This window comes from Salinicola corii, assembly GCF_008298015.1.
Lineage (GTDB): Bacteria > Pseudomonadota > Gammaproteobacteria > Pseudomonadales > Halomonadaceae > Salinicola > Salinicola corii.
This window is the reverse complement of the sequence record NZ_VTPX01000021.1, coordinates 1-42,735: the sequence shown is the minus strand read 5'-3', so window position 1 is coordinate 42,735 and position 42,735 is coordinate 1. Positions and strand designations below refer to the sequence as shown.

Below are 42,735 nucleotides of genomic sequence, written 5' to 3'. Positions count from 1 at the left end.
CCACTAGAGCCTGTATTTGATCGTTTGAAATATCTGTTCCCCTCCTGATAGTTACTTTGCGGGAGCGTTACGGCTTGGCCAGCGATTTTAAGCGTGGTCACCGCAGCGTCTTCGATATCGGCCGTCTGGATCTTCACACCCTGGATATCGGCCCACTGGATGACGATGTCCTGGACGTTGGCCCATTTGACCTTGAGATTGACGGCATCGATGTAGTCGGCTTTCAGCTTGTTGCCATCGAACACCAGATTGCCGTTCGTCGAGCGCAGCTTCGTTACCACCAGGCTGTCGATCAATGCCTCGGGGATGATGACCCGGCCGTCGCTGACAACGAACGCAGTCACTAGCTCGCCAGAGATCGGGTTGAGAATCGCGAACTCATCGGCGACGCCGACGATCTGGATCTCCTCGCCGAACGCCTGAAGGCCCAGCATGCCGGTCTTGCCGTTGACGTTGACCGTGGTAATCGCCTGGGCGACGGCCCCGGTGTCGGGGTCATAGACGGCGCTGATGTTGTCTTCGACTGAAGCGAATTGATCATCGACTTCGACCCGGTACTCGTCCTGCCGTTGGCTGACAGCGTTCACGCCATCCGATAGCGCCGCCAATTCCGAATGAAGGCTGGCCGACGTGTCGCCCAGTTCGGCATTGAGATCGAGTAGATCCTGCGCCAGCGCTTGCTGCTCGCTCGAGAGCGACGATAGCTCAGAGCGCAGGCTCGACGTCGTTTGACCGAGCTCGGTTTTCACCTCCTCGGTCTGCCGGGCCAGCGCCTGCTGCTCGCTGACACTCACCAGGCGGTCGAACCGTATCGCCGCGCCCCCGGCACTGGTCTGCACCTGGGTCGCGGACGACTGGAACGCGGTCAGTAGCCCATCGAATCGCTGCACGCGACGTACGTTCTCGATCACCGCTTCGGCGTCGCCGAGCTGCGTCGAGAGACTCGAGACTTCTTCGACCAGCCCCTCGGTTGCGCTGCTCAGCGCCGTGATCCGCTGCTCGAAATCCGACGTCGTCTCGCCGTAGGCCGTGGACAGCTGCGATAGCGATTGCGCCGTCGCTTTCTGCTCGTCTGCAAGGGTCGTGATGCGCTCGTCGAAGTCGGCCGTCGACGCGTCGTAGCTCGCGCTCAGTTGCGAGAGCGACTGCGACATCGACTGCTGATCATTCGCCAGCACGGTCAGCCGCTGATCGGCCTCGGCGGAGAATCCCTCGTATTCAGCACGCAGGGTGTTCAGAGACTGCCCGAGAGCCTGGGTATCGTCGGAGAGCGTCGACAGCGTGGATCGTACGTCGGCCAGGCTCTGGTCGGTTTCCGATGTCAGTGCGGTCAGCCGGTTGCCGATCGACTCCGCTTCGCTGGCCAGCAGCGTGATGCGATCGTCGAACTCGGTCGATGTGTCGTCGTACTCGCTGCGCAGTCCGGTCAACTGATCGGTGATCGATTGGGTCGTATTCACCAGCGCAGTGATCTGGCTGCGAGCCGTCGCGAGATTGCCGCTCAGCTCAGCGCGAACCTCCTCGGTCTGCTGAGATAGCGACTCACCCTGCGAGATTCGCTGAATGCGTTCGACGGTGTAGGCCGCGCTACCGGCGGCGGTCTGCACTTGCGAGACCTGCCGCTCAAACGCTGACAACAGCCCATCGAATCGCTGCACCCGCCGTACGTTCTCGATCGCCGCTTCGGCATTGCCTAGCTGCGTAGAGAGGCGCGAGGTTTCTTCGACCAGTCCCTCGGTCGCACTACTCAGCGCCGAGATCCGCTGTTCGAAATCCGACGTCGTCTCGCCGTAGGCCGTGGACAGTTGCGACAGTGACTGCGCCGTCGCTTTCTGCTCGTCGGCCAGGGTCGTGATGCGCTCGTCGAAGTCGGCCGTCGACGCGTCGTAGCTCGCGCTCAACGCCTGCAGTGACTGCGTCATGGCCTGCTGATCATTCGCCAGCGTGGTCAGCCGCTGGTCGGCCTCGGCGGAGAATCCCTCGTATTCGCTACGCAGCGTGCGGATGTCCCGAGACAACGCCTCGGACTCATTCGCCACGGTCGTGATCCGCGACTGAACCGTGGCGAAGCCATCCTCTACCTCGGATTCCAGGTTCAGAACGTAATCGGCAATCGCCTGAGCTTGAGTCGTCACCGCTGTAATCCGGCTATCAAACTCCGCCGAGGTGCCCTCGTACTCGCTGCGCAGCTCGGTCAGGCTATCGGTGATCGACTGGGTCGTATCCACCAGCGTGGTGATCTGGCTACGTGCCGTGGCAATGTTGCCGCTCAGACGCGCGTCCAGTTCCTCGGTGGCCTGTGATAGCGACTGACCCTGCGAGATTCGCTGAATGCGCTCGACGGTGTAGGCCGCGCTACCCGCTGCGGTCTGCACCTGCGCCGCTTGACGCTCGAACGCCTCGAGCATGCCATTCAGCCGGGCAATACGATTGGTCTCGGAGATCTCCGCGTCGTGGCCGTCGGCCCGCGAGTCGAGCGTCGAGACGTCCTCGGCGAGAATGTCCGCCTTGGTATCCGCACCCTCGGCGATCGATTCCACCCCGTCGATGCGCTGGTTGGCATCGGCGATCTGGTCGTTGACCCCCGAGAATTCGGTTTCGACGTCGCTCGACAACTGATCAATCTCGGTATCGAGGTTGCCCAGCGCTTCCTCGGCGGCAGCCTGATCGGTTTCGATGCCATCGATCCGATCATTGGCGGCACCGATACGCTGATTGACGCCTGCCAACTCGGTATCGACGTTGCTCGTGAGTTGATCGACCTCGGTACCGATCTCGCCGATCAGTGCATCGGTCCGCTCGATGCCGGCGTTGGCCTCCGCCAGTCCATCCTCGAAGTCCTCGCGGGCCTGCCCAATCAGCTGCGAATTGTCATTGATGCCATTTTCGAGCTGATCGACCAGGCCACCGTCTTTGCGGAGCTGCTCGTCGATGTAGGCCCACTCCGACTCGAACTCCTCACGGGTCTTCGCCTGAACCGGGTACCAGCTCGAAACGCCATAGGCATTCACGCCGCGCACCCAGTAGTAATACTGAGTACCGGGCTGCAGGTTGGTGTCGGCGAGTTGCGTGGCTTGGCCGAGATCGACGGCGTTGGCCTCGATCTCGTCGTCGCCCTCGAGCGGTGTGGTGGCGCGGCGGTACTCGTAGAGCTGGCCCGAACGGTCGCTGCGCGGGATCAACGTCACCGAGCGGTTGGCCGTCTCGACGTCGACCGTGGTCGGCGGCAGCGGCTGCAACAACGAGCTGATCGTGGTCACGCGCACGGACCATGCCGAGAGCCGGCCGGCACCGTCGACGGCGCGCACGCGGATCTGATACTCGCCGCTGGGCGCGTTGCGGTACTCGAGCGAGGTTTGGTCGGTCGAGCCGACGTCCTGCCAGACGTTCTCGCCCGGCGGCAACACGTTGACGATGTAATACTGCGTGCGCGGATCGCCGCTCTTGACCCAGCTGATCAACAGGCCCTGGTGCTGGGCACCGCCGCTCAGATAGGTGTAGCTCTCGACGTTGATATCCTGGGGCGGCGACAGCCTGCCAATGGGGACCAAGGAGGTCGGCGTCTCGGGCAGCACCAGCCCCTGCTCGATCAACGCAAACTTGTTCGGGTTGTGCTTGAGCGCGGTGACCGTGTAAGTCAGGTCGTCGCTGTCTTCCTTCACCCCGACGACACGGAACCGGGGCGGCTGGATATCCTCGCTGGCGAGCATCCACATGGCGTACGGCATTGGCTCGGTCGAGAGCGCGGCGGCAAGTGTCACCTGGTCGTCGTCGAATCCGGCGACGTCGCGCGTCTCGATACTGCCATTGGGCATCTGAACGGAGAGCTTCCAGCCGCTGCCACTGGCCACATCCGGGCGTTTGTCGAGCGTGACCGCCTCGGACCCCACGGCGGTCAGACGACCGCCCAGACGAGCCCCCGCTTTGTAGCGATCGGAGATCTTCACGACCTCGCCCGGGCGGATGTCGGCGTGTTCCAGGCCCAGCGTAAACTCGACCGTCTCGGTCTCTTCGCGCTCGGTGTAAAGCAGCCACAGGCCGACACGGCGGGCCTGGCCACGGGACGTGCATCCGAATGCCGTCACGTCGGTCTGGCGCCAGCCGTATTGCTGGATGCCGGCTGGATCTTCCACGACCTCGGGCGTCTGACGATAATTGTCCGCCGGGTCATTCCACATCACCATCGCCACGGTGTGGCGGCTCTTGAGCGACGAACCCGAATAGCGGAACTCGCCATCCTGGGTATCGGCCTGGCTGAATATCCGCCCGCTCTCGTCCGCCGCCGGCGAATCCTGCACCACCGTGACCGTGCCAGTGCCCCAATACATCATCCCGCGAAACGCGGCCGCCAAGGTCGTCAAAACCTTGTAGGCATCCTCGCGCGAATTGATCACGGTATTGATCGTGAAGCGCGGCTCGTCGGCGCCGTAGCCGTTGGGCACCAGCTCGTCGCAATACCGGCCGATCTCGTACAACGCCCACTTGTCGACGTTCTCGAGCTGCCCGCCGAAGCGCACATTGATGGCCAGGTCGTAGAAGATCCACGCCGGATTATCGGTCCAGGCCTGCTGGAACGCACCAGACCAGATGCCGGTATAGGTTCGGGTCGCCGGGTCGTAGTTGTCCGGCACGCTAACCAGCCGGCCGCGCACGTGATACGCCCGCGACGGAATCGAGTTGCCGAACTGCTGAGCGTCGACCTCGAGCGCGATCAGCGCGGAATCCGGGTAGATGAACTTGCCGTCGACGATGGCGGTGTAGCTCGACCAGTACGTCTCATTGCGAATCGCCGAATCGTCGTCGTTGTCGGCGGAGATCCGGCGCACGCGGATATCCCACGGCGCAGCGCCTTCCAGCTCGACGCGATAGCCGCGCTGGTACGGGCTGGTCGACTTGCCCTTGATCGTGTCAGTCTTGCGCGTCGACCAACTGCCACCACTGGGTCGCACATCGATGGCGATCTGGACGCTGGAACCGTGCAGGTCGCCGGTCTCCTTGTCCTGCTCGGTGAGCGCCGGGACCTGGACGGTCACGCGCACGGCATCGGTGTCGGCGTCGTTGATCGTGCGGACGAGCGGCGTGTCCTGCGTGACCTGGGCAGACACCTCGGTCTCGTTCTCGACTGACGGGAACCCGGCAACGTGGTCCTGGTCGGGCAGCCCGGCGCGGGTATCGTAGTTGACCCCGCTGAAGTTCCACGAGCCATCGTCTGCCCGCAGCGGAGTCTCGTCGAAGAAGATCGACTTGGCGCCGTCGACCAGCCCCTCGATGGGCCCTTCACCCAGCAGGTCGATGATTCGTGCGACGGAGTTGGAGCGCAGCGTGTTCGGGTCTTCCTGCGCGACGCGGCCGCTGCCGCCACCGCTCTTGCCGCCGCCCTTGCGGCCGGTTACGTGCTCGAATGCGCCCATGAATTACTCATCCGCTGGTAGTTGTTCCACGCTCATGCCGGCACTCACGACGATGGAGCCGGTATTGATCTCGCCGTAGATGACGGGCACGGCCAGCCCCTGGGCGCTGTTGTTGACCGGCCCGTCGAATAGGAACGAGGGCCGCTCGTCGACATTGGCGCTGTCCTCGTAGCTGCCGGTCTGCGCGGTGGTGGCCAACATCGTCGAGACGCCGGAGAGCGCTAGCGCCCCGCCGGCGATGGCCAGCGTGCTGGACGAGATGCCAAACGCGGCTGTCCCCGCCAGCGACAGGCCGCCGGTGGCGAAGGCGGCGCCGACCATGGCCACGCCAAGGATGGCTTTACCACCGCCGCCCTTGGCGCCGCCGATGGCCGGCAGAATGTGTAGCTCGCGCTTGTTGCCGAGGCCCATGGTCAGCGTCTCGTCGCTGTCCTCCCGCCCGCCGTCGAGGCTGCCGCGCACCACCTGCCATTGGCCCTCGAGGATTGCGTCCTTGAAGCCGTCGAGCTGGCAGGAGAGCGCTCGCACCGCCTCGGCCGGGTCGCGAACCTCCAACGAAAAGGGACCGCCGAAGCGGTCCCCCAAGGAGCCATGCAAGTGAATCTCGCGCATCGTTATTCCATCTGGCTGCGGTGTCGGTAGAAGGCCGTGACAAAGTCACGCCAACGGTGGATCGGCTCACGCTTGGGCCGCCGGGTCGGATCGAAAGGCTTGGCCGCCGTCAGGTGGTGAAACGCCAGGCCGTCGCCGAGATAGACGCCGGCATGGTTGGGCACCTTCGAGCGCAGCTGGCAAAAGAACATATCGCCGCGCTGGGCCTCGCTCTGCTCGACGCGGACGAACCCGGCCTGCTCGAGCCCGAGCCGATACAGGTCGCCGCCCTGCTGCCACCACTCCCAGTCGCGCGGGAACTCCGGCAGATCGACGCCCAGCTCGAGCGCATACCAGTCACGGATCAGGCTGTAGCAGTCGGTGACGCCATGGCGAAAGGGGCGATTCTCGAGATCCGCGCGTGGCGTCTCGCCGCCCCAGTAGAACGGCGCCGTCGCGTCCTGCCCGTTGGTACTGACGATGGCCCACGGCACGCCGGTATCGCGCTGCCCGCGCATGTCCGCCTCACTGGGGCAGTCCGGGCCGTCCGGATGACTGTGCACGATCGCGGCAATTCCCCGCGCCGTCGCCCGGGCCAGCGTGCGCTTGTCGAGCCGAAACGCCGTTGCCGGGTCGCTGGCCACGTTGGCGTACTGCCGGCACTCGCCGTCGGCATAGATGATCCAGACCGCCTCATTGGGATAGGCGGCGATCGCCTCGCGGCGCAGCTGGTCAACGTGTTTCGGAAACATGTAGCCGCCCTAACTTTACTGTTACGTGGGTTACTACTAGAGGATCGATTCTCAACGTCTCGATCCGGGAGGCATCAACCTCGCCGCGCTCGATCGGGCCGCTACACCCCAGCACCTCGTTGCTGGCTGGGTCGACAATCGCCGCGTGATCAATCGTGTCGACCCGAGAGGCGTTCACAATGTCCGACCAGTCTCGGTGTCCACGCTCACGCTTATGACGCTCAAAAGCTGGACCAAAGATGGGGACAGCCTCACCGCAAAAGGGACAGGCTTTCTTGAGAGACATGGCATCACCTCACTGTTTGTAACGGGCCAGCCCAGGCATCGCCCGGGTCGGCAGTGGATTGTTGGCACCGAAGCGAGCGCGGCAGTCAGAGAGGCGCTTACCGCACACGTCCTGGGTTTCATCGTCGACAGCCGCGCCCTGCTGGTCGTACATCGCCGCGCCGGTATAAGGGCAGGTCACGCCCTCGTACACGAAGCGCGAGCCGTTCCAGTAGCGATAGGTATGCGTGCAGGTGTCGCGCAGGCACTGCCGCGCCGGAATCTTGCGCCCCTGCTGATCGAGCGAGATCGACAGCGTGAACTCCAGCGTTCCCCGCGCGGGGATCTCCTGGGGCTTCTGCTCGACGTGGTATTCGTCGATCGGGAACGTCGCCTCCGGGTCCGGATCGACACCATCGTCGAGATGGTTGGCAAACGTGCGGATACGCTTCACCGGCGCGCCAATCAGGTCATTGGTGGCCAGCAGCATCGAGACCATCGACACCTCGAGCGTCGACAGGCTGAGCGAGGGCTGCGGCAGCGTGCCCTTGCCGTTCCACTCGAAGCCGTCGGCCGTGATCGGCGTCGGCGTGTACGTGTAGCCGTTGAACCGGATCGGCCCACCGTCCAGCGCGGTCTGATTGGTGAAGCGCAGGATGCCCGCCTCCCACTGCCTCGCATCGATCTCGAACAGCGTCACCACCGGCTCCTGACTCACCGACTGCGATTCGCGGGCGATGATCTCGTTCATGCCATCACCTCACGGAACGTCGCCGATACACGCCAAAATCGGGCGTTGATCTCTGCCTTGGCCACCGCGTCACAGATCCACCGGCGTGGTGTCGTCTCGCTCGGCTCGGTCCATAGAAACGGGGTCAGGCTGAGACGATCTTTCAGGAACGGATAGACCTGGTCGAACTCGTCACGGGTGAGCGACGACCACTGCACGCTCGCCTGGTGCTTCACGTAGTTGATACCAGCGGGCCGGCGCTGCTCGTAGCCATCGCCATACTGCACCGTATCGACGTTGGCCTGGGGAGTGATCTGCGGCTCCCAGTCCATCGGCACATCGGGTAGCGTGTCCATCGATTCCCCTTAACTGGCGAGCAGCCCGCCCGGCCGCTTCTCCTTGATGATGAATTGACGCATCTGCGCCTCTGCCTGATCGCCGATGGCCTTGCCCTGCCGCCGGGCATCCGCATCGCTCATGCCTGGCTGGGCCTGCACAGTGACAGACATCTTCACCGTCACGTCACCACCCTTACCGCCGTAGTAGTGGCTCTGGTTGGCCGCGTTGGCGCGGTTCAGATACTGCTTGAGATCGGCGTTCGTACGCTTGTCGACGACACGCTCGTTGTCCTCGAGCAGCCAGGTCCCCGCGCGAGTGTTATCGATGCCCTCGTGGGCCTGACCGGTTAGCCCCGTCGACGAGATAGTGCTAACGATGCTCGCCGTTTGCGCCGCGACCGTGGCCATGGCCGCCAGATTCGCCGGGAATGGCCCCGCCGCCGAGGCGTCCGCGATCGCGCTCTGGATCTTCACGATGGAATTAGCGATCGCGAACGCTTTCGACGCGGCAAACATCGTCTTGTAGAGCCCGCTCTGCTCGCCGGCGAAGGTCTTGGTGACGTCCGCGATATTGCCGAACAGATCCGAGTAGCCCGCCAACCGCGCCTGCTGCGTCTGCGCGTCGATCTGCTGCAGCTGCGTGGCCCGTTGCCGCTCGAGGTCCTCGATCACCGCGCCGTACTCTGCCGCCTTGTCGGCCTCGGCAGATTTGAAATCCTCATACATCGCGATGCGTTCGGCGTACCACGCCTGCAGCTCGGCGCGCTCTTTCTCGATGCGGTTGGCCTCGCCGAACGCCCCTGAGTATTGCGCGTCGAGTCCTTGCACCTGCGGGGCGCCCTGGCGCGCCTGCTCACTAATCGCCTGCCCCACATTGCGGGTGGCAATCCGCCCCTCAGCGCCGCCGATCTGCTGTGCCTGGTCGCGCGCGTCGAACAGGTCGGAAAGGCTCGACGACTTGACGTAGTTGTCGAGCAGATCCTGGCGCCGCTGGAGTAGATCCAGCTCCTTGGCGCGGTCCCTGAGCTGTTCTTTCAGCTCCGGCTTGAGGTCCTTAAGGGCGCCCGACTCGGTCTCGTAGTTGATCCGCGCCGCATTGGTGGTCTGGCCCATCAGATCGATCTGCTGGGCCAGGCTCTGTGCCGTCGACTCGTATCGGCTCTTGAGCTGCTCGGCGGCTTTTTGGGCTTCGGTGCGGCTGGCCTTCTGCGTCGTCGTCAGCTTTTTGATCTGGTCGTCGATATTGCCCAGCATGCGGCGATACTGCTCGGCGTGCTCGGGGTCTTCCTTGATCGCAGCGGAAATGGCCTCTCGGTCCTGACGTAGCTGCACCAGCTCGGCGTGCTGTTTGTCATAGGTCGTGATCAGACCTTTGAGGTTGCGGTTTTCGACCACAACCCCGTCGGACCAATCGGTCGATTGACTATTGAGATCCGCCAGCGCGTTTTCACCCTGCTCGATCTGATCCTTGAGCTTGGCCAACTGGGCTTCAGCCTTGCTCAATTGCGCCCGTCCCGCGCCGGGGCGGCCGGCGAACTGGATGTTCTCGGACTGCGTTTTAGCCTTGAGTCGGTCGACCTCCTTGGAGAGCGCCGCTGCCTGAGACTTCGCCTCGGTCAGATTGGAGAGAATCGGAACCTTGGCGTTTTCGAGTTGCGCCTGAGTCAGCTCCCGGATATTACCCGTCAGCAGGTTGATCTCTTTTTTGGCATCCGACGATTTGCTTTCGACGAATCCCAACTCTTCGCGGAAGGTATAGAGCGCTCCGGCGGCGAGGAACGCCACACCGACCGGACCGCCGAGCAATCCGAGGGCCGCAGACGCCGCACGACCAGCCGTTGCCATTGCTCCGCTGGCCACAGTCGCAACACGGGTCGCGGCGGTGTACTGAGTCACTGCCGTGGTCGCCGCTGTATTGGCTCGACCCTGCGCGATCTTGGCCGCCGTTGCTGCACGGGCAGCGGAGGCCTCTGCCAGCTCGGCCTCGGTCAGGCGTGTATTGGCGGCCGTCAGTTGATTGACCATCGCCGCTTCGGTACGGCGAAGCTCCGCCAAGCGCGCGAGTGACTGCTGTCGGCCTTTGGCGCTGATCTGCGACTGTAGACGCTGTGCCTCGAGTGCTCTCTCTGCGGCAAGCGAGGCCTGCAAAGCTCTGACGCGCTCAACCTCAGAGGCGGCATCCTGCCGCGCCGACGCCGCCCGACGAGAAGCCAGTGCGGCGCTATTGGCTTCAGCTGTCTTTTCAGCGGCTGCAGATCGAGCAAGCGCAGCAACGCGGCCCGCTTCCGCCGCATTGGCGTTCGCGGTTGCCTGTGCCTGGGCAACGTTGGCCTTGATGTTGGCCAACGTTTTAACCGTTGCCTCGCCAATACCCTTGGCGAACTTGCCGGCATAGAGAGCCGCCAGCAACGTCGCAGCGTGGGCGATGTCATCAAGGATTTCATCCGCCCCGCCAGCGTCACGAACAAACGCAGCCATGTTGCTAGCCGCATCGGCAAGCCCCGGGCCAAGATCCGAAATTAGCTGATTTGTCACACCCTCGATGGAGCCGCCCAGTTGGATCATGGCGCGATTAGCGGCGACAGCGTTCTGGACGTCGACGTCGTCCATCGCCACGCCCAGCTCCCGCGCCGCCTGCATCTGCTGACGCAGCCCGGCAGCGCCGTTAGCAAGTAACGGTCCAAGGCGCGACATCTCGTCAGCCAGCGACTCGAAATAAAATGTCCGCTGGCTGGGATCTTCCAACTGGTTGACCGCCTCGGCAATCTTGAGTATCTGCTGATCCGGTGAGAGCCGCTGCAGCTCTTTGACGTTGAGGTTCAGATTATTGAAAAGGTCGGCTGCTTCACCACCACCGGTAGCGGCAAAGTCGCCGATCTTGTCGGAGACATCCTTGAAGATATCGCCGACTTTATCCGCCTCGAGTCCAGCCTGTTGGCCGGCATACTGCCACGCCTGCAACGTGCCGGTACTGACTTCCAACGTTTGCGCTAACGATTGGGTATCGGCGATCATCTTCGCCTGGCCGCGCAGGTTTCCTACAGCGAACGCACCGATAATCGCAGCGCCGGCGGTTTTCGCGGAGCCCTTGAGAATGTCCAGCTCTCGCGAGCTGGAGTCGACATCGCGGGCGAACGAGCGTGTACGGGTACCGCTGGTTTCTACGCTCTTCGAGTATTTGTCCAGCTCTTCGCGGTTGGCCTTGATCGCGCGCACGCCACCCTGGCCATCGCCGGATATGACGATCGCGGTCTCGAATTTCTTGGCCATGGAAGCCTCAACAAATAGGCACAAAAAACCGCTCAAAGGCGGCTTTTCGTACGCAAATTGGGAGATGTGAAATGGTGGTCTTTCTACTTTTCGCGATACTGCTGGTACTTCTTATCATGGCCGGTCTACTGCCCAGCGTGATGAAGTTCATCGCCATCGCCGCCTTCATCGGCGTGTTCATCTACATCGTCGACACTTATGGCTGGCTGACCGTTTTCATTGGTTCAACTGCCGTTGTCGCAGTAGCTTTGCTCGCGCTGTTTTTCAACAAGCGGGATCGAGATCACGCCGCGCGACCGTCGTACGATACCGACGCTGCGCTGGCGAGGATCAATAAAGCGCAGAGAGAGAGCCGAGCCATGCAGCCCAAGAAACCAGAGTCGCCCAACAACTTCGAGCGCAACATGGAAACAACCGAGGAGAAACGAGCCAGAGTCAAAGCCCGCGTCGCCGAGATCAAGGCAGAGAGTGCGGCGAAAAGATAACGGCCGTCTCAACTGATATAGCGCCCGGTTATCGAACTCGGCACCACCTCGTCGTCCATATCAGAGCAGACGTCTTCCATAACTCTCGCTTTGTATTCCGGCGGATATTCGTCAAGCGCTTGGCTCAAGCTCTCGACGAACTCTCGATGCCAGTTGTCCAGCGCGGCTATCACCAGCTTTTCAGCCCTAACCCCCGGATAAGCGGGTTTGGGAACATGGCTGTTGCCAGCATGTCCGGCACTCGCCAACGTCTGACACAGAGCACCCTTCAGCACCCCCTTGGTCTCGATACCCGCTGACGCGGCAATCTGCTTCAGCTCGGGCATCTTGTACTGCATCAGCGCATCGCCCCACTCTTCCACGTTTTCGGGGTAGCACTTTCTGGCAAAGCCAGATTTCAACAGCTTCTCTTCGGTGAGACGGCCAAGATCAGTTATAAACTCATCTTCTCCACTGCTGGCATCTAGATAGAAGTCACAAACAACGCCGTAATGCTTGGCGAAGACACCCAGCTCGCCGAGATCCTTGGCCGACAGACGATTAAAGGCGTCCGCAACATCTTCATAATCGATCTCGTACATGAAGGCACCGAACAGATCCCGGTACTCTCGCAGTCCTCTATCGAAGCTCAGGCCTCGAAAGTCGCCACGCCAGTCCGAGAGATCAGTTTCATCTTTGACCTTGATCGGTGCTTTTAGCGGTGGCAAGCGTTTCAGCTTGAACCCGCCATCGTCGGCTCGGAAATAATCCCAATCCATCAGCCCCCCCTGCCCGTGACGCTTTGTGTCGTTAAGGTAACAATAGGCCACGATCCAGATTAATTGGCAATAATCAGTCGTTGATCACCTCCAACGCCCCGCGCTCGATCTCCTGCACCTGGGCTAGACGCCGCTCCTGCTCGTCGTAGTCGAGCCGAGCATACCGTGGGTGGCCATAGACCGCCGTGTAGTCCAGCGCCTGATAGATGATCGATTTGGCGCCGGCGATGGTCCGCCACTGGGTGCCGCAGGCGAGGAACACCTGCAGCGCGTCCCAGTGTTCGGGCCAGCAGTCGCAGGTCTCCGGCTCAAAATATGTCTCAGGCAACGAAACACCGAGGATCTCGGCGTCGCTGGCCAGCTCGTTCTTGCCACCTGAGCCGGCGCCGGCCCAATGCCGGCCCAGGTCTCTTAGTTTTTTTGTGCGGCCGCCGCGCGCCCCGACTGGGCGTTGAACCAGCTGCGGATCAACGGCCCGCGCGTGTGCGGCCATTTCAGGAACCACTCGCGCAGCTCGGCATCGTCGGAAACCGACTTGCCCTTTTCGTCGGTGATGCCCAGCAGCTCGATCAGGTCGGCCTCGACCAGCTGCTCGTCACTGATGTTGCCGGCGTTGATTTCGGCGATCTTCGTCTCGCTAGCATCGACCGGGTGCAACTTCCAGCGAGCCTGACAGCTGTTCGGCTCGCCGGTTTCGGGGTCGACGATGGTCACGTCGACCGTAATGGTGCTGATCTCTTTCTTGACGAACATGCTCGCTCTCCCGCAGCTCAGGTGTATTTGATGGTGAACTCGTCATCGCCCTGATCGGGGTTCAGACGCATATCCATCGAGTAGTGAACGATGCCATCGCTGTCACTGCGGCTCAGCGTGGCCAACTGCACCTTGGGCGCGGCGACCGTGATCGTATTGCCGGCGACGGTGCCGTGGGTCAGCGAGACCGGCTCGAGCGTGATCGCCTGGTGGCTTTCGATCGCCTCGAAGTAGTTCTTCGTGGCGATGTTCGGCGCTTCGATCTCGACGCTGCCGGTGCTCTCGCGATCGGTCACCTGCACGCTCTCGCAGCCCACTAGGGCGCGGTAGTTGACGGTGTTGCCGATATTGAGACTCAGCGACTGCAGGCAGCCCTCGTAACCATGGACGCTGCGGCCCGGCGTGTTCTGCTTGTTCACCACGAACTCTTCGGCGATGTTCTCGGGCGTTTTGTTGATCGCCTCCGTCAGCGCCTCGGGTCGCGAGTAGAAGCCGGTGAACGTAAACGACATCGTCGGGTACTGCTTGGCGGTGAATGACCATTCCACCGTGCCGCGTACGCCCGGCACTTTCTGCAGTTGGCCATCTTCCACGAACCAGACACATACCGACTCGGCGTCATCCGTCACCGGCTGGTAGGTGACGGAAACGCCCTCTTCGATGATTTCCGACATCGAACAGGCACGCAGCAGCAGCCCATAGTTAGGCGCGACACCGGGCGTACCGGACCCAGCGGCCGGCACCGTGGCGGTCACGGTGGTGTAGGGTGCGGCGTTGGCCTGGGCGACGGCGCCGAACGTCTGGCGAAGTCGATCACGCGTGACGGTATCGCCCTCGTAGGGACTGGAATCCAGCTCCGAGGCGATGATCAGCACCGCGTCGGCAATATCCGCGCCGGCACCGTAGGTGACCTCCGGGGCAACGAGCAGCAGTTTTTTACGCGTCTTCATCGGCGTCGGGCTCCTGAGTGGGTTCGGGTTCGACGGCCGTTACCGGCGCGTCCTGGGGTTCCGCCTGCAGCTGGGCGGATTTCTTTCCCCCGCTGAATTCTTTCAGCACGGTCTTGCCGCGCCGCAGCACGTAGCTGCCGCCGGATCTTGCGGGCATGGGGTTACCTCGCGTTAGCGAATGTGGGTATCGGTCGACCACATCTCGAGCCACCAGACATAGCGGCCCTTCACGTCCGCCTGCTGGCCGCTGCGATATTCCATCGGGTCGTGGTAGGGGCTGAAATCGTGGGCGAACAGCGCGGCTCGCACCTGCTTGCGAAGCTCCCGGAACTGGTCCCGGGGCGCGACCAGCCACACGCCATACATCTGCGTCGCCGCCTGCACCGGGCGTAGCGTCTCCGCGCCACCCTCGGCGGTATCGCTGTCCAGATAGACGAACGCCGCCGGCAGCTCTTCGCTTAGGTCGTCGATCGGCTCGGCGAACCAGGCTTCGTTGACGCTCTGCAGCAAGGGGCACTCCGCGTGCAGGCGGTCGATCACATCCAGCGTGAGGTCGTCGCCACTGGCAATCTCGCTCATCCTTTGCCTTCCTCCTCGAGCAGCACTTCCATGCGCCGCGAGAACTCACGCGGCAGCACTTCACGTGCAACATTCGTGGCCCCAGTGATGACCGATTCGTGCGCCACCATGCCGGGAATCGACGGGCCATACTGCGTTCGCGCCGACCCATCCTTGGCGCGCCGCATCACCTCGCCCTTGGCGTACCAGCCACCTCGCACGACCTGTCGGCCCTTGTCCTTCCGGACCCGAACAGACACGCGCTGGCGCGTCGTCTTGAACTGCTTACCGCGACGACTGGTCGCGACGACCTTGGCCTTGCGAGTGGTCGGCTTGAACGTAGACAGCGGCAGGCGCCCACCGATGTACACCAGCGCCCGCGTTGCCATCTGTCGATACTTCCGAATCTGGACCTTGCCGTTGAGATCCTTGGCACGCAGCGGATAGACGCCGCGAACCTCGCGCGAGATGTAGGTCCGCACGCGGCTCGTCGCCGTCGCCGTCGACTGCCGCAGCGCCTTCTCGACGATCTTCTCGTCGAACCGGTTTCTCAGCTTCTGCAGCCGGTTGATGTCGTGCTTGTACTCGATCATCCGATCTCCAGTTGGCGAAAATCGCCATCGTCGGTGAGCGTGGACAACACCTCCCAGGTCTTGCCGTCGATCACGATCTCGTCGCCGCGCTGGTGCTTCGGCACCAGTGACACTGGCACTTCGATCGCCTTCACGTAGCTGGGTAGCTGGTCGCCCTCGCGATACACCTCGAATGACAGATCCAGCTCGTACGGCACGCCCTCGACCGTTTCGCCGTTGGCGTGGCGGTACGTGGCCAGACCGTCGGATAGAGTCTCGGCGAGGACGCGGTTAGCCCGCGTCATCGCCCTGGCAAAGCGACTCATTACGCGCCGCTGGCGACGCTGACCAGACCTTGGACGATGAACACCGTCGCGACGCCGTCGGCTGCGTCGGTGGTGAGCGCACCGATCGGGCCAGCACTATCGGCGGCGCCGGCTGCAACCATCTCGTCATCGAGCATCGAGACGCTGGCACCAGCAACGAGGCCGGATGCGCAGGGAACGTCTTTCCACTCGCCGTAGGTATGCCCGACGAACTCTTCGCCCTCGGCGGCGCTATCGAGCGGCACCAACACCAGCGCGCCAAGCACTACGGGGATGCCGGACGTCACGCCGCCCGCCGGTGCGATCATGGTTAGCGTCTTGCCGCTACCGTTGAAATTCTTAGCCATGGTTGGCTCTCCTGTTAGGGAAGTCTTAGGCGTGACAAAGTCACGCTTAAAGAATCGCGCCCACAAAAAAACCGCCGGCGGCGGTCATCGGTGGGCGCGAGGGATTACGCTGCCAATCAGTTGCCCGGCAGCTTCACCAGCGTGCGATAGCTGAGCGGGGCGACACCGGCATCCATGCGAACCTTGAACACAGCGCCATCGACCGTGAAGCCCTGCTGCTGCTCCAGATACGGCGAACTGTTGCCGTCCAGATAGGCCACTTCGATGGTGTCGAACTGGTTCGGATCGGCGGCCATGTAGCTGGTCGTTTTGCTCTGATCGTCGAGACGCGCATCCGCAATTACTTCGGTCATACCGCGCACCGGGTTGGGGACACGAGCTTCGGCCATTGCCGGATCGAACTCGGCGGCATAGAGCGCTTTGGTCGTGGACTCCATCGAGATCGGCGTCAGGTGATACTTAGGCCGGATATTCAGTGTGGCGTTGCCTTCCTTTTGCAGCCCCATCATCGTCTTGGCCTGATCGATCCGAGCAATGGAGAGCGCGCCAGCCGGCAGCTGGTTGCCGCGATCGGCACTGAACAGCTTCTTGTTGTCGCCCATCGTCGGGTTGGAGCCCAGCAGCGCATAGACCAGGTCGCCGACGGTACGGATTGCGGCGCGGCCCATCATGCGCGGGATACGCTGCAGCGCCGCCAGGTCATCATTGATGATCGCCTGACGAGTGATGCTCAGCAGTTCACCGTAGGTGGCCAACACGATCTGTTCGCCGCGATCACCAATGCTCGCGTATTTGTACTCCGCCCCCTCGCGAACCTTGCGCAGCGACGGGAAGGTGGTCAGGTCGACTCGCTGCATCGGACGGAAGTCAGGCAGACTGCCCTGAGCGGTCCACTTCTGGAACGTCTCTTCGGCCTCGTCGTAGCCCTTGAGCATCTGACGACGTGCCACGTCCGCCAGCAGGTGGCCGAAGTCGCTCGAGGTGTGCGTGAACGCCGCGCCCGCAATCGACATGCGGTCACCGCCCAGGCTGGCAATCCCCACGCCACGCTCGGTCAGAGAGGCGCGCGCCATCTCCATCAGCGTCATACCAGCATAGGCGTTGTCCTTCTCCAGCTCGTCCAACTGGACACGGGCCGAGATGGCATTGCGGATACCGTCGCCGACGATGTTGCCGTTGCCGGCATGCACGCCGTGATCGGTACGTTTCGGCGCGGTCGGCTCGGTATTAGCACCGAGCTTTGCCAGCAACTGCTCTTGTGCGGCCTCGGCGTTGACGTTCATGTCATCCAGCAGTGTGTCGCGCAGCGCGTTGTGCTGCGGGAACGCCTGGAACACGGCGCGAACTGCATCGCGGCGGGCGCGCTCCTGTTCCTGGAACTGCTGCATGGTCGGCGCAGACTGACCGCCACCCTGCGACTGGACACCGACCGGGGCGCTACCTTGAGGCTGTGCGCCATCGCCTTGGCCGCCAGTAGGCGCGCTAGCCTGCGGTTCACCGCCTTGAGGTTGGCCGCCCTGCGGCTGCCCGGCGTGGGGTTGTCCGCCATTGGGCTGACTACCTTGGGCACGCGGCCCCATGAGATTTTTCAATGCATCGGGCATGTGCTCGAACTCCTGCAGTCGTTTCGATTTGAGCGATGCCGCCATGGCCAGCGGCTCCACCAGTTGATCGGCGAAGCCGTGCTCCACCGCTTCGGGACCGGATAACCAAGTCTCGGCCGCGAGCCAGCTGCGGATCTCGTCCTCGGTCTTGCCGGTCTTCTTCGTGTACGCCGTCAGCAGCGTGGACTCGACCTTGTCGAGCAGCTCCGCATAACGGCGCATGTCGTCGGAATTACCACCCTGAATGCCCCACGGCTTGTGGATCATGATCATGGCGTTTTCGGGGATGTAGACGGTGTTCCCCACCATCGCGATGACCGAGGCCATCGACGCCGCCAGCCCGTCGATATAGACGTTGATCGTCGCGGGGTGGTTGGCGAGCAGGTTATAGATCGCCATGCCTTCGAACACGTCACCGCCGGGGCTATGAATGTGCAGGTTGATGGTCTGCACGTCACCCATGGCTTTGAGATCCTGCGAGAACTGTTTGGCGGTCACGCCCCAGGCGCCAATCTCGTCATAGATGGCGATCTCGGCGACGCCTTGGGCGACGGCGCGGATCATGTACCACGTCTGATTTCCGACCTGGTCAATTGCCGTTGTCGTTGCCGTCATCGCCATCGGTCTGGCGAAGCTGTCGGTTACGATCGCGGGCAGTGTCAGGCTTGGTTTTGCCGTACTGGTCTGCACCGTTCTTGCCTCCGTAGTTCTCGTGATAGGCGTCGGAGCTGAACACCAGCCCCTTTTCGCGGTTCTCCGCGATCTCGTCTTCGCGGCTCTGTTTTAGCTCCTGCGGGTTGCGCCCTCGAGCCCGCGCGACTTCGCTCTCGTCGGCAAAGCCCGCCGAAACCAGCTGCTCCCACGCATCCGCTTCGCGGCCGGGATCGATCCACGGCATGACCGGACCGAGATAAAACGCGTTGTAGAGCGTGCTGCGGTCGAGATCTGGCGGCAGTCTGACTCGCCCACTGGCCACCGCCATATCGACAAAGCTGCGATAGACCCGGCGCGACCATTGATCCCGGAACTGGCCTTGCAGCAGGTCGTAACCCAGCTGAGCCTCGACCAGTTCCTGACGCTGGGCGCTGTACGTGCCGTTGTAGTCGCGGTTCGCCGTGGAGTAGCCCATGCGCGTACCGGCGGCGACTGCACGAACCATCGCGCCCCGGAACCCATCCAACAGCGCGCTGGGTCGGTTCGACTGGATCGTGCCGACATCCTCACCAGGCATCAGCCCATCGAAAACCATGCCCGGTGCGATCGGGATCGAGCGAGCGCCACTGGGCAGCTGCGAACCCTGCTGAAACTTTTGGCTGTCAGAATCCTGCCCGTACATCAGGGGCTCGCCCTTCTTGATGTACATCGTCATCGCTGCCGCGATGCGGGCCGCAACGCGCTCGCTCTCTTCGTAGTCCTTGAGATCCGCCAGCCGCTGGATCACCGCATGAAGGACCGAAATCCCCCGCGACTGCTGCAGGCGCTTGCGGTGCGCCAGGTGAATCATGTTCTCTGCCGGCACCCGCTTGGTGGCCAGCGAAAACGCCTTCATGTCGCCGGGGTGCTGCTTGTAGACGTGATACGCCCGGACGCGGCGCCAGGCATTACGCTCGATGCCTGCGAAGATCCCCTGACCTGGATCATCGAAGTGGATCGGCATGAAATCCGCTTCGAGGCATTCCAGCGCGTAGGGCACATCGGTCAGATGGTCGTAGAACGGCACGCGGCCGCGCAGCTCCTGCGCCAGCACTTCGCCGTCGCGCAACCAGCTGCGCACGACCAGTCGCTCCATTTCCGGCCGCGTCATCTCGCCGGTGGTTTCGGGCCTGAGCGACCACGCCGCCCACTCGGCCTTGAGCTGCTTGGCCAGTTCTCGATGCCGCTTGCCGTCCAGCGTTAGCGGAATCGGCTCGACGCCCATGCCGTCAGCCCCGACGATGCGCTCCTCGAGACGGTCAAAGATGCCCGTGACCAGGTCGTGATTTTCATCCAGCCAGCGGGCCTGCTCGCGCAGCGAACGGCCTCCGATCTGTGCGGTCATGTCGCCACTCAGCACCGAACCCTTGGCCTTGTTCGTACGGGTTCTATCGGCGGCTTCGTAGGCGTTGAACATCTGCCGTGCTGCCGCGCGACGCGCGCCCCACTGAGGCGCTAGGGCAGCAATCGCACGTTCGAATCGGTTACTCATCGACGAACCTCGCGAAGCTACAGATGCCGCCACCGCGCCCTCTGAGCTGCTGGACGCGGCGTTCCCAATATTCCCGCCCCTTTCGGATCTCGGCGAGATTGGCCATGGTCAGCGTGCGGCCGTTCTTCGAGAACGACTGGCCTTGCAGCACCGCCATTTCGGCTTCGATGTAGAAGCCGACCATGTCTTGAGCTTGCTGGACTGGGGTCATACCCACGCCCCTCCTGGAGTCTGTAGCCAGCCACCACCATCCCCACCAGGCGGTGGTGCAGCGGGTGGTGTCGGTGGTGTATCGTCGTCATCCGGTGCAACGGCAACCGGGCCATCGAGATCGAATCCAAAACGCTCCTGCGAGATCCGCAACGCGGCCAGCGCCAGCACCGCACAGTCGAGACCTTCGTTACGCCGCCCGCCTGAATCCCAGCGATAGACGGCACGGCCCTGGACGATCTTCCGCACTTTGATCTCGGCGGTGATCTGCTTAACCTCGTCGCTGTCACAGATGGCGTCGTTCGCCGGCAGGTGAATGCAGCCAGGGACCGGCTCACCGGCATTGGGCTGGATCTGTAGGCGATTGAAGATCAATTCCTTGGCGTTATCGGTTCCAATCTCGGTCAGGAAAACGCCCTTGCTGTTGCGCTTGCGCGGGAAGTTCTGGATCGGTTTGCCGTAGACGTTCGCCCCCCTGGTCGGGATGACCCACTGAATGCCGTGGCGCTTCGACGCCTTGTAGACCTCGTCGGTGTAGTGGCCACCGGAATCCCAACACCACCGAACGACTGTCATGCGGGAGCCGTCCGCCCGGGAGTAGATTTTGTGCATCCGCTCGCCGACCTTGCGCAGCAGCTCGGCGCCAGCGGGGTCGCCGTAGATGATCCAGCGGTCGATCAGCCACGATTCTTCCTGCGCGCCGTAGGCATAGACGCGCCCTTCGTAACGGTCGTCCTGCGTATCGATGCCACCGAACAACCCCACCGCCCGATCGGGTACTTCGGGGAATACCTCGCGACGGCTATGGAGGATTTCCCAGTCGAGCTTCTGCCCGGCAGTGTCGTCCCACGTCTCGCCTAGCGTCGTGTTCACGAACGTCTTGAGCTTGATCGGGTCGCCCTTGGCGTTCAGAAAGTCGTAGACGATTTGAGTCCAAGTGGTCAGCGGGCTGTAAGCGGTCCAGATGTAGAACGACACCGCGCGAGGCGTGGCGATAGGCTCGTCGTCGACGTTGAACCACTCGATACCATCGCGGGTCCAGGTGCCCGTTTCATCGCAGACATAGCGGCCCTGGCCGATATGGAATTCGCGCGACTCGTCGTGCAGTTCGTGCTGACGGATCACGCACGCGTTGTGCTCGCACTGGTAGTGCGCGGTATCCGGCTTACCCTGGTCCCACTTGATGCCGTAGCCCGACTCTTTGTCGCCCCACTTCAATACCTGCTCTTCGCCACAGTGCGGGCACGGGACGTGGAATCGCAGCCGCACCGGTGCTTCGGCGGCGGCTTGTTCCATCATGCACTGGCCGGCGATCTTGAGCGTCGAGCCACGAATAGACTTGCGGTAGGTGGCACCCTCCAGGCGCTTGTCGCCCAGACTGGTCGGCGTCCCCTCTTTCTCGATGTCACGGTCGAAACCGGCCAGCTCGTCGTAGATAACGACGTCCGCCGAGATCTCGCGATAATTCCGAGCCGCCTTACCACCGTGACAGATCAGCTGCTTGCCATTGGCGAATACCTTGGCCGAGATCGTGTTATCACGATGTTTCTTGCCGTACCACGGCGCCAGCGCACGCACCGCGCCCACGTCGCGAATCATCGTCTCGACGTGGGTTTTCATGAAGCGGTCGCGGTCGTCGTCCGTTGGCGAGAACGTCAGACAGTTGCGCTTCTTGTGCTCAGCGAAGTACCCCAGCGCCGCCAGCAGCATCTTGGTGTAACCGAGGCGGGCCGACTTGGCGACGTTGACCACTTCGATCTGGTCGTTCGTCATCGCGTTGAGAATCGCGCGCTGAAACGGCAGCGTCTGCCAGCGGCCCTCGTGGTAGCTCGATTCCGACGACAGGTAGAAATTCTCGTCAGCCCACTCGACGCCTGTCACGGGCGGCGGTTTGTAGAGCGCAGCCAGGCCGGCGCGCACGCTTTTGGCGAACTCGTCGACCTGTTCAGGTGTTGGCGTCGATGTACTCATCCAGGAATTCCGGCAGGCGTTGGTCGAGCCCCGCCGCCAGGTTCCGCGCCTTGCTCAGTTCCCGCGCGAGCGTTTCCAAGTGGCGCACCTCCAGGTCGGGGTGCTTCCGCTTCATCGTCGATGCCAGCGTGTCGAGTATCGTCGCGATCTCGGCGCCCGTTCGGGACAGCGCAAAGATGGCGAATTCGGCCGGCACGGACTGACGCGCAGCAATGGCGTTTTTCTGCTCTTGCCCCTCTGCCTGAGCGGCAGTCAGCCGTCGACGCTCAACCGCCAACTTGTATTCGATGAACGGGTCGATTTCCTCGTCGCCATCGGTTGGCCTTGGTTGGTGCTTTTCGGCCTGATGCGCCAGCCGCCTTTCGACCACGGCGGCGCAGTCGAAATAGACCGACCGCCCGACCTTGGCCACCGGCTCGACGCCCCATTTATCGAAGGCTTGCGTAGAAATCCGCAGGCTCTTGGCCATGTCGGTTTTGTTCAGCCAGCCGGGGTGAAGCTGGGTCGGCTTATTCCCCTTCGACATAACAACAACCTCGGCTCAGGAAATTTTCGTATGTAGCCAAATTCCGAGATGCTCTGCCCCCGTACTACGGGTAGGGGGTGGGGGAGGACCCAAACCAAAAAATGCACCGAATCAGTGCATCAATCGGCCTCTCCAGCGACCGGCGAAAGCTGGGTCGCCACGGTCGCCCGATCGGCGTTCGCTCGACGTCTCAACGACTCATAGTCAGCGAGCAGGTCTAGCACGCCACGTCCCTTAGCTGCCTTCAGGCTGGGAGCCGGCAGCGGGTCGGTCAGGTAGGACGGAAGGATCGGGCACGACAGCTGCAGCATCGGCGTCTTCACGGGGGAGGCTCCGCACCCACTCAGCAATGCCAGCAGGCAAAGGCTGATCCAGCCATTTCGCATCATCGCCATCGGTTTTCTCCAGCGTGTCGAGATCCGCGCGGCGCTCATCGATCCAGACGGCGGCCGCGTCGAGCGCATCCTGCCGATCATCAAGCGCCCGGATGGCCGACTCGAACTTTGTGCGTTGCCAATCTGCTGTCGTCATTGCCACTTCCGCCGCTTCCTCCGCCGCCGTCTGCCGAACCTCGGCAAGATCGGCGCGGCTCGATTGACCGTCATAGGCAAGCCACCCAACCAGAGCCATGACGCCCACTAGACCCCAAGGCAGGACGCGGCCCGTCAAGATCGAGCCCATCACTCAACCCCCATAAGACAAAGCGTCCGCTCTTCGGCCCGACGCGTCACCAGACCCCGCAAGCGCTTACCATCGGCATAGACCCATCGCGGCAGCTGATTGCAGGCCCCGACGATGTCGCCGGCGTTGAGCTTCTTGAGCAGCGTCGACCTAGCGAAAGCGCCGCCACCCACGTTGAAAACGAACGACCCAAGCGCAGCCCGAGTCGTCTCGGGAATCTCCACTTCAACCTGGTCATCTACTGCGTTCAGTGCCTTGCCTAGATCCGACTTCAGGAACGCTTCGCACTGGGCCGGCGTCGCGGTCATGCCCGCCGTTACGTCGCCCGTGTGCCCCGTGCAGATCGTCCAGACACCCACCGCATCCTGGTAGCTCTGCATCTCGGTGCCTTCGAACCACGGCACGACCACCAGCAGAATCGCCAACGCGCTACCGGCGATCGTGCCGCCAAGCTTCTTAGTCAGCCGCACCGCCACCCCCTCGGCGGCTTCGTCGCCGCTCGTCTAGATACTTGACGACATCGAAGGACAGGCGAGCGATGACAAGCACCACGCCCGCGATGCTGACGATATCGGCTGTTACGACCTGCACGCCGCCGAACTGAAACAGCGGCATGTTGAGCAGCGTCATGGCGTCGCCTGGTGATGGCATGACGCCGGCACCGGAAGCCTTGGCGCTAGACGACAACGCCGTAACGCCACTGCCGCCGCCGTACGCGATCACGCGGCCAGAATCGACTCTCATTCGATGCTCCAATTCTCAGGCACAAAAAAACCCAGCCGGTGAGGGCTGGGCGAAAAGGGATCATTCAAGGGAACTGATGCGCTGCATGCACAGCAACACACCATGACGTGAACGATATAGCTAACTGCAACGATATGCAACACCTCTCACCATATCGTGACAAAGGATAATCGTCGTTTTCGCCTTCGATGCTCAATAACGGACACTCCTAACGGTTAAATCCGGTCGATCCTAGACGGCACCGCGCCACCATTGGGCTGCATGGCTGTCAGCTCCGGCGGTCTGTCTCGGGATTGTCTCGGTCAGAATGGTGGAAATTCCGCGTTCGAAAAGCCACTGGTGATAGCGACTCAGAGCATCTTCCGCTTGGCGCTCCACGTACGTATGGATATAGGTTCGATCGAGATCCGATAGCGCGTGATTCAATAGCAGCTCGGAAACCAGGTAGTCGACGCCCAGATCCGCCCACGCCGTCCGCGCCAATTTCCGCAGATCGTGGGACGTCCACTCCCCCGCAGCGATATCGTTCACCCACTCATGCGCCGCCGACTTGCCGATCGGCTTGCCTTGCGAGCCCGGGAACAGATAGACACCACGATAACCCCGCGATAGCTGCCACTCCCGGTATCGCTTCAACAGCGTCAACGCGACGTCGGTCAATGGCAGTCGATGCTCCCGCCTCGACTTCACATGCTCGGCGGGAATCGTCCAGCGGCGATCGGTAGACAGATCCACATGCCGCCACTTCGCCAGACGCGTTTCCGAGATACGCGTCCCGAACAGCAGCACCAACAACAGCAGAACGCACACCTCGACACGCCCAGCACCGATAGCCGGCAGGATCTCCGGCAGATGATCAGCGCGCAGTCGACCCGGCTTCGGCTTCGCTCGAGCATCCAGGAAGTCCGACAGCCTCACGTCCGATACCGGATTGCTCGCGATCTGCCCCACCTTCGACGCCTGCTTGAACGCCACTTTCAGCACCGAAAGCACCTGACGAATCGTCGACACGGCATAGCGGGCCTGCATCGGCCACACCAGATGATCGTCGAGATCAGAAGGCGCCAGGTCATCCAGGACGAACACTCCCAGGCCCGGCAAAAGATGCCGATTGATCGCGACGCGGAATTGCGACTTGCGACTAGCTGAGAGCTGCCGGTTCTTCTCGGAGCGATTCCGGAACCACACCAGCAGATCGCCCACCGTCTGCCAGTTCGTCGCACCCACCGGCGACGTCGGATCGACCGCCAGCCGCGCCTGAATATCCGGCAGCTGCGCAATCACCGCCCGGCTAGCCAGGTCCGGCCAGGCGCCGATTTTCCGCCAATGATCGGCACCGCCGGCAAAACGAACCACGAACCAGGACGCCCGCGTGCGGGCCTGGTTGAACCGCACGCGCAGTGGGTAGCGCGGGTCGCGCAGCTGACGGATAGCTGGGTCGGACATATGCCGCCGAATGACGGCATCGGAGAGATTTACGACGAGTGTCGCTGGGGTTTGATGTGGCATCGGCCTATCTCCGGGCAGCAACGGCCCGCGCAGCCGCGACAGTGCGGCCGCGTGCCGATGCGTTAGCTTTACAGCTTTATGACTTTACGCTTAGGAAGGTTCGCAGCGCTTCCAATCCCGCTCACGTACGCGGTCGTTCAGCGACTCGATGGCGCGCTCGACGTCTAGCCGGGCGTGTTCGTTGTAGGGATTGGCATAGGGGCCATGCTGCAGATGGTCGAGACGATCCAGGCAGATCGCCAGCAGCGCCTCCAGGCTCACGCCGTTGACACCATAGTCGGCAGGATTGCCCTGCTGGAACTGAATATGACACAACGCCTCGGCGCCGGCGGTGACAACATACTGGCTTTGGTCGCCACCCTGGCCATACGGACCTTGCGCTGTAATCTGGATGCCCATGTCAGCCCGGCCGGGCTCGACATGATGCCTTGTCACTTGTCTGACGCTATTCATTATGAACACCTCTCGTCGGTTCTCCAGCGGGCGCATTGCCGTGCGCGGTTCCGCTGGCTTTATAGCCTTATGGCTTTACTGCGTTATAGCGTTACGCTCACCACCCGCGCCGCGCCGAACTGCGCGACCACGCGCTCCCAGGCCTCAGCTTCGCTGGCCAGCGTCGATGACACCATCGAGAACGACTTGACCTCCCCGGTTTCCGGGTCCGCCACCTCTACCCGAAACACCCGGTTGCCAGTCATCGCGCGACTCGCCTCTCGACTTCATTGCGTGCCCACGCCAGTCGGCTCCGATAAGTCCGCACCGAGACCTTGAGCAACGACGCCTTGCCGGCCTGATTCGTTCGATGCGGGTTATAAGGCCGTGCCCCGTAACGCTCACACACGCCGGCATGCGCTGCGTTGTACTCCAGCCGCAGCACGTCAGCCGCCAGCGCCTCCTCGAGCGCGATGGCCAACACTGCCGCCTCGACACGTTCTTCGATCGGGAACGCCGCCGCACACACCACATCGGCACCGCCAGCGCTAGGCAGGATCTGCCCTTTGCCTTCCATCCACTTTGCCAACACCGATCGCGGCGCGGCATGGTAGTTGCCATGGTCGAGCCATAGCGCCCAAGCATCCAGCAGGTCATCGATCCGGGTTCGTGTGCGTCGCCCCATGGTTCACGCCTCGGTGATCGTGAACGGGTAGAGCGATTCGACCTGGCGCTTTTTCAGCTTGTAGGTGTCGGTGCGGTGGCCCTTCACGTCCACCCACGCCACCGACCCATCGGCCAGGAACTCGACGAAATCGACCACGTACTTCACCCCGCCCGGCAGCTCGATCGGCACCTGGCGCAGGAACATCGTCACCTCGCCGGCGCGATGCCGGGCTTTCAGCTGCAGGTAGTAAGTTGCCTCCTTCTTAGAGTCGAACGTGATACCCGCGACCGTCGTGCGCTTGTTGCCGAACTTGCTGCCGCCTTTGCCCAGCGCCTGCTCGAGCGTCGGCGGCCGCTTCATGTGATGCCTAACCACGATAATTCCCCGCCAGCCAGGCGTTCATTTCGTTGAGCATCGCCAGATAGCGGTCGCGCGCACTGGGGTCGCTATCGAACTCGGCACGACTCTTGACGCCGCAGTACTCGCGCATCGCGCAGGCCGCCTCGGCATCCGTCTCGGCGCGATAGCCCTTTGTCGTGACAAAGTCACGGAATACGGCCTGGCGACAGACCAGCGCTGCACCCTTGGCGTAGCTAATCGACATCAGGACGCCCGCGCCTCGCGCTTGGTCTTCGCCGCCATAGCCATTTCAGACAGCGCCTCGACGGCATCCAAATAGTGCCGGCTGCCGCCCTCGGTATCCGTCACCAGCCGATCGCCCCAGTGAATGACCACGCTATCGCTCGGCATACCCTCGACGTGCCAGATCTCGCCGCCACGAGCGCGAATCACCTTCGCCTCCGCCTCGCACATCACATGCACCATCACCGCCCCGGAAAATGAAGAGCCGCGCATATCGTCGATTCGATCCCGCGTCCGCTCGGCACGCATGATCTCGTCGCGCATCTTTCCCGGTTCCGGCGAGCAGATAGCCAAGCGCGCCAGTCGTCGTGGCCCCCCGGCCATTTCCAAGCCGGCCGTTGCAATCGCCAGCCCCATGTTGTCGCGGCGGGCCATGGTCGACCCCGCCAGCCCGATCAAAATCATCGTTCCGCCTCTTGAATGCGTGCCGTGCGCACGGCCTTGAGTTGATTGTGTAGCTCGGCAGGTGTCGGCCCGACGCCATGCTCGACCGCCCGCGTGATCGCCCTTTCCATCTCGTCGGTCGTCACGTTCGACGCGATCCAGCGGCGGTACTTGGCCGCGTAGGCTTCGCCCTTCGCATAGGCCAATGGCACCCCCACTTCGGCATGCATCCATGCCGCCCACTGCTCCGGGTCGGTGAACAACTGCGGCCCGGTCTGGGCGGCTTCGGCTGCTGGCCAGCGAATGCTGGTCGTCGCCACGATGACGAACTCGCCATCGTCCTCGAGTGTCACAAGCCCGATCTCCGCCAGCGCCTGGACGAATTCCAATGCGACATCGGCCGGCGCCTCGAGCAGCGAGCCCAGCGCGCTATAGACGTATTTGCGGCGGCAGGTGGCGCCCTCCGGCGCCTTGGCCAGATCCTCCAGCAGCAGCAACAGCCGCGCGTAACCGATCAGCGCGAAACGCTCGATGACCTGCTCGACCTTGGGACGAGACGAGTAATCGACAGGGAAAAGAAACGCGTTCATGCCGGTGCCTCAGCTTTGACGCGCGCCGTCTCGATCGGCTGATAGATACCGCTCCAGTCGACTCGATAGCCGCTTTTCTCGATGATGTTCTTGGCCGATCGTTGACGTGGGGCACGCTCAGCGTGGTACCAGCTGCGCACCGAGCGAGGTTTCTCCCCCAGGAGGTCCGCCGCCGGCTTGATTCCGCCTACATCGTCGACCCAGTCGTTAAATGTCACGAATAGGGTTCCGCTGTCACGTTTTGTGACAGCTTAAAGCGTGAAAGCCGCCAGCTGCAAGGGTTTTCATATTCCCCTTGCCACGTTTTGTGTAAACTGTCACGGAAACGAACGGCCAGTGCCGCACAGCATGGGGAACACTCGATGTCCGACACCACCGAAGTCATTGCCGAACGGCTGGCTACGTTGCGGCGCGAACGGGGGATGACACAAGACGAGATATCCCGCTTTCTCAATATCTCGCGTGGACGTTACGCCAATTGGGAAACCGGGCTGCGCTCACCCAAGCTTGATGAGCTTGCCAGCGTTGCCGACAAACTCGGCGTGCCGGCCGGCTGGATAGTGGGCTGGACGAACGAGCGGTCCAACGTCGCCATTGGCGGCGCCGGTTACGTCACTACCAACCGCACCAGCGTGCCCACAAAATCGGGATCGTCTCGCATCACGAACGCCGCCAGCTCTACCGCCTACAGCGTCTCGTACCTGCGCCACCGAGATCTCGATGAAACGCAGTGCGTGTCGTTCACCGTCTGCGATGACGACATGAAGGAAGTCTGCAAGCGTGGCGACGAAATCCTGGTCGACCGGCGTATCAAAGCACCAGGTTCCCGTGACCTGTTCGGCATTCTCGTCGATGGGCAAGCCTGGGTGCGCTGGATTCGCCGCAATCTCGATAACACCTTCACGGTGTACACCGAAGCGACCGACGACGAGCAGACGCTGACACGCGAAGCGTTCGACGAGCTGGATATCCTGGGCCGCGTTGCCCGCATCGCCAGCGATCGATAACCCCTAGACACCGCAAGTCACGGCGGAAAGGCCGTGTTTTTTTGCGTCTCGACTTGACACAAAACGTGGCAGGTTGAAACATTACGGGACAACCGGGAGAGCCACATGAGCCAGAACATCACGCAACCGTCGATCATCACCCTGATGCGGGCCGCCGATTTCGAGCAGATCAGCCTGGTCACCACCACGCGCACATTCAGCATCTGCATGAATCATAACAGCGCCATTGCCTTTGGCCTGGAGGCCGCTATCAGCCGCGCCGTCGATGCCGGCGAATGTGACGGCAACACGCTGCAGCAGATGCACGCCGGCGCCCAGCTGCTTGCCGAGCGCCTACGCCAGCAAGCACGCGACATGGAAGAACTGACCGGCACGCTGGCCGCTCTGCAGTCAAAGGCGCGCAGCCATGAATGATCCGCGCTTCATCGGCGACGATGTTATCGGCCTCCCCGGGCAGAACCTCACCGACGACGAGTTGGCCCTGCTGGTCGCTCAGGCCAACGGGCGCAAGCCCAGCGAGATCCAGCAGGATCTGGGATTCGACGCGTTCACCGTTACCCAGCTGGAGCGCACCACCAGAGCCAAGCTCGGCGCCGGCACCAAGCCGCACACCATGTCGCGAGCCTTCATCCTTGGAGTTCTCGCCCCGCGCGCCCTCTGCCTGCTGCTCTGCATTTTCTCGATCAACGCCTACCACACCGACGGCACCCAGCGGGTACCGAAGCGCTCCCGCGCCCCGATCACCGCCATGAACGGCGCCCGGAGCACCAAGAGCAAGCGCGACGACGGCCCGCTGCCGGATATCGCCGCGTTGTACGCCCAGGTCGCCTGACATGCTCGTCTACCTGCCCACCCGTCGACACTGCCGCTGCCGCGTCTGCGGCGCCCGGCAGGTAAAGCCGAAGCACCCCGACGAATACGTGCGCGGCCCTCGCTGCCGCAACTGCGCGCGCGTCGGCACGCTCCGCATCGACAAATGGGCGGATAGCAAGCCATGGCGGCGGCATGTTTGCCGCTGCGACGGTTACCACTTCCCGCACCGCGAAGGCTCGCTGTGGTGCTACGAAAACCCCGATTACCCGGTCGAGCTAGACCGCCGCATGTTCGCGTGACCGCACGGCAATGCGCCCGCGAACACCATACGAGAACCGACACCATGACAAACCTGAACCTCTTTCTCGGACACGAACTCGTCGTCGACAATTTCGCCGGCGGGGGTGGTGCAACCGAGGGAATCGAGCAGGCGCTCGGCCGCCCCGTGGATCTCGCGATCAATCATGACGCGGCCGCTATCGCCACCCACACCGCGAACCACCCTCGCAGCCGTCACGCCGTGGCCGATGTCTGGGACATCAATCCGGACGAAGCAACCAACGGCCAGCCCGTCGGACTCTGCTGGTTTTCGCCGGATTGCCGGCATCACAGCAAGGCCAAAGGTGGGCGGCCCGTCTCAAAATCGGTTCGCGGGTTGGCATGGGTCTCTGTTCGATGGGCAGCTCGAGTGAAGCCCCGCGTCATCATTCTAGAAAACGTGGAAGAGTTTCTGGATTGGGGGCCATTGATCAAGAACGATAAAGGCCAACTGGTGCCGGATCCAGCCCGCAAGGGGCAGACGTTCCGGGGGTTCGTCCGCGCACTCAAGCGCCACGGCTACAACGTCGACTGGCGCATCCTGCGCGCCTGCGACTACGGCACCCCAACGATTCGCAAGCGCCTGTTCCTGATTGCTCGCCGCGATGGCCTGCCGATCACCTGGCCGAAGCCGACCCACGGCGACCCAAAATCACCGGCAGTCCAGCGCGGCAAGATGCCGGCATACCGAACCGCCGCCGAATGCATCGACTGGTCGATCCCCTGCCCCTCGATTTTCGGGCGCAAGAAAGAGTTGGCCGAGAACACGATGAAGCGCATTGCCAAGGGCGTCATGCGCTACGTGATCGAAAGCGGGGACCCGTTCATCGTCCCGATTGCCAACTACGGTGCCGGTGCAGTCCATGCGCATGACAGCCGAGAGCCATTGCGGACGGTCACGGCTTGGCCAAAAGGTGGGAGCTTCGCGGTAGTCGCGCCCAGCATCACGAAGTTCCGGAGCGGCGCCGTTGGCCATCGAGTGGACGAGCCGATGCACACGGTGACGGCAAACGCCAACGTTAACCGGCCGGGCACTAATCCTGGCGGTGCCGCACCAATCGGCGTGGTATCAGCACACCTGACAGCGATGGCGCAAAACGTAATCGGCAGCGACCCACGTGATCCGATGCAAACGGTTCTGGCCGGCGCCACGCGTCACGGTCTTGTATCGGCAACGATGGTGCAGTCCGGGTACGGCGAGCGACCAGGGCAAGCGCCGCGCACACTCGATCTGCAAAAGCCGCTTGGGACCGTGGTCGCCGGCGGCTGCAAGCACGCCCTAGTCTCGGCCTTCCTGGCCAAGCACTTCACCGGCGTCGTCGGCGACAGTCTGACCAATCCGGTACCGACGATCACCGCCACGGATCACAACGCCCTGGTGGCCGCCAGCATGGTCAACCTGAAAGGCAGCGAGCGCGGCGGTCGAGACGTTCGCGAGCCGATGCCCACCGTCTGCGCCGGCGGCACCCACGCTGCAGCAGTGGCCGCCTTCCTGGCGCCCTACTACGGCAGCGGTTCCGGCGAGACTGGCCGCGACCTCAACACCCCGTCACCGACCATCACCACCAAGGACCGATTCCAGCTGGTGACAGTGACCATCGACGGCGAGCAGTACGTCATCACCGACATCGGCATGCGGATGCTGCAGCCGCACGAGCTCGCCGCCGCGCAAGGTTTTCCCGACCACTATCGATTCGGCGAAATCGACGGCAAGCCGGTACCTAAGCACACCCAGGTGCGATTGATCGGCAACAGCGTCTGCCCCCCACTGGCTCGCGCCCTGGTCGAAGCCAACTTCACCCACGAAAGCCAATTCATGCCGGTGCCGGCAAGCGCCGCATGAATCCCACCCACTGGAGAACCGACACCATGAAAGCACTACTCGACGCCTTCAACGAACGTCAGCGACAGATCGATTCCGAAGGCTGGAAGCCGGAACACGACGACACCCATACCGATGGCGAGCTGGCCGCAGCCGCCAGCACTTACGCCTGGTCCGCATGCGTCCAGGTGACTGGCCACGCCCTGCCGAAAACCCCACCGGCAGTCTGGCCCTTCGAGAAAGCCTGGTGGAAACCGGCGACCGATCCCCGCCGCAACCTGGTGAAAGCGGCGGCGCTGATCCTCGCCGAGATCGAGCGACTGGATCGGGCACGCGGCGCGCCTGCCCAAACCGCACAAATCGTCGAATGGCGACCCATCGAGGAAGCCGAGAAATACGGCGATGGCTGCCTGCTGCACGCACCCAACCTGATTCACCCGGACTTCAACCCGAAGGGCGTCGTCGATGGCTATTGGCAGGACGACGAGGGCTGGATTGGCGCGATCTGGTGCGCCCAACACGACTGCTGGCACGAAATGGTGATCCACCCTACCCACTTCATGCCCAAGCCGGATTCCCCCACGTCTCAATCCGCCAGCGAATCGGAGGCGTGATCATGTCCTACAACCGCATCCGCCACCCCAAACCGACCCGGCTGCAGCTCGCCTGCCGGGCGATCTACTGGGTCACCGTCGCGTGCCTGGTCGTCTATGCCGCCGCCGGCATCTTCGGAAAGGGAGCGTGATATGCCAGGCCCACGTTGGAACGACCCAGACCGAGAAGCAATCATGGACCACTACCCCACCGGCGGCGCCGGCGGGGTACGCCCGCACCTTCAAGAAACGCACACCAACGAGCAGATCCGCGCCATGGCCTCGCGCCTTGGCGTGAAGCGCGGCAAGCCATTCCGCCGAGGCGAGGAGACCAAAGCGCTAATCGGCGATCTGGAACGGGAATACCGCACCGGACGGCCTGACCTCAAGAAGCTGGCAGCGCGCCACAACGTCGATTACTACTGGCTGAAACACGTCGCCGCCAAGCGCGGGCTGGCCACCACTAAGTATCGCCGCTGGCCGCCGGAGGTCGACACACTGATCCAGCAGATGGACGGCACCAGCCCGGACGTGATCTACCGCCGCCTGAAAGCGCTTGGCTACTGCTACCCCCTTTCAGCCGTTGCCCAACGCCAGCAGCAACTCGGCAACAGCACCACCGACAGCAACCTGTACACGCCCCGCCAGCTGAGCGAAGCCCTCGGCATGACATCGGACCGCATCAACCGCTGGATCGACGCTGGGCGGCTGAAAGTGACGCGCCGGTCGACCCACGCCGGCACGCCGAACACGCACCGCTTCATCTCCACCAAGGCGCTGCGCGACTTCATCATCGCCCACCCCGGCGAAATCGATCTGCGACGCATCGTTCCCGCGTGGCAGCCGTGGTTTATCGACATGCTCACCAACAAAACCGCCGATGTCGGGTATGTCACCGCCGGCACCCCTGAAATGCGCGTCGCCTGACGCCTGGAGGGCTCACAAGGGTCGACATGGTAAAGCGTGACATTGTCACGAATTCGGGCGCCGCAATGGCGCCCGTCTTTGTCCTGCCATGTGTGATCGCGACCCGCCAGCCGCCCGACCAGCCTATGCCAATCCCCTGAATTAGCCCACTCCCCCGCCGATGTTCCCCCTGCCGGTTGCATTGACGCTCATCGGCCCCGGGTCTAATGTCCGTTCGTCGTCGCTCATCGGCGACCAGGTTTGGAAGCCTGAATAGCAGCCAGCGCACGCCCCAGGGCGCGGCGCCGACCGCGCACGCCCGTATATGGCGGGTCGTGCGTGGGGCGCCTCGGCGCGCCGGGCTCTGGTTGCCCCGGTCTTCCAACCTGCGCACGATCCGCCTCCAGCGTTTGGAAGCGCCAGCGGATCGCTCATCGCAACCAGGAACGCCCATCATGACCATGACTCCCCTCGCGCATCCTCACCCGCCGTTGGCGCTGCAAGTCCGCCAGCGCATCCACCTGCAAAGCCAGCAGGCCCTCGCCATGGCCAACGGCGTCGACGCGCTCGCTCAGCGCGCCGTCGAGAACGGAGAGGCCAGCTATGACCAGCTCCAGCATATCGCCCTGCTTTCGGCGATGATGGCAGACCACGTCCGTCAACTCTCGTCCCAGTGCGCCGAAATCTCCTACCCCGCCGCCAACGACTGACCCCACCGACCCGGCCACGGATGGCCATAAAGCAAGCTTTATAGACTTCCATAAATACAGCTTGCACCAACACCCCGCCAGGGCTAACCTATCGACGAAGCTATAAAGCTATAAGTCTAGCTTTCTGTAAATCTTCGAACTCTCACGCGAAGGAATACCACCATGGGACACATCATCGCGGCGCTCAGCCAAAAAGGCGGACCCGGTAAATCGACCATCGCTCGGGCGATCGCCACCACCTACGCTAAGGCCGGTTGGGACGTCAAAATCGCCGACCTGGACGTCAAGCAATCTTCGACTGTTGACTGGCACCGCCGACGTCTCGAAAGCCAGATCAATCCTGTCATTGCCGTTGAGTCGTTCGGCACCGCACGGCGCGCACTCAAAGCCGCCGAGCTGCACGATCTGCTGGTCGTCGACGGCGCTCCCCACGCCAGCGAAGCCACTGTTGAAGTTGCCAAGGCCGCCGACCTGGTCGTGATCCCGACGAGCCTATCGCTCGACGATCTCAATCCGGCCGTTCTGCTCGCTCGGTCACTCTCTGAAAAACACGGGATACCGGTAGACCGCATCGCCATTGCGCTATCGAAGTGCGGCGACAGCGCGGTGGAAATCGCCGAGGCCCGCGACTACCTGGGGCAAACGCCTTTCCACGTGCTCGGCGGCCAGATCCCCGAGAAGACGTCATTCCGGCGTGCGCAGGATGCCGGGCTGTCTATCGTCGAATGTCCGCACCCCAGCACCCGCGCCAAGGCCGACGAAGTCGTCCAGGCGATCATCGATCGATTCGAAAAAATCGCCCTATAAAGCCATAAGGCTATAAAGCGATAAACCTAGCTTTAGGAGATTCAGACAATGGCAACTCCCAGCAAACCGCCGCGCAGGAAAGGGAAGGGCGCCCCCCCGACTCTCGCCGAGTCAGCCACTGCCAACACCAATACGGTCGCGCCGGAAAATACCGACGACCGCAAGCTGGTCAATTTCCGCTGGCCGCCGGAGCTTCACAAGCGCCTCAAGATCTATTGTCTCGAGCACGACATGGATATGCAGGATTTCGCGGCCGCCGCCGTGATCAATGAACTGGACCGGAAGGGCGGCTAATGGATTCAATCGCCTACCGCGTTGCCGTCGATCAGCTGGTGCAGTCATTCAACGGCGTCGCCAATCGCGGGCAATGGATGGAAGCGATCGAGAATCGGAGGCGCCAGGCTGGCGACGAGTACCAGGCGCAAACCATAGAGCAGATCGCATTCGAATGGCTGGATCTCGCGAGGGAAGAACGACTGGGGATCGAGGTCGACCCGGTACTGGGCCTGACCGTCTACGGCGCGCAAGAGTAGGGCAGAAAGAAAGTGGCCGGCGTGAGCTCTCACCTCACACCGGCCTCGACAAGACCACCATGGGAGTAGCAATCATGTCAGATGCACACTATAGCACCATCCGCCGCACCCCACTAAACCAGCTCGGCGCGCTGCCGCTCGACCAGCTGCAGGCTCTCCTTGAGCGATGCTGCCCACTCACGCGCGCCGCGCTCGATCCGCTGTTCAGAGCGAGGTAACGCCGCCAGCACCTGCCACGGGCCGCCATCGAGCGGCCCTTTTTGTACACATTTCCAGATTTAGCCGGTATATACCCATACGAAGCGCGCTTATGCACGTCGGAGGAATCAGTCAGGTTAGATGACCTGGGTGGTAAGCGAGCAGCATCGGTAACGGTATAAGGCAATGCGGAAGGGTAAAAAACAGAGTGTGGTAGAATGTTCTTCCCAGTAAACAAAACGCCGCCCTGGGGTGGGCGGCGAGATGTGCGATCGTGCTGTCACACGATTGCTGCGGTCAAAGACCTGCTTAACGGCTGAAGTCTAATTTACGCTCGAAAATGGCGTTTTTCAACTTTTGGTTGAATCTATTTGTAATTGGCAACGCGAATTTTGTATGCCTTTTACGCGCAGATTTTTGAATGCAAGCCTTGGAGTCGTTGAGCTGGCCGCGATCGGTAACGCATCTGAACAGTTTTGGACTTTGCCCCGGACAGGGAACCGGCTGCCTGAAAGGCGAAGAACCGTAATCGATCGCGTCCGAGACCTGCTTAACGGCCGCCGCAAGCGTGTAAGGCAGACAACCGCAAGCGGGCGATCCTCGATAGAGGACAAGATATGGATAAGTTCATTCGTATCGCCACCCTTGCCGTGGACATCATCAAGATACTGGTGATGATCCTCGTCAAGTAGTGGCAAGCCCGCCACGGCCCTAGGCCGTGGCGGGCTTTTAGTATGCAAAAAGCCCGGCGGGGTGGAGTCGCCGGGCTTTCTTCGTTGACGCTGGATACCTACTACACGGCCGCGAATCTAGAGATATGATTCTGGTCGCGGCTCTCCGCCTGGGCAAGATCGTAATTCGCCTGCATGGTTAGCCAATGATGGGCGTTACCAATGCCGCCATGCTCGAGGCGCACGGCTAGGTCAGAGGAAATGCTGGCATGTTCGTGCAGCACGCGAGATACCGCGTTCCTGGACATGCCCAGCTTTTCGGAAAATTCGGTGACAGAAAGCCCCAGCGCTGGCACAACACGGCGGCGCAGAAGGCGGCCAGGGTGCGGCGGGTTCTTCATGGTCATATCAATTATCTCTCATCTCTTGTTAAGTCAAGCTATCTGACTTGTCTGCCAATCATCACATCGGCCTACCTTTGAATGCTTCGGTCGACCTTGGTATCCGCCCACGAACGGATACCAAGGGGTGCCGGCTTAGTGGTAGTCCTCGTAATCCACCTGATCCGCGTCAGCTCCATCGAAAGTGAACGTCACAACCCAGTTGCCGTTGACGTGTACCGAATAGGTACCTTTTCGATTTCCCTTCAGCTCATGGAAGTCAAGACCCGGCAGGTTCATGTCGCTTGGCTTAACCGCTGCGTCCAAGGCTGCCAGTATGTCTTCCAGATCTTCTATGTGGTTCGGTTGTACTCCTTGCTGTTCGCCTTTCGTATGGAGCCTCTTGAGCCCCTTGTGTTTGATCCGCCTTATCATCGCATCGCTTCGCCTCCTTGTTGTTGAGCGACAGGGCAAGTGTAATGCGTAACGTGTCACGGGTCAATTGGAAGGCTAGTTTTTTTGGGTACTCCCTAACCGCCCCGGATATCAGCGATGTCTCCGATATCACTTTTCAGGCTTGCGCCCACTCTAATCGCCCCACACCATAGACCCCACCCATAACGCCCCAGGTGCCAGGATGTTCGTTCGAGCCTACCTCCGTGGAAGCACCGCCGAGCAGGATGCTCAGAGAGCCCGCCAGCAGCTGGTCGACTTCGCTGGCCAACACAACGTCCCGATCGCCAGCTGGTACGTCGAGAACGCCTCGGGCGCATCCGCAAACCGCATCGAGCTGCGAAGACTGCTCGAGGACGCCCACCCCGGCGACGTCATCCTGGTCGAAGCCATCGACCGTCTATCACGTCTCGATCGCGACGACTGGCGCGAGCTACGCGCCCAGCTCGACGCGAAAGGGTTGCGCGTCGTCGCACTGGATCTACCGACGAGCCACCTGGCGTTATCGCCGGCGGCGGCCGACGACTTCACCGCCCGCGTGCTGGACGCCGTCAACGGCATGATGCTGGACACGCTAGCTGCCGTGGCCAGAAAGGATTACGAGGATCGACGCCGCCGCCAGCGGCAGGGGATCGAAAAGGCTAAAGGGGAAGGGAAATACCAGGGCAGGCAAAAGGACATGTCGAAGCGCCAACGAATCGCGGCGTTGCTGCAATCCACCCACGCCGACGGCCGAGGCTACTCGATTCGGGACGTGGCCAGCATCATCGGCTGCAGCACCAGTACGGTGAAGACCGTAAAGCGTGACGGCCCATAGCTCTATTGCGCTATATTTAGCTTTATAGACTTATAGACACATAGCTTTATGGCTTTACCCGTTGCCGACGCTTTCGAATCCGTGCGTTGATCCGGTCCCAGTCATCGGGCTGGAGCCAATCTCGGCACCAGGCCGCCACAAGTTCGGCGCGGCGGGCCGCCGTGTGGTCATCCGGGTAGTTCACGAAGTCGCCAGCCAGCGCCAGCAGTTGAGACAAGCCATCGCGGCCGCGCTTGGGCGTGAACGAGATGCCACTATCCCTCATCCGGGCGTTCAGCAGCTCGGCGCTGCGGCCCAGGTTCAACGTCTTGTCTCTCTCGTCCATTGACGCGCTGATCAGCGCGCCGAGCCAGACCAGGGCCTCATCCGGGGTAATGCTGGAAAATCGCTCGCGGGGCATTTGCTCGTATCCGTGACAATGTCACGAAAACATATCGCGTTACCGTGACATTGTCACGCTATCAATCACCACGGAAATGATTCACCAGCCGCCAGGTATCCGGCGTCGTTTCGACATGGCCAACGGACGCCGATCGTGACGGCCGCCGCAGCAACTTCGCGGCGCGCAGATCCACGGGCTGGCCGGTGGCCACTTGGAGAAATCCCACACCGGCGCAGTGTTCGCAATGCAGGCGATGGAACACGCCCGCCAGCGTTCCCTGGCCGTGACAAAGCGGGCAGGGTTCAGCGGCCAAGTGTCGTAGAGTATCAGTCATGGCCATATTGTACGGGGTTGCAGTGATGGCGCGTAGCGCCATGAGAGGCGCCCACCGTGCATGGGTAGGGGTGCCCATTCTTTCGCGCCGTAACGCGCCGTAGGCGCTGGACAACTGGCAGATCTCGGCCCTTTTCATTGCAGCACTAGGGGTGTCCAGAGGGGCGTAGCCCCTTTGGGGCAACGGTGCGCAAGCACCGGCGGCAGGATCTCGACTTGTCGAGGCATTTTAAATGCCCTTGGGGATAACACCCAGGCACTGGGTGGTAGACCTAACTACGGTTTTTCATACACAACAGCGTATTAACGGTGTGCAGATAATCTCTAAGCGAGCCGACCTAATTTCAATTCCAAATCACTTAATTTTGATGGTCCTTCGACATCGGCGGTGGCTGGCGCCGATCGAGGCGGAAACGGGCGCCGATCGAGGGCAAATGCAGGTATTCGGGGAGGGTTGCTGCGAAATATCGCCCGCGCAGGAACGGGCTATGCCCGGCGGGGCCGGGGCGGGAAGGTCAAAGCGGGGAGGGGTTCTACTCGTTCTGCTGGGCGAGCCAGACCTGGTACGGCGGATACTTCTTGTTGACCAGCTCTCGAACCTCACGCGGCGAAGCGTTGGGGTTGTTGGCCGAGACTTCGGCGGTCCAGCGCAACACCTCTTGCGAGTATTCGCGCTGCCGCTGTTTGCTTGGGTTCACGTCCGGCGTGTCGCGGGGGCCGCGTCTATCCTTCGGCATGTATGACCGACCACCGCCGCCGGCAATCTTCCCGGTAACCAGGTTGGCCCTGGCTTTCTTCGCGTCGCCCTCGCCCGGGAACTGCTCAGCGAAGCGCTTCTTCGCCCGCTTGAGCGAGCGGCTGGCCCAGTCTCGCAGCTCTTTCAGCTTGCTGTAGCCGATGCCCAGCGCGACGAGAAAGTCCTGATTGATGTGCTTGATAGCGGGGCGCGCTCGCATGCTGCCGTCCGGCCGCTTCTCGGCGATCTGGTGAACCGTGAACGCGCCGGCGAGCTTGAGCCGACGCCATGCGCGCCAGAATCGTTCGGAGGGCTGCGGATAGCTCGGGTCGCACTTCGGATCGAGCAGCCCGGCAACCTTGGCAAGCTCGCCACACGAACGCGGCTTGAACGTGCCGTCCGGCTTCGGCGTGCCCACGCGCAGCGAGGCGAACTCTAGATGCTGGATGATCGCGGATAACACCAGGCTTTCAGCCGCCCGGGCTTCGCTTCGGTTACTGCGGGGGTTGCCGTCGAGGTTACGGCGGCCGTTGAGGTTCGATAGCGTCGGCAACATCGCCGGCGACTCGTAATAGCGCTGGACCAGCTCGAGCAACTTCTGCTGGGCCTTGGGCAGCTCGCGCTGCGTCGTCGGCTTGTTGAAGCGTTCGAACTCGCCTTTTTGCGGGTCGTGCCCGCATCGATTCCCCGTGCCCCAGAATTTACCTGGGTAGGGGTACGCCGCTTTGCCCCATCGAAGGGCGAAATGCGGCATGTGTCCTGCTGACCCCATGATCCGCCTGGCTCCAAATTTGGCCAAGGCTTGCCCATCGTCCGAGCAGCAGATACACTGAGCTTGTCGAGTTCTCCAGTGCCTCTGCTGCGACGAACATCCGAAAACGCTGCCTTGCCGGGCGGCGTTTTCTTTTTGTGCAGCCTAAATTGTTGAAATTCCTACCTTTTTCGTCTCTTTCCGCTAACGCGACTTGCCTCAGTCTAACATCACAAACGTCATTTTGACACGTTTTGTGACAGTAAATTTTGCTCGGCACCCACTTCATCGGCAACTTGCTGGACCAATACGGGGATAGCGTCGTAGACCATTCGTAACCCCTGGGCGTAGCCAGGATGGTCCCGATCTTCGCTCAATTCCTGGTAAGCGATCTGGTGTCGAATCTCCGCGAGAGTATCACGCGATGACTCGCGCACTAAAGGATTGCTGCCGTACCGCCGCTCTACGTTGCCCATGCGCACTACCTCCTATCTTGATGACGGACCCCCTCACGGGGTGCGATCGCCGAATATCATCGGCCGTTTTGCTGTACATTTAAACAGTATTTTCTATCGCCTAACACTGTATGCGTGTGCGAGATATCGCACACGGCAAGCGGCCGCCAGCGCGTGACAGGCTGCCAGCGCCGGCGCGAACTAGCCATGTCGCGTGTGCGACACGATCAGGATCTCACGGGCGCAAGCACGCCAATGTCCGCTTGCCGCCCTTTTTGGGAGCGAATAGCGCAGGAAGGAGAAAAATATGGGGGAACTGCCGAACTACGTATGGCAATGGCGAGACGGGTTGCTCGCCAAAGGCTGGAGAATGCGGGATCGACACGGTCCGCCCTGCGAGCGCCTGGTTGAATATCACGCGCTCTACCGGGGGGAGATCTACTCGGGTCGCTGTCGCATCAGCCGATCGCCGCAGACGCTGAACTGGGGCGCACTCACGCACGAAGCCGTGCTGCTGTGTAACGAGCCCCACGCCGTGCAGGTCTGGCGCCTGGCCGAACCCGAAAAACCCGAGGTCGGGCCGATCAAGCGACCGCCCCGCGCCGGCTAGGCATCTACCGCCCAATTGCAGATCAACACCTCTCGCGCCGCCTTGCCGGTGCCGCTGCCCACGGTATAGCGAATGTCGGCGCTCTCGATGTGAAACCCGGCGAAGATTCGGCGCACCTCGGGGTGGTCATTGAGACTGACGATAGCCCGCCCCTGGATCTGCCCGATCGTCTCCGCCAGCTGCTCGTACTGCTCGAGCCCGAACGCGACGCCATAACCGGCCGTCTCGAGGTAGGGCGGGTCCATATAGAACAGCGTGTGAGGCCGGTCGTAGCGCTTCACGCACTCCTGCCAGGTTAGATGCTCGATGAACGTCCGCGCCAGGCGCAGGTGCGCCTCGGAAAGCGTTTCCTCCAGCCGCAGCAGGTTCAGCCCGGGGCCGCTGGTCGTCTTGGTACCGAACGTGTAGCCGCCAGGCTTCGCCCCGAACGTCAGCCGCTGCAGGTAGTAGAACCTGGCCGCGCGCTGAATGTCGGTCAGCGTCTCCGGCCGGGTCGTCTTCTGCCACTCGAAGATCTGCCGCGAAGTCAGCGCCCATTTGAACTGGCGCACGAACTCCTCGAGATGGTTCTGCACGACGCGGTAGAGATTGACCAGGTCGCCATTGACGTCGTTGATGACCTCGACCGGCGCCGGCTCGTCGCGCATGAAGAACAGCGCGGCGCTGCCGGCGAACGGCTCGACGTAGCATTGGTGGGGCGGCATCAGCCGCGAGATCCGCTTAGCGAGACGGCGCTTGCCGCCCATCCAGGGAATGATAGGTTTGGCCACGAGGGTTCCTCCGGGGTCCGGGGCTCGTGGCCCTCTGAGTGTGTAGGTGCCCGCATCGCGGGCATTTGATTTCAAGTAGCTGGAATTCGCCGGCCCGTGCCAGCATGCGGTCGCAGCGACCGCATCGAATTTCATTGATTGCCATGTCAAGCCTGTTGTCGCGTGGACGGTTGGCCTAGACTCGCTTCGCCTCGCGCGAGGCGGGGAGCCCTGGCCGGCTTGCAGGCATGGACTGCAGGTTGGGGCCGGCGCGGGTGGTGCCACACCCACGCCGGTCGCTCCTCTCTGTTTCGGCTTACGCTTTGCGCACCTGCTGATAACCCGCACGCCGCTCGACACCGGTCTCGGGATTCTTCAGCTGTACCGCGCCATAGCTGAACTTGCCGTACTCCTGCACCTCGTACGGGCCCAGCCACTCGG

Annotated in this window: 55 protein-coding genes; 15 read left to right on the top strand and 40 right to left on the bottom strand. The window is 62.3% G+C overall.

The genetic code is table 11. The annotated features are described in order from the left end of the window. The 6 genes from gpJ to F0A16_RS20690 form a co-directional block, all read right to left on the bottom strand. On the bottom strand, nt 1–5,411 hold a 5,411-nt coding region (gpJ, locus tag F0A16_RS20715), incomplete at its 3' end, for a TipJ family phage tail tip protein (RefSeq protein ID WP_149437830.1). A 3-nt stretch (nt 5,412–5,414) separates the two neighbouring features. Next, nucleotides 5,415–6,023 carry a tail assembly protein gene (locus tag F0A16_RS20710; RefSeq protein WP_149437827.1) on the bottom strand — a complete coding sequence of 203 codons (609 nt, stop codon included), beginning with the start codon at nt 6,021–6,023 and terminating at the stop codon, nt 5,415–5,417. Between the two features lie 2 nt (nt 6,024–6,025). Next, on the bottom strand, nt 6,026–6,754 hold the full coding sequence (locus F0A16_RS20705; RefSeq protein WP_149437825.1) for an NlpC/P60 family protein: 729 nt from the start codon (nt 6,752–6,754) through the stop codon (nt 6,026–6,028). Nucleotides 6,755–7,049: 295 nt separating this feature from the next. Then, nucleotides 7,050–7,769: a phage minor tail protein L gene (locus tag F0A16_RS20700; protein ID WP_149437823.1), complete on the bottom strand. Its 720-nt coding sequence runs from the start codon at nt 7,767–7,769 to the stop codon at nt 7,050–7,052. Further along, nucleotides 7,766–8,104 (bottom strand): phage tail protein, encoded by a 339-nt coding sequence (locus F0A16_RS20695; protein ID WP_149437822.1) that lies wholly within the window; start codon nt 8,102–8,104, stop codon nt 7,766–7,768. The genes F0A16_RS20700 and F0A16_RS20695 overlap by 4 nt, the downstream gene beginning before the upstream one ends. Before the next feature lie 9 nt (nt 8,105–8,113). Then, complete coding sequence (locus F0A16_RS20690; RefSeq protein WP_149437820.1) at nt 8,114–11,356, bottom strand: coiled-coil domain-containing protein; 3,243 nt, start codon at nt 11,354–11,356, stop codon at nt 8,114–8,116. Between the two features lie 71 nt (nt 11,357–11,427). On the opposite strand from F0A16_RS20690, the gene F0A16_RS20685 reads away from it, so the two are divergent. Next, complete coding sequence (locus F0A16_RS20685; RefSeq protein WP_149437818.1) at nt 11,428–11,841, top strand: hypothetical protein; 414 nt, start codon at nt 11,428–11,430, stop codon at nt 11,839–11,841. A gap of 8 nt (nt 11,842–11,849) precedes the next feature. On the opposite strand, the gene F0A16_RS20680 is transcribed toward F0A16_RS20685, so the two are convergent. From F0A16_RS20680 to F0A16_RS20565, 26 genes are all read right to left on the bottom strand, one after another. After that, nucleotides 11,850–12,599 (bottom strand): hypothetical protein, encoded by a 750-nt coding sequence (locus F0A16_RS20680; RefSeq protein ID WP_149437816.1) that lies wholly within the window; start codon nt 12,597–12,599, stop codon nt 11,850–11,852. A gap of 73 nt (nt 12,600–12,672) precedes the next feature. After that, on the bottom strand, nt 12,673–12,927 hold the full coding sequence (locus F0A16_RS21830; protein WP_187776098.1) for a DUF1799 domain-containing protein: 255 nt from the start codon (nt 12,925–12,927) through the stop codon (nt 12,673–12,675). A gap of 83 nt (nt 12,928–13,010) precedes the next feature. After that, the gene (locus tag F0A16_RS20670; protein ID WP_149437812.1) at nt 13,011–13,352 is read right to left on the bottom strand and encodes a hypothetical protein; all 342 of its coding nucleotides are present in this window, start codon (nt 13,350–13,352) and stop codon (nt 13,011–13,013) included. A 17-nt stretch (nt 13,353–13,369) separates the two neighbouring features. After that, entirely contained in the window at nt 13,370–14,302 is a 933-nt protein-coding gene (locus F0A16_RS20665; RefSeq protein ID WP_149437810.1) for a phage tail tube protein, read from the bottom strand. Continuing rightward, the gene (locus tag F0A16_RS21825) at nt 14,289–14,459 is read right to left on the bottom strand and encodes a hypothetical protein (protein ID WP_187776097.1); all 171 of its coding nucleotides are present in this window, start codon (nt 14,457–14,459) and stop codon (nt 14,289–14,291) included. Before F0A16_RS21825 ends, F0A16_RS20665 begins: the two co-directional genes overlap by 14 nt. A gap of 14 nt (nt 14,460–14,473) precedes the next feature. Continuing rightward, nucleotides 14,474–14,881, bottom strand: coding sequence for a phage tail terminator protein (locus F0A16_RS20660; RefSeq protein WP_149437808.1), 408 nt, complete (start codon nt 14,879–14,881; stop codon nt 14,474–14,476). Beyond that, nucleotides 14,878–15,453 (bottom strand): hypothetical protein, encoded by a 576-nt coding sequence (locus tag F0A16_RS20655; RefSeq protein ID WP_149437806.1) that lies wholly within the window; start codon nt 15,451–15,453, stop codon nt 14,878–14,880. The genes F0A16_RS20660 and F0A16_RS20655 overlap by 4 nt, the downstream gene beginning before the upstream one ends. After that, entirely contained in the window at nt 15,450–15,758 is a 309-nt protein-coding gene (locus tag F0A16_RS20650; RefSeq protein WP_149437804.1) for a head-tail joining protein, read from the bottom strand. Before F0A16_RS20650 ends, F0A16_RS20655 begins: the two co-directional genes overlap by 4 nt. Then, nucleotides 15,758–16,105: a DUF2190 family protein gene (locus tag F0A16_RS20645; RefSeq protein ID WP_149437802.1), complete on the bottom strand. Its 348-nt coding sequence runs from the start codon at nt 16,103–16,105 to the stop codon at nt 15,758–15,760. The genes F0A16_RS20650 and F0A16_RS20645 overlap by 1 nt, the downstream gene beginning before the upstream one ends. A 116-nt stretch (nt 16,106–16,221) precedes the next feature. Next, nucleotides 16,222–18,273, bottom strand: a complete 2,052-nt coding sequence (locus F0A16_RS20640) for a ClpP-like prohead protease/major capsid protein fusion protein (protein ID WP_223119847.1) — start codon at nt 18,271–18,273, stop codon at nt 16,222–16,224. Nucleotides 18,274–18,298: 25 nt separating this feature from the next. After that, entirely contained in the window at nt 18,299–19,894 is a 1,596-nt protein-coding gene (locus F0A16_RS20635; protein WP_149437800.1) for a phage portal protein, read from the bottom strand. After that, the gene (locus tag F0A16_RS20630; RefSeq protein ID WP_149437798.1) at nt 19,887–20,105 is read right to left on the bottom strand and encodes a hypothetical protein; all 219 of its coding nucleotides are present in this window, start codon (nt 20,103–20,105) and stop codon (nt 19,887–19,889) included. The genes F0A16_RS20635 and F0A16_RS20630 overlap by 8 nt, the downstream gene beginning before the upstream one ends. Beyond that, nucleotides 20,102–22,075 (bottom strand): phage terminase large subunit family protein, encoded by a 1,974-nt coding sequence (locus F0A16_RS20625; protein ID WP_149437795.1) that lies wholly within the window; start codon nt 22,073–22,075, stop codon nt 20,102–20,104. The genes F0A16_RS20630 and F0A16_RS20625 overlap by 4 nt, the downstream gene beginning before the upstream one ends. Continuing rightward, nucleotides 22,050–22,544 carry a terminase small subunit gene (locus F0A16_RS20620; RefSeq protein ID WP_149437793.1) on the bottom strand — a complete coding sequence of 165 codons (495 nt, stop codon included), beginning with the start codon at nt 22,542–22,544 and terminating at the stop codon, nt 22,050–22,052. Before F0A16_RS20620 ends, F0A16_RS20625 begins: the two co-directional genes overlap by 26 nt. Nucleotides 22,545–22,835: 291 nt before the next feature. Then, on the bottom strand, nt 22,836–23,231 hold the full coding sequence (locus F0A16_RS20615; protein ID WP_149437791.1) for a hypothetical protein: 396 nt from the start codon (nt 23,229–23,231) through the stop codon (nt 22,836–22,838). A 50-nt stretch (nt 23,232–23,281) separates the two neighbouring features. Next, the gene (locus F0A16_RS20610) at nt 23,282–23,752 is read right to left on the bottom strand and encodes a lysozyme (protein WP_239023913.1); all 471 of its coding nucleotides are present in this window, start codon (nt 23,750–23,752) and stop codon (nt 23,282–23,284) included. Beyond that, entirely contained in the window at nt 23,739–24,026 is a 288-nt protein-coding gene (locus F0A16_RS20605; protein WP_149437789.1) for a hypothetical protein, read from the bottom strand. The genes F0A16_RS20610 and F0A16_RS20605 overlap by 14 nt, the downstream gene beginning before the upstream one ends. A gap of 231 nt (nt 24,027–24,257) precedes the next feature. Then, entirely contained in the window at nt 24,258–25,472 is a 1,215-nt protein-coding gene (locus F0A16_RS20600) for a tyrosine-type recombinase/integrase (RefSeq protein ID WP_187776096.1), read from the bottom strand. A 153-nt stretch (nt 25,473–25,625) separates the two neighbouring features. Continuing rightward, nucleotides 25,626–25,988: a hypothetical protein gene (locus F0A16_RS20595; protein ID WP_149437785.1), complete on the bottom strand. Its 363-nt coding sequence runs from the start codon at nt 25,986–25,988 to the stop codon at nt 25,626–25,628. A gap of 83 nt (nt 25,989–26,071) precedes the next feature. Next, nucleotides 26,072–26,233, bottom strand: coding sequence for a hypothetical protein (locus F0A16_RS21820; RefSeq protein WP_187776095.1), 162 nt, complete (start codon nt 26,231–26,233; stop codon nt 26,072–26,074). Beyond that, nucleotides 26,230–26,652 (bottom strand): hypothetical protein, encoded by a 423-nt coding sequence (locus tag F0A16_RS20590; protein WP_149437783.1) that lies wholly within the window; start codon nt 26,650–26,652, stop codon nt 26,230–26,232. Before F0A16_RS20590 ends, F0A16_RS21820 begins: the two co-directional genes overlap by 4 nt. 3 nt (nt 26,653–26,655) lie before the next feature. Next, nucleotides 26,656–26,994: a DUF1064 domain-containing protein gene (locus F0A16_RS20585; RefSeq protein ID WP_149437781.1), complete on the bottom strand. Its 339-nt coding sequence runs from the start codon at nt 26,992–26,994 to the stop codon at nt 26,656–26,658. Between the two features lie 7 nt (nt 26,995–27,001). Beyond that, nucleotides 27,002–27,238 (bottom strand): hypothetical protein, encoded by a 237-nt coding sequence (locus tag F0A16_RS20580; protein WP_149437779.1) that lies wholly within the window; start codon nt 27,236–27,238, stop codon nt 27,002–27,004. After that, a complete protein-coding gene (locus F0A16_RS20575) occupies nt 27,238–27,681 on the bottom strand; it encodes a hypothetical protein (protein WP_149437777.1) in 444 nt (147 codons plus the stop codon). The genes F0A16_RS20580 and F0A16_RS20575 overlap by 1 nt, the downstream gene beginning before the upstream one ends. After that, nucleotides 27,678–28,250, bottom strand: coding sequence for a hypothetical protein (locus F0A16_RS20570; protein ID WP_149437775.1), 573 nt, complete (start codon nt 28,248–28,250; stop codon nt 27,678–27,680). Before F0A16_RS20570 ends, F0A16_RS20575 begins: the two co-directional genes overlap by 4 nt. Further along, on the bottom strand, nt 28,247–28,468 hold the full coding sequence (locus F0A16_RS20565; protein ID WP_149437773.1) for a hypothetical protein: 222 nt from the start codon (nt 28,466–28,468) through the stop codon (nt 28,247–28,249). The genes F0A16_RS20570 and F0A16_RS20565 overlap by 4 nt, the downstream gene beginning before the upstream one ends. Before the next feature lie 144 nt (nt 28,469–28,612). Between F0A16_RS20565 and F0A16_RS20560 the strand changes: the two genes are divergently transcribed. The 12 genes from F0A16_RS20560 (at nt 28,613) to F0A16_RS20510 (ending at nt 35,759) form a co-directional block, all read left to right on the top strand. Beyond that, nucleotides 28,613–29,257, top strand: a complete 645-nt coding sequence (locus tag F0A16_RS20560) for an XRE family transcriptional regulator (protein WP_149437771.1) — start codon at nt 28,613–28,615, stop codon at nt 29,255–29,257. Nucleotides 29,258–29,362: 105 nt separating this feature from the next. Continuing rightward, nucleotides 29,363–29,671 carry a hypothetical protein gene (locus F0A16_RS20555; protein WP_149437770.1) on the top strand — a complete coding sequence of 103 codons (309 nt, stop codon included), beginning with the start codon at nt 29,363–29,365 and terminating at the stop codon, nt 29,669–29,671. After that, nucleotides 29,664–30,089 carry a hypothetical protein gene (locus F0A16_RS20550; RefSeq protein ID WP_149437768.1) on the top strand — a complete coding sequence of 142 codons (426 nt, stop codon included), beginning with the start codon at nt 29,664–29,666 and terminating at the stop codon, nt 30,087–30,089. Before F0A16_RS20555 ends, F0A16_RS20550 begins: the two co-directional genes overlap by 8 nt. Before the next feature lies 1 nt (nt 30,090). Further along, complete coding sequence (locus F0A16_RS20545; RefSeq protein WP_149437766.1) at nt 30,091–30,369, top strand: hypothetical protein; 279 nt, start codon at nt 30,091–30,093, stop codon at nt 30,367–30,369. Continuing rightward, a complete protein-coding gene (locus F0A16_RS20540) occupies nt 30,366–32,231 on the top strand; it encodes a DNA cytosine methyltransferase (RefSeq protein WP_239023912.1) in 1,866 nt (621 codons plus the stop codon). The genes F0A16_RS20545 and F0A16_RS20540 overlap by 4 nt, the downstream gene beginning before the upstream one ends. 26 nt (nt 32,232–32,257) lie before the next feature. Further along, nucleotides 32,258–32,824 (top strand): hypothetical protein, encoded by a 567-nt coding sequence (locus F0A16_RS20535; protein ID WP_149437764.1) that lies wholly within the window; start codon nt 32,258–32,260, stop codon nt 32,822–32,824. A 2-nt stretch (nt 32,825–32,826) separates the two neighbouring features. Beyond that, on the top strand, nt 32,827–32,955 hold the full coding sequence (locus F0A16_RS22145) for a hypothetical protein (RefSeq protein WP_275401767.1): 129 nt from the start codon (nt 32,827–32,829) through the stop codon (nt 32,953–32,955). 43 nt (nt 32,956–32,998) lie between these two features. After that, nucleotides 32,999–33,730: a MerR family transcriptional regulator gene (locus F0A16_RS20530; protein ID WP_149437763.1), complete on the top strand. Its 732-nt coding sequence runs from the start codon at nt 32,999–33,001 to the stop codon at nt 33,728–33,730. A gap of 434 nt (nt 33,731–34,164) precedes the next feature. Then, entirely contained in the window at nt 34,165–34,419 is a 255-nt protein-coding gene (locus F0A16_RS20525; RefSeq protein WP_149437761.1) for a hypothetical protein, read from the top strand. A 162-nt stretch (nt 34,420–34,581) separates the two neighbouring features. Further along, nucleotides 34,582–35,226 carry a ParA family protein gene (locus tag F0A16_RS20520; protein ID WP_149437759.1) on the top strand — a complete coding sequence of 215 codons (645 nt, stop codon included), beginning with the start codon at nt 34,582–34,584 and terminating at the stop codon, nt 35,224–35,226. Nucleotides 35,227–35,274: 48 nt separating this feature from the next. Beyond that, nucleotides 35,275–35,520: a hypothetical protein gene (locus F0A16_RS20515; protein ID WP_149437757.1), complete on the top strand. Its 246-nt coding sequence runs from the start codon at nt 35,275–35,277 to the stop codon at nt 35,518–35,520. After that, the gene (locus tag F0A16_RS20510) at nt 35,520–35,759 is read left to right on the top strand and encodes a hypothetical protein (protein ID WP_149437755.1); all 240 of its coding nucleotides are present in this window, start codon (nt 35,520–35,522) and stop codon (nt 35,757–35,759) included. The genes F0A16_RS20515 and F0A16_RS20510 overlap by 1 nt, the downstream gene beginning before the upstream one ends. 991 nt (nt 35,760–36,750) lie before the next feature. Here F0A16_RS20510 and F0A16_RS20505 read toward each other — a convergent pair. Both F0A16_RS20505 and F0A16_RS20500 read right to left on the bottom strand, forming a co-directional pair. Continuing rightward, the gene (locus tag F0A16_RS20505) at nt 36,751–37,035 is read right to left on the bottom strand and encodes a HigA family addiction module antitoxin (RefSeq protein ID WP_223119846.1); all 285 of its coding nucleotides are present in this window, start codon (nt 37,033–37,035) and stop codon (nt 36,751–36,753) included. 129 nt (nt 37,036–37,164) lie between these two features. Then, a complete protein-coding gene (locus F0A16_RS20500) occupies nt 37,165–37,443 on the bottom strand; it encodes a type II toxin-antitoxin system RelE/ParE family toxin (RefSeq protein ID WP_149437753.1) in 279 nt (92 codons plus the stop codon). A gap of 202 nt (nt 37,444–37,645) precedes the next feature. Between F0A16_RS20500 and F0A16_RS20495 the strand changes: the two genes are divergently transcribed. Then, on the top strand, nt 37,646–38,278 hold the full coding sequence (locus F0A16_RS20495; protein WP_149437751.1) for a recombinase family protein: 633 nt from the start codon (nt 37,646–37,648) through the stop codon (nt 38,276–38,278). A gap of 46 nt (nt 38,279–38,324) precedes the next feature. Here F0A16_RS20495 and F0A16_RS20490 read toward each other — a convergent pair whose 3' ends face one another. The 4 genes from F0A16_RS20490 to F0A16_RS20475 form a co-directional block, all read right to left on the bottom strand. Then, nucleotides 38,325–38,678: a hypothetical protein gene (locus tag F0A16_RS20490; RefSeq protein WP_149437749.1), complete on the bottom strand. Its 354-nt coding sequence runs from the start codon at nt 38,676–38,678 to the stop codon at nt 38,325–38,327. A gap of 61 nt (nt 38,679–38,739) precedes the next feature. Continuing rightward, the gene (locus F0A16_RS20485) at nt 38,740–39,036 is read right to left on the bottom strand and encodes a hypothetical protein (RefSeq protein ID WP_149437747.1); all 297 of its coding nucleotides are present in this window, start codon (nt 39,034–39,036) and stop codon (nt 38,740–38,742) included. Between the two features lie 490 nt (nt 39,037–39,526). Beyond that, complete coding sequence (locus tag F0A16_RS20480; protein WP_187776094.1) at nt 39,527–40,501, bottom strand: plasmid replication protein repA; 975 nt, start codon at nt 40,499–40,501, stop codon at nt 39,527–39,529. Between the two features lie 218 nt (nt 40,502–40,719). After that, on the bottom strand, nt 40,720–40,956 hold the full coding sequence (locus tag F0A16_RS20475) for a hypothetical protein (protein ID WP_149437743.1): 237 nt from the start codon (nt 40,954–40,956) through the stop codon (nt 40,720–40,722). Between the two features lie 286 nt (nt 40,957–41,242). Here F0A16_RS20475 and F0A16_RS20470 point away from each other — a divergent pair, with 286 nt between their 5' ends. Beyond that, nucleotides 41,243–41,545: a hypothetical protein gene (locus tag F0A16_RS20470; protein WP_149437741.1), complete on the top strand. Its 303-nt coding sequence runs from the start codon at nt 41,243–41,245 to the stop codon at nt 41,543–41,545. On the opposite strand, the gene F0A16_RS20465 is transcribed toward F0A16_RS20470, so the two are convergent. Together F0A16_RS20465 and F0A16_RS20460 are read right to left on the bottom strand one after the other, a co-directional pair. Beyond that, nucleotides 41,542–42,315, bottom strand: coding sequence for a DNA adenine methylase (locus F0A16_RS20465; RefSeq protein WP_149437739.1), 774 nt, complete (start codon nt 42,313–42,315; stop codon nt 41,542–41,544). The genes F0A16_RS20470 and F0A16_RS20465 overlap by 4 nt on opposite strands. Next, nucleotides 42,266–42,460 (bottom strand): Com family DNA-binding transcriptional regulator, encoded by a 195-nt coding sequence (locus tag F0A16_RS20460; RefSeq protein WP_149437737.1) that lies wholly within the window; start codon nt 42,458–42,460, stop codon nt 42,266–42,268. The genes F0A16_RS20465 and F0A16_RS20460 overlap by 50 nt, the downstream gene beginning before the upstream one ends. Nucleotides 42,461–42,735 lie beyond the last annotated feature (275 nt).

Coding starts and splice junctions, on each gene's coding strand:
- F0A16_RS20585 (WP_149437781.1), bottom strand. CDS start 26,994: ATGAAGCGGCCGCCGACGCTCGAGCAGGCGCTGGGCAAAGGCGGCAGC.
- F0A16_RS20605 (WP_149437789.1), bottom strand. CDS start 24,026: ATGAGAGTCGATTCTGGCCGCGTGATCGCGTACGGCGGCGGCAGTGGC.
- F0A16_RS20630 (WP_149437798.1), bottom strand. CDS start 20,105: ATGACCCCAGTCCAGCAAGCTCAAGACATGGTCGGCTTCTACATCGAA.
- F0A16_RS20640 (WP_223119847.1), bottom strand. CDS start 18,273: ATGATCCGCGCCGTCGCCCAAGGCGTCGCCGAGATCGCCATCTATGAC.
- F0A16_RS20535 (WP_149437764.1), top strand. CDS start 32,258: ATGAAAGCACTACTCGACGCCTTCAACGAACGTCAGCGACAGATCGAT.
- F0A16_RS20620 (WP_149437793.1), bottom strand. CDS start 22,544: ATGGCCAAGAGCCTGCGGATTTCTACGCAAGCCTTCGATAAATGGGGC.
- F0A16_RS20600 (WP_187776096.1), bottom strand. CDS start 25,472: ATGTCCGACCCAGCTATCCGTCAGCTGCGCGACCCGCGCTACCCACTG.
- F0A16_RS20650 (WP_149437804.1), bottom strand. CDS start 15,758: ATGAGTCGCTTTGCCAGGGCGATGACGCGGGCTAACCGCGTCCTCGCC.
- F0A16_RS20570 (WP_149437775.1), bottom strand. CDS start 28,250: ATGAACGCGTTTCTTTTCCCTGTCGATTACTCGTCTCGTCCCAAGGTC.
- F0A16_RS20700 (WP_149437823.1), bottom strand. CDS start 7,769: ATGAACGAGATCATCGCCCGCGAATCGCAGTCGGTGAGTCAGGAGCCG.
- F0A16_RS20475 (WP_149437743.1), bottom strand. CDS start 40,956: ATGGGCAACGTAGAGCGGCGGTACGGCAGCAATCCTTTAGTGCGCGAG.
- F0A16_RS20625 (WP_149437795.1), bottom strand. CDS start 22,075: ATGAGTACATCGACGCCAACACCTGAACAGGTCGACGAGTTCGCCAAA.
- F0A16_RS20590 (WP_149437783.1), bottom strand. CDS start 26,652: ATGGGGCGACGCACACGAACCCGGATCGATGACCTGCTGGATGCTTGG.
- F0A16_RS20615 (WP_149437791.1), bottom strand. CDS start 23,231: ATGGCTCTGGTTGGGTGGCTTGCCTATGACGGTCAATCGAGCCGCGCC.
- F0A16_RS20500 (WP_149437753.1), bottom strand. CDS start 37,443: ATGATAAGGCGGATCAAACACAAGGGGCTCAAGAGGCTCCATACGAAA.
- F0A16_RS20680 (WP_149437816.1), bottom strand. CDS start 12,599: ATGGATTGGGATTATTTCCGAGCCGACGATGGCGGGTTCAAGCTGAAA.
- F0A16_RS20575 (WP_149437777.1), bottom strand. CDS start 27,681: ATGATTTTGATCGGGCTGGCGGGGTCGACCATGGCCCGCCGCGACAAC.
- F0A16_RS20690 (WP_149437820.1), bottom strand. CDS start 11,356: ATGGCCAAGAAATTCGAGACCGCGATCGTCATATCCGGCGATGGCCAG.
- F0A16_RS20635 (WP_149437800.1), bottom strand. CDS start 19,894: ATGAGTAACCGATTCGAACGTGCGATTGCTGCCCTAGCGCCTCAGTGG.
- F0A16_RS20560 (WP_149437771.1), top strand. CDS start 28,613: ATGTCCGACACCACCGAAGTCATTGCCGAACGGCTGGCTACGTTGCGG.
- F0A16_RS20595 (WP_149437785.1), bottom strand. CDS start 25,988: ATGAATAGCGTCAGACAAGTGACAAGGCATCATGTCGAGCCCGGCCGG.
- F0A16_RS20530 (WP_149437763.1), top strand. CDS start 32,999: ATGGACCACTACCCCACCGGCGGCGCCGGCGGGGTACGCCCGCACCTT.
- F0A16_RS21825 (WP_187776097.1), bottom strand. CDS start 14,459: ATGCCCGCAAGATCCGGCGGCAGCTACGTGCTGCGGCGCGGCAAGACC.
- F0A16_RS20510 (WP_149437755.1), top strand. CDS start 35,520: ATGGATTCAATCGCCTACCGCGTTGCCGTCGATCAGCTGGTGCAGTCA.
- F0A16_RS20580 (WP_149437779.1), bottom strand. CDS start 27,238: ATGTCGATTAGCTACGCCAAGGGTGCAGCGCTGGTCTGTCGCCAGGCC.
- F0A16_RS20525 (WP_149437761.1), top strand. CDS start 34,165: ATGACCATGACTCCCCTCGCGCATCCTCACCCGCCGTTGGCGCTGCAA.
- F0A16_RS20460 (WP_149437737.1), bottom strand. CDS start 42,460: ATGGCAATCAATGAAATTCGATGCGGTCGCTGCGACCGCATGCTGGCA.
- F0A16_RS20480 (WP_187776094.1), bottom strand. CDS start 40,501: ATGGGGTCAGCAGGACACATGCCGCATTTCGCCCTTCGATGGGGCAAA.
- F0A16_RS20660 (WP_149437808.1), bottom strand. CDS start 14,881: ATGAGCGAGATTGCCAGTGGCGACGACCTCACGCTGGATGTGATCGAC.
- F0A16_RS20555 (WP_149437770.1), top strand. CDS start 29,363: ATGAGCCAGAACATCACGCAACCGTCGATCATCACCCTGATGCGGGCC.
- F0A16_RS20515 (WP_149437757.1), top strand. CDS start 35,275: ATGGCAACTCCCAGCAAACCGCCGCGCAGGAAAGGGAAGGGCGCCCCC.
- F0A16_RS20710 (WP_149437827.1), bottom strand. CDS start 6,023: ATGCGCGAGATTCACTTGCATGGCTCCTTGGGGGACCGCTTCGGCGGT.
- F0A16_RS20665 (WP_149437810.1), bottom strand. CDS start 14,302: ATGAAGACGCGTAAAAAACTGCTGCTCGTTGCCCCGGAGGTCACCTAC.
- F0A16_RS20685 (WP_149437818.1), top strand. CDS start 11,428: ATGGTGGTCTTTCTACTTTTCGCGATACTGCTGGTACTTCTTATCATG.
- F0A16_RS20520 (WP_149437759.1), top strand. CDS start 34,582: ATGGGACACATCATCGCGGCGCTCAGCCAAAAAGGCGGACCCGGTAAA.
- F0A16_RS20645 (WP_149437802.1), bottom strand. CDS start 16,105: ATGGCTAAGAATTTCAACGGTAGCGGCAAGACGCTAACCATGATCGCA.
- F0A16_RS20670 (WP_149437812.1), bottom strand. CDS start 13,352: ATGTTCGTCAAGAAAGAGATCAGCACCATTACGGTCGACGTGACCATC.
- F0A16_RS20655 (WP_149437806.1), bottom strand. CDS start 15,453: ATGATCGAGTACAAGCACGACATCAACCGGCTGCAGAAGCTGAGAAAC.
- F0A16_RS22145 (WP_275401767.1), top strand. CDS start 32,827: ATGTCCTACAACCGCATCCGCCACCCCAAACCGACCCGGCTGCAGCTC.
- F0A16_RS20550 (WP_149437768.1), top strand. CDS start 29,664: ATGAATGATCCGCGCTTCATCGGCGACGATGTTATCGGCCTCCCCGGG.
- F0A16_RS20505 (WP_223119846.1), bottom strand. CDS start 37,035: ATGACCATGAAGAACCCGCCGCACCCTGGCCGCCTTCTGCGCCGCCGT.
- F0A16_RS20705 (WP_149437825.1), bottom strand. CDS start 6,754: ATGTTTCCGAAACACGTTGACCAGCTGCGCCGCGAGGCGATCGCCGCC.
- F0A16_RS20490 (WP_149437749.1), bottom strand. CDS start 38,678: ATGCCCCGCGAGCGATTTTCCAGCATTACCCCGGATGAGGCCCTGGTC.
- F0A16_RS20545 (WP_149437766.1), top strand. CDS start 30,091: ATGCTCGTCTACCTGCCCACCCGTCGACACTGCCGCTGCCGCGTCTGC.
- F0A16_RS20695 (WP_149437822.1), bottom strand. CDS start 8,104: ATGGACACGCTACCCGATGTGCCGATGGACTGGGAGCCGCAGATCACT.
- F0A16_RS21820 (WP_187776095.1), bottom strand. CDS start 26,233: ATGACTGGCAACCGGGTGTTTCGGGTAGAGGTGGCGGACCCGGAAACC.
- F0A16_RS20470 (WP_149437741.1), top strand. CDS start 41,243: ATGGGGGAACTGCCGAACTACGTATGGCAATGGCGAGACGGGTTGCTC.
- F0A16_RS20485 (WP_149437747.1), bottom strand. CDS start 39,036: ATGGCGCTACGCGCCATCACTGCAACCCCGTACAATATGGCCATGACT.
- F0A16_RS20495 (WP_149437751.1), top strand. CDS start 37,646: ATGTTCGTTCGAGCCTACCTCCGTGGAAGCACCGCCGAGCAGGATGCT.